Source organism: Paenibacillus sp. OAE614, assembly GCF_040546645.1.
GTDB lineage: Bacteria > Bacillota > Bacilli > Paenibacillales > Paenibacillaceae > Paenibacillus_AQ > Paenibacillus_AQ favisporus.
Genome location: NZ_JBEPOD010000001.1, coordinates 7,291,201 through 7,348,871, shown reverse-complemented (window position 1 = coordinate 7,348,871; position 57,671 = coordinate 7,291,201). Strand labels below are relative to the sequence as shown.

The window sequence follows — 57,671 nt, the reverse complement described above, 5'->3', positions numbered from 1 at the left end:
TCCTGGTAGACCCACACTAAGGTTAGTATAATTGCTGCTGCGGCCACGTAAGCTGCCGGGTATACCCACCGTTTAGACAACAGCTTTTTCCACGAAGAAGGCTGATTTACAGGCTCTCCTTGCACTTTTTTAGGAGCTTCGCCGTGGTTTTGACTACTTTTGTTTTGTTCATTCATATGTTTATCACCTCAGTAACATTGTTACCGGGGCGGAATCTTTTATACGTATCTCTTTATATTATTTTTTCAAGGTTTTGAGAGCAGTTTTGAAGCTTGCATAAAGTCGATGCCCGTATAGTAGTGTTTGAGAATTTGCGTGGCGGTCGACCCTTCCTTGGCCATTCCGTCCGCGCCCCACTGGCTCATCCCGACGCCATGCCCGTATCCGTACGTGGTGATCTGGATGTCGGCCCCCGAGGTCTTCCAAGTAAACTCGCTGGACCGCAGGTTCAGCTTCTCTCTCACTTCCCGGCCGCTGAACACATGACCGCCGATGGAAATCTCTTTAATCCGGTGGCCCTCCGTCGTAGACAAGACCTGAATGAAAGGCTGACCCGTCGATACCGTGATAGCCTGTCCGGCCAAACCGAGCTTGGTGATAAAATCTTTCCGGCTGATCGTGACCATTTCCTTGTACCCCGGTGCCAGCTCTTTGTCCCATGGACTCGCTACGCTGCGGAGATACGGGATGTCTTCCTTCCAATAATCTTCCGAATTTTCGGTATACCCGTTGCTGGTAGAGAAAAAGGATGCCGTAATCGGCTTGCCTTTATAGGTCATGATTGTATTGCGAGTTTCCTGCACCGCCCGCTGCAGCTTGGCCAGCTCCGCGGATTTCCCCTGCGCCTTCCATTCCTTCTCCAATACTTCCTTGGAGATATACGCCTGGTGGCTGACCGTATCGGTCACCATCGCCTTGCGGTCCGGCACGCCGCTCATGTCGCCGTCAACGAGTCGGCGGACGATAAAGGTGCGGGCCGCGATCGCCTGCGCTTTGAGCGCCTCAAGCTCAAAGTCCGCCGGCATCTCGGCCGCCAGCACGCCGGTGACGTAGTCTTCCATCGGCAGCACTTCCACTTGTCCCGTCTTCGTCAGATAGACGGACACGTTCGGCAGCTGCGCCTCCGCTTGCGGCGCGGCAGGCTTGGCCGGTGCCGGCGCCGGAATAGGCGCGGGCACTGGCGCAGGGTGGTGGTGCGTAGACACCACCACCAGCGTGGGCAGCAGCAGCGCCAGTGCGAGCACCCCGCCCGCCCCCCACAGGGCGGCTGGGGGCACCTTGCGGGCGCTGCCCGGGCGGCGCGGCCCTTTGGCCGGGCCGCGGCTTGGCGGCGGCGTCCATGGGCGCCGCCCGTTGGTGTGCCGGGCGCCGCCAGGCGCGCCCGGGGCTTCGGGCCGGAGCGTGCCTTGGCGCTCCGGCCTCGCCGGCGCTGCAGCCTCTGGCGGCTGCGCAGCATGGCCGGGCAGCAGCGTCAGCTGCGGCCTGCCCGGCTTGGGGGCCGTGCTTCTCGGATCATCCGGCGTGAGCGCTTCGCTTCTGGGAGCGACGGGAATTTTTAATTGTGTGCGTGGATCCTTCATATTCTCTCAAACCTCCGTCCATGCTTCGTCCTTCGTTACTAGACCTTCCGGATACCGGCTGCGCGGCGGGCAGATATCGATGGGACGCGGCGCTATCGTCCGCACCCGTCTTCACCGTTTACATCCGATATTCATACATATGAGAGGCTTGAGAGTGATAGAACCCTTTTTAAGAGAAACAGAGATTGTGCCTTCCAATCAGAAGGAACCTTCCATTCCTTAAGAGAACAAATAGGCTGGGTCAGAACCCGATGCCCTGCATCGTATATAAAGAAGTATGAACTGGCCCAGAGCCGAAACGGCCCAGTGACATCGGCAGGATCGTTCATTCACTCGGAAAGCTCTCTTTATAATAAGAAAGAATTTGATTGGGGAGACGAAAACGAAGGAGATGATGGATCGTAGACCAGTCGACGACAGATAAGACCAGGCCGCAACGGGCCTGGTCTTTTCTCAGCTGCTTATGGTGGATGGCCGCGTAGCTCCGGCCGTTTGTTTGTTTACAGTACAATGATTCGTTTCCAGTAAAATGTTCCGCCTATCACAAGATCAAATAAGGACTTACACCCAAGTCGGCTGCACATTCACCAGCTTGACTTCCTCTTCTTTGCTGTCCGCCTCTTTCTTGGCCGCTGCCGGCTGAGTCAAGGTCGGCTCATCGACGGAAATCCGCCAAATATCGGCTCCAAGGCCTTGCAGCTTCTCAGCCAGGTGAACATAGCCCCGGTCGATATGATGCGTACCACTGACCTCTGTCGTTCCTTCTGACACGAGGCCCGCCAGAATCAAGGCTGCTCCGGCCCGAAGGTCGGTAGCGCACACCTTGGCGCCGGTAAGCTTGGCACCGCCGGTTACGATGGCCGTGCGGCCCTCTACCTTGATCTCCGCATTCATCAGCTGGAACTGGTCCACATGCATAAAGCGGTTCTCAAACACCGTTTCGGTCACGACGCTCGTGCCCTCCGACTTGAGCAGCAGCGCCATCATTTGCGACTGCATGTCGGTCGGGAAGCCCGGATACGGCAGCGTCTTGATATCAACCGCTTTAAGCGGATGGTTCGCCTTTACGCGTACGCCGTTTTCGCCTGGTTCGATCTCAACGCCCATCTCCTCAAGCTTGGCAATCACAGGACCTAGATGATCCGGAATCGCGCCTTCAACGTACACGTCTCCGCCGGTAATCGCGGCCGCCACCATGTAGGTGCCTGCTTCGATTCGGTCCGGAATGACCGTATGCTCGGTACCGTGCAGCTTCTCCACGCCTTCGATCCGGATAATACCGGTACCGGCGCCGCGCACTTTCGCGCCCATGCCGTTCAGGTAGTTCGCCAAATCGACAATTTCCGGCTCTTTCGCCGCATTTTCGATCACCGTCACGCCTTCAGCCAGCGTGGCGGCCATCATAATATTTTCAGTAGCACCTACGCTGGCCACGTCCAGATAGATCTTGGCCCCGCGCAGTCTGCCATTACTTTTCGCTTCAATGTATCCTTGTCCCAGGCTGATTTCGGCACCCAGCGCTTCAAAGCCCTTCAGATGCTGATCGATAGGTCTTGTACCGATGGCGCACCCGCCCGGCAGTGAAATCCGCGTATGGCCCATTCTCGTAAGCAGAGGACCCATGACCAGAAAAGACGCCCGCATCTTCCGCACCCACTCATAAGGTGCCTCACATGAGGAAATCGTTTGGGCATTGACCCTCATTACATCCTTTTCATATGTAATGACTGCACCTATGGATTCCAATACTTTACTGATTGTAATTACATCGTCAAGAGGAGGCGCATCGATAATGATGCTTTCTCCTTCTTCCCCAAGAAGAGAGGCAGCGATGATCGGAAGAACAGAATTTTTTGCCCCGCTGACTTTCACGCTTCCGGTCAGTTTATTGCCACCGCGGACGATAAATTTGCTCATCATGATTCCCTCCGCGTCCAATTTTTCCTTTATTTCTGGATATTCAAGAAATTACATTGCTAATTCCCTAACTTCCATCATAACACTGACCTTTTGACGGATACAAGCGTTTTTTGGCGAATATGCTCCGGAGGAACTATCGCTTCAAGCCGGCCGGCATCAGGGCACGCTAAGCGGGATGAGTTACGAAATCAGACTTTTTCGGCTCCAGGTCCACATCTTTTTTAAACGTGTAAGGCTTTCCTGCCACCATCGGCAAGTGGAGCCGTCAGCCTCACCTAAACTGTTCTTTTTCATTGTTGACATAAAAAAATGTTATTATTCGACATCTTTCAACCATGTTCAGTTGCTGAAGTCCTACAAGCAGCCTATCAGTGATATAACCAAACGTTGACCGGTTAAAACATATACCGGATCATGTTGCTCCAGCCGATATAATCGAGCAGAAACTTAGCGACGAAATGCCCCAGTACCACCGCGAGCAGCAGCTGCAGCAGCTTCCCTTGAGCTCCCTTCGGATGCCTGATAAACAGGTCCAGCTTCAAGTTCTGGAGCGCCCACCACGACAAACCGATGCAGAACAAAGACACCACAATGGACATCAGACCGCTGACTCCGATGGTGCTTGATATGTTCTGTGATACGTCCGAATCCATGCCCTTACCTCCATCATCACTTGATTTAAAAAAAGAATAACGATGAACGCTGGGTGTCCCTTCCAGCAACCAAGCTCATCAAGGGACTATTATATAATACTTGCCTTGACCTCAAGAATCCAGTTCCAATTCCTTTATTTTTGAATAATTTATCGTAAAGCGCTTTCTGTCTAATTTCCTCGGAAATAAATAGGTCATTTGGACTAGTCAGCACCAATATTCTATATGGAATAGGGGGATTGTATGACAGAAGAATCCCCTGGTTTCATAGGAACTATACCTTCGGTTTTTCCCGTTTCAATAAAAAAGCCTGTCTCTTTAACGAGACAGGCTCTCTGTACTATTATTTACGACCGGCCACATTGATCCGGTTAATCGCTTTTTGCAGGGCCATTTCCGCACGGCGGAAATCGATCTCATCCTGCTTGCCCGCTGCCAAACGGCGCTCGGCTCGCTCTTTGGCGGCACGTGCGCGTTCAACATCGATCTCTTCAGGAAGCTCTGCGCTCTCAGCCAGAACGACAACCTTGTCTTTACGTACTTCAACAAAGCCGCCGTTAACCGCGATCTCGGTGGTTTTCTTGCCGCTCGTCACGGCAATCGGAGCAACCCGCAGCGGGGTGACCAACGGAATGTGGTTCGGCAAAATGCCGAGCTCACCCTCCACACCGCGTACAACCAGGCTGTCCACCTCTCCGGAATAAGCCACGTGGTCCGGTGTGACGATTTCCAATAAAAAGGTGCTCACTTACATCCCTCCCTGAATGCTCACTTCGGAAGCAGTTAGCTCCCGGCAGGACACTATTCCAACGTCTTCGCTTTTTCTACGGCTTGTTCAATCGTTCCAACGAAGAGGAAGGCTGCTTCAGGAAGGTCGTCGTGCTTGCCTTCGAGAATTTCCTTGAAACTGCGGATCGTTTCTTTAACCGGTACATAAATACCCGGCATGCCGTTAAACGCTTCTGCCACGTGGAATGGCTGGGACAAGAAACGCTGTACGCGGCGGGCACGGCCTACGATCAGCTTGTCGTCCTCGCTAAGCTCATCCATACCGAGGATGGCGATGATATCCTGAAGCTCGTTGTAACGGGCCAGGAGACGCTTAACGCCTTGAGCGACGTTGTAATGCTCTTCGCCTACGATTTCTGGCGTCAGGATCCGGGAACTCGATGCCAGCGGATCCACCGCCGGATAGATACCCATCTCGGAAATTTTACGCTCCAGGTTGGTCGTTGCGTCCAAGTGGGCAAACGTTGTAGCTGGAGCCGGGTCCGTATAGTCATCCGCAGGCACGTAGATCGCCTGGATCGACGTAACGGAACCTTTTTTCGTGGAAGTGATCCGCTCTTGAAGCTGACCCATCTCGGTTGCCAGCGTTGGCTGGTAACCTACCGCGGAAGGCATCCGTCCGAGAAGGGCGGATACTTCGGAACCGGCTTGGGTAAAGCGGAAAATGTTGTCGATAAACAGCAGCACGTCTTTGCCTTCTTGATCACGGAAGTATTCCGCCATCGTCAGACCTGTCAGTGCCACGCGAAGACGGGCGCCCGGCGGTTCGTTCATCTGTCCGAATACCATCGCCGTCTTGCTGATAACGCCGGAATCGCTCATCTCGTGGTACAGGTCGTTACCTTCACGGGTACGTTCACCTACACCCGCGAATACGGAAATACCACCGTGTTCCTGAGCGATGTTGTTGATCAATTCCTGGATCGCAACGGTTTTACCTACGCCGGCACCACCGAAGAGACCGATTTTACCGCCCTTTTGGTAAGGAGCGAGAAGGTCGATAACCTTGATCCCTGTCTCCAGCATTTCTGCTTGGGTCGACAGTTCGTCGTATTTTGGTGCTTCACGGTGAATCGGGCTGGAAACCTCGGAAGTCACTTCGCCCGCTTCGTCGATCGGCTTACCCAGTACGTTAAATACGCGTCCAAGGGTAGCGGATCCTACCGGAACTGTAATTGGGCCGCCCAAATCAACAGCCTCCATGCCACGAACAAGCCCATCAGTGGAGGACATGGCAATACAGCGCACCATGTTATCGCCCAGATGGTTTGAAGCTTCCAGAGTCAAGTCAATCTGGCGTCCGCCAGCGACTGTGCCCTCAACTTTAATTGCATTGTAGATTTCCGGTAGTTGACCTCTTTCGAATTCGATGTCGACAACCGCACCCATAATGCTGACAACGCGTCCTTTGTTCATCTTTTTTGTTCCCTCCTACAAGTCTGCTGTATTCGCAAACCTAAATCGTAAGCCATGCGGCTTAACGGTATGCTCCGTGCAAGGTTCTATTATGAAATATAGATCATGTCTATCGCAGGTAACCGAAGCCGACAGACCGATTAAGGATGAGTTTGCTGCTGAAAACCAGGCGGGGCTTCTCCATACGCGGACAAGCACCCCCGGGTTATGAAAACTGATATTCGAAAATAAGACACCGTCTAAAAATCTTATACCTGAGCGTTCGCACCAGATACGATTTCCGTAATTTCCTGCGTGATCGCCGCCTGACGCGCACGGTTGTAAGACAGCGTCAATTCGTTGATCAGCTTGGTCGCATTCTTCGTCGCCGCGCCCATCGCCGTCATCTTGGCACCCAGCTCACTCGCTTTGGCGTCCAGCAGTGCGCTGAAGATCAAGGTTTCGGCATATTTAGGAAGCAGCGCTTCCAGAACGGCTTCCGGAGACGGCTCGTATTCGTAGCTGGCCACCGGAGAAGCTGCGGATTCCATGCTGTCCATCGGCAGGAGCAGATTGGCTTCCGGAATTTGCGTCAACGCGTTCACAAAGCGGTTGTAGATGACGTACAGCTCATCGATTTTGCCTTCCTCAAACTCGCGGACCGCTGCGGAAGCGATCGACTTGATGTCGGCAAACGATGGCGTATCGGACAAGTCCGTAACCTCTTTCACAATCGGAAGCTCTCTGCGGCGCATGTAGTCGCGGCCTTTCCGTCCAATCACAAACAATTCGTACTCGTCGTTGGACTTATGGCGCTCCTTAATCATCGTCGAGACAAGCTTCAACACGTTGGCGTTCGAACCGCCCGCAAGACCGCGGTCGGAGGTGATGACCAGGTATCCGGTTTTCTTCACGGGACGTTTCTCAAACATCGGATGCTTGATGCCTTTGGTACCGGACGCGATGCTGGAGACCACTTCCTTCAGCTTCTCGGAGTAAGGACGGGAATGCTGCGCCATTTCCTGGGCTCTTCTCAGCTTGGAGGCAGCGACCATTTCCATCGCCTTCGTGATCTGCTTCGTGCCTTGAATACTTTTGATCTGACGTTTAATTTCGCGTAATCCTCTTGCCATGTTTTCACCACCTTCAAGCTTTGACGAAGTCAAAGCTAACTTCGTAAGCGAAACTGAACTTTAGCAATGCTAAAGTTACTTCGAAAGCATTTACTGAGCTTTGACATCGTCAAAGCAGACTTCGATGCACATATCTAAAAAGATGAACCCGAGCCTTTCGGCCCGGTTCACGTCCAGGCTTACGCCATCACAGCAAAGCCTCTTTTAAATTTATCAATAGCCGCTTTCAGAGCCGTTTCGTTGTCGGCAACCAGATCTTTGGTATCGCGGATGGATGCCATGATCTCAGGATGGTTGCTTTCAAGGAACGCCAGGAATTCGCTCTCGAAACGACGGATGTCGCCGACAGGAATGTCGTCCAGGTGTCCTCTGACTGCCGTGTACAAGCTGGCTACCTGCTGCTCAACGCTGAGCGGCTGGTTAACCCCCTGCTTGAGGATTTCCATCAGTCTCGCACCACGGTTCAAACGGGCCAGCGTGGATTTGTCAAGGTCGGAACCGAATTGGGAGAACGCTTGAAGCTCGCGGTACTGGGCCAGATCCAGCTTCAAACCGCCGGCGACTTTTTTCATCGCCTTGAGCTGCGCGGAGCTACCTACCCGGGATACGGAAATACCTACGTTGATCGCCGGACGCTGTCCAGCATAGAACAGTTCGGACTCAAGGAAGATCTGTCCGTCCGTGATCGAAATAACGTTGGTTGGGATATATGCGGATACGTCGGACGCCTGTGTTTCAATGAAAGGCAGAGCGGTTAATGAACCACCGCCGAGTTCATCGGACAGCTTCGCCGCGCGTTCCAGCAAACGGGAATGCAGATAGAATACGTCACCAGGATAAGCTTCGCGGCCTGGAGGACGTCTGAGGAGCAGGGACAATTCGCGGTATGCCGCTGCCTGCTTCGACAAGTCATCATAGATGATCAAGGCATGCTCGCCTTTGTACATGAAGTACTCACCCATTGCACAGCCCGCATAAGGAGCGATGTACAAGAGCGGAGAAGGCTCGGAAGCCGATGCGGTAACGACGATCGTGTAGTCCAGGGCGCCGTGACGGCGAAGGTTTTCCACGACGTGCGCAACCGTCGATTGCTTTTGGCCGATGGCGACATAGATACATTTCACGCCATTGCCTTTTTGGTTAATGATCGTATCGATCGCGATTTGGGTTTTACCCGTTTGACGGTCACCGATGATCAGCTCGCGCTGTCCGCGGCCGATTGGCACGAGAGCGTCAATCGCTTTGATACCGGTTTGCATTGGCTCATGAACCGATTTACGGTCGATAACGCCTGGCGCACTGCTCTCAACCGGACGATAAGCAGAAGCTTCGATCGGTCCTTTGCCGTCCACTGGCTGACCAAGCGGATTGACAACGCGTCCGAGCAGAGCTTCCCCAACAGGAACCTGCATGATGCGTCCGGTACGTTTCACTTGGTCGCCTTCTTTGATTTCTGTGTAAGGCCCGAGGATAACGACACCTACGTTGCTTTCCTCCAAGTTCAGCGCAAGGCCTACGACACCGTTGGCGAACTCGACGAGCTCACCGGCCATAACATTGTCGATCCCGTGAATACGGGCGATACCGTCACTTACTTGAATAACGGTGCCGACTTCGGCCACTTCGATGTCAGATTTATATTGTTCAATTTGACTTTTAATCAGCGTACTGATTTCTTCAGGTCTGATACTCAAGTGTCTTCACCCCTATCTACTGTGCTAGTCTGTTAAAAGACTTTTCAAGCCGTTCCAGCTTCCCTGCCAAACTGCCGTCGTACAGCATATCGCCGATGACGACTTTTACACCGCCGAGCAGATTTTTATCAATCACGTTGGTTACGCGAATTTTCTTCTTAGCCAATGCTCCAAACTCCGCGGCAACCGTTTCGATTTCCTGGTCGCTCAGCGGATAGGTGGAGTACACCGTGGCGTCGGCAAGTCCAAGGCTTTCGCCTTCGATCCGGACGTAGCTGTCCAGCAGGTCGGCGAACAGATCCGCTCTGCCCCGCTCGATCAGCATATCAACGGTGTTCATGACCGGCTGGGATACTTTGTCTTGAAGGGCCTTCTTCAGCACATCCAGTTTCACCGATACGGCAATGTTGGGCGTGGAGATAAAACGGCGGATCTCGTCATCCTGGGTAATGGCCCCAACAACGGCCTTGAGCTCCTGCTCCACTTCCAGCGTCTTCTGCTGCTGCGCAGCCACTTCAAACAGCGCCTTCGCATAACGCTTGGCTGCTATTGTCTCCCGGCTCATGGTCTGCCCCCTACCTCTTTAAGGTACTGGTCCACGAGCTCTTCCTGAGCTTTGTCGCTGCTGACTTCCTTCTCAAGCAGCTTGGATGCGATCTTCACGGATACGGCGCCCAGCTCGCTGCGCAGCTCCTGAACCGCCTTGTTCTTTTCGCTTGCGATATCGCGGACAGCGTCCTCTTTAATACGAGAAGCTTCTGCCTTGGCTTGTTCCATAATTTGGTCAGCCTGCTTGCTGCTCGTTTGTCTGGATTGTTCGATAATGTCGTAAGCCTCTTTACGAGCATTTTCCAGAGCTTTTTTCTGCTCTTCTACGTAAGCAATGGCTTGTTCGCGGGTTTGTGCCGCTTCGTTCATTTGACTCGTCACAAGCTCACGGCGCTTCTCCATAATGGAGAACAACGGACCGAAAGCGTATTTGCTCAGAAGCCAATACAGAATCACAAACGCAATCAATGCCACAATGAAAGACGAAGGGATAATAGTCAATCTAGTCACTCCTTTCCGGTGCACGTTCAGTCTTGTTCATCAGACAATCAGATAAGGAAGGATCCAAGAACCTTCCTTATCTGACGGCTAAAAAGAAGGCGCGGATGGCCGTGGCCTTCCCCGCCAAACCTTACTGCTTAAATTAAGCTCCTGCGTAGAACAAGAACGCGAGTACGACACCGATGATTGGAAGGGCTTCGACCAGACCTACACCGATAAACATTGTCGTTTGAAGCGTGGATTTCGCTTCTGGCTGACGAGCGATACCTTCAACCGTTTTACTTACGATCAGACCGTTACCAATACCTGCGCCAAGTGCGCCCAAACCTACTGCAATCGCAGCTGCAAGAAATGCCCAAACTCCCATTTGTAAAATCCTCCTTAGAGATGTGTATTTTATTATTATTTATGTTTAGTTAAGAGTGAAGAAAGAAAACTCCAAGCTTAACTTTGAAGCTAATGTTCGTGCTCGTCGTGGCTCTCGATCATCTGAGAGATATAAACCATCGTCAGGATCGTAAATACGAAGGCCTGAATGGCGCCGACGAAAATACTGAAGCCCTGCCAAACGACGAGACCGAGCACGGAAGCGATGTATCCGCCTACGCCGAGTGCGGTCAGTTTCAACAGAACCGAGATCAGCACTTCACCCGCGAAGATGTTACCGAATAGACGCATGCCCTGCGTCAGCAGCTTCGCAAACTGCTCGATAACGTTAATCGGGAAGAAGAACCAATAAGGTTGGAAATAGTGCTTGAAATAACTCTTTGTATTTCTGGTCATTCCAAGGAAGTGCGATAGGAAGAATACGATAAACGCGAGTCCCATGGTAACCGAAGCATCAGCCGTCGGAGATTTCCACCAGGCGATCTCGACTTCTTCTACATCCGGATGCTTTGCAAATTCTTGTGTAACAGAAACGAGTTCCTTACCAAAGATATGAGCATGTTCCGGATCATGAACGCCTGTGACGATACCAAATGGAAGACCCAAGAGGTTGCCGACGAAGATAAACATAATAAACGTCAATCCAAGGGACAGAAAGTGCTTCCCCTTCTTCCAATCCATCGTGCTGGAAATCAGGTTCTGGACGAATTCCACCGTCCATTCCATGAAATTCTGCAATTTCCCCGGGTTTTCGACTGACAAATTACGGGTTGCCAGCTTCGCGATCACAAACACGATTACGGAGGTTACGATGAGCATCAGGATTGTGGAAAGGTCGAATTTTATGCCGCCCAATTCAATAATCGGTGATGTATGCATGTTTTTCTCACCCCTTTCTCAGTTGAAGGTCTACTCCTGTTTACGAGACAATCGAATCCCTATGAATAAGAGAAGAAACTGTGCCAATACCAGTGTTGCCGCAACGGCATACAGGTTAAACGTCTCCGGCCTTTGATAGGCCACAACGACGGCCAGCACACTGAGGGCTGCACGGGTCAGAAAACCCATATTTACTCTCTTGCCGCCCCCGCCTTCGACTGAATCCAACACTTTTTGCACTTTATAGCCCAAATAAAAGCTATTGGCAAGGCTGACACTGGAGCCAAGCACCATACCCAGCGCTATACTCCGGTATTGCGGGAAGACAGCAGCACCCAAGAAGCAAAGAGCCAGGAAATAAAGTGTCGCTCTAGTCAATACCCTGCGGTATTTCCATAGTTCACTCATCACTTTCCCCCATGACTGCCTTGGTGATCATAAAAACGCTTACGCCGCCAATCGCCAGACCCAGCAAAACTCCGAATGCGATCCAGAGTCCGGGTCCTCCCCAAATCTTGTCCAGCCAAGAGCCGAGATAAAAGCCCCCTAAAGTACATGCAGCCAGATCGATTCCGATGGCGCTTACAAGGCCCGCATACTTCAGAGGGCTTGCAGCATTTTTATTGGATTTTTGCGGCTTATCAGGTTGATTCATCTCTGTCCACCCTCTAATCCCAGTTCATTTTACTGAATGACCCGAGAGTTTGTCAATTGAACAAATCCGTGTCGAAACTGGCTGGAAATGTGACTAAAATCACTGCAAAAAGTCCGCAAATCCGTGTCAACCGTACAGTTTAACTGTATGCTGTACTCTTTGCCCTCAGAATATGGCTTAACTTTCCTTTGTGAACATTCTGTGAAATTGTTCCGGACGTTCATTTTTGATGCCAAAATGATGCAAAATCGCGTCGACAATCCGCTGGGACGCCTTGCCATCTCCGTATGGATTTGCGGCGCCACTCATCGCGTTATAGGCTTCCTGATCGGTCAGCAAATGCTTCGTCCGTCCGTACACTTGTTCCTCATCCGTTCCGACCAGCTCGAGCGTTCCCGCCTCGATCCCTTCCGGACGCTCGGTCGTGTCACGGAGGACCAGCACCGGTACACCGAAGGATGGAGCTTCTTCCTGAAGACCGCCGGAGTCCGTCAAGATCAGATGCGTATGCGGATAAAAATTGTGCAAGTCTACAACATCCAGCGGTTCAATCAGCTTAATTCTTGGATGATTGCCCAAAATTTGATGCGCCGGTTCTTTGACCGCCGGGCTTGGATGGACCGGATACACGATGGCGATATCATCGAATTCGTCAGCGATCCGCTTCACGGCACGGAAGATGTTCAGATGAGGCTCGCCCTGCGATTCGCGCCGGTGCGCCGTCATCAGGATCAGCCGTTTGCCTTGCGCCCAGTCGAGCACCGGATGGTGATAATCCGACTTGACGGTGTACTGGAACACGTCGGTAACGGTATTGCCAGTCACGTAAATGTGGGACTCGTTCTTGTTCTCCTTCTTCAGGTTGCCTGCAGACCAGTCTGTCGGGGCAAAATGAAGATCGGCAAGCACGCCGGTCAGCTGCCGGTTCATCTCCTCCGGATAAGGGGAGAGCTTGTTCCACGTTCTCAGGCCCGCTTCGACATGTCCTACCTGGATCTTCTGCAGGAAGGCCGCATAGCTGGCCAGGAAGGTCGTCAGCGTGTCTCCGTGTACCAGAACGATATCAGGCTTGGCCTCTTTCAAAACCGGCTCCAGGCCCTGCAGAACGCGGATGGTCACCTCATTCAGCGTCTGGTTCTCTTTCATGACGTCCAGATCGAAATCCGGCGTAATCTTGAACACCTCGAGTACCTGATCCAGCATCTGACGGTGCTGGGCCGTTACGCAGACGACGGATTCGATATGTTCGGGATGCTTCTGCAGTTCTAAGATGAGCGGAGCCATCTTGATGGCTTCCGGGCGCACCCCGAAGATCGTCATCACTTTAATTTTTGACATATGGTTTCCCTCTCCTTACTTGGTTCCGTACAGCCGGTCTCCGGCGTCTCCCAGTCCCGGAATGATATAGCCGTGATCGTCCAGCTTCTCGTCCAGGGCCGCCACATAAATGTCCACGTCAGGATGGGCTTCCTGCACGGCTTTGACCCCTTCCGGCGCGGCGATCAGGTTCATCATCTTGATCTGGGTGCACCCCCGCTTCTTCAGGACGTCGATTGCGGCAATAGCCGATCCACCGGTCGCCAGCATCGGATCGATGACGATCAGCTCGCGCTCGGTCACGTCCGTCGGCAGCTTCGTGTAATACTCGACAGGCTGCAGCGTTTCCGGATCGCGGAACAAGCCGACATGTCCCACCTTGGCGGCGGGAATCAGCTTCAGCATGCCGTCGAGCATGCCGAGCCCGGCGCGCAGGATCGGAATCAGCCCGAGCATGCGGCCCGCCAGAACCTTGCCGTCCATCTCAGCGACGGGTGTCTGCACCTTGACCGACTCGAGCGGAACCTCGCGTGTAATTTCGTAAGCCATTAAGGAAGCAACCTCATCGACCAGTTCGCGAAAATCTTTCGTGTTCGTCCGCACATCGCGGATAAATGTCAGTTTGTGTTGAATCAAAGGGTGATCACAAATCACCAGTTTTCCCATGTTAGTCCCTCCGGTTAAATCGTAAGTCTAAGTGCTGTCATTGCCGGTTAGTTAAATGCCCATTCGCATACGATACATGCAAGTACACAAATCTTATTTATTATATCATTCCTGGAAATGAATTTGCACCCAAGAAAGATATGTTTATTCTGGCCCAAAGATCAGCCGGCTTAAACGTTAAACGAAAGACCGCGCAAGGGAACCTGCATGGTGTAAGCACCCCGTAAAGACCCGCCAATCTAACATCTGCCCTTCGCATCTACCAGTCTTAAATCTAGCAGCTCCCTCTGAACTACTATATAAAAGCCACTCTAAGAGTGTGAAGGCATACATCCGCTATGACGGCAGAAAGGTGTATTGACCTATACGGCTTCTGAGAGCGAAAAGAAAAACGTTTTATCGGCGTACATTCTCAGAAAACAGAAGGCGTTTAGCGGGAGTTTCTTTTGCGAGATCAGGATGGTTAGCCTCGAAACCTCGGAAAATCTCTATTTCTTATCTCTAAAAAAAGGGACCGGAGAACATTTCCCCAGTCCCTTATTTCCTCACAGACATTTACTTCTCAAGATCTGTGTCCTATTAGTAGTTAAGTTCAGGATACAGCGGATATTGATCCGTCAGTTCCTTCACCATCGCCGCTGCTTTGGACAGCACGGCTTCGTCCTTAGGCGACTTCAGCGTCATGGCGATGATTTTGCCGATCGCCACCATTGCCGCTTCATCCATGCCGCGGGAAGTCGCAGCCGGCGTACCGATCCGGATTCCGCTCGTCACGAACGGGCTGGTCGGATCGAACGGAATGGCGTTTTTGTTGACGGTGATGCCCACGGAGTCCAGCACCTTCTCGGCGTCTTTCCCTGTAATGTTTACGCTGCGGGTATCCACCAGCATCAGGTGGTTATCTGTGCCGCCGGATACGATGTTCAGGCCTTCGCTGATCAGCGTCTCAGCCAATACTTTGGCGTTCTTCACTACGTTTTCGGCATAGGTTTTGAACGATGGGTCCAGCGCTTCGCCCAAGGCTACGGCTTTGGACGCGATAACGTGCATCAGCGGACCGCCTTGCGTGCCCGGGAAGACGGCCTTGTCGATGGCCGCAGCCCAAGGCTGCTTGCACAGAATCATACCGCCGCGTGGTCCGCGGAGCGTTTTGTGCGTTGTCGTCGTGACAAAATGGGCGTGAGGCACCGGGTTCGGATGAAGCCCGGCTGCAACCAGGCCCGCGATATGAGCCATGTCGACCATGAACAGCGCGCCTACGTCATTGGCGATCGAAGCGAGAGCTTCGAAATCAATCGTACGCGGATAGGCGCTCGCACCGGCGACGATCAGGCGCGGACGATGCTTGAACGCAAGCTTACGGACTTCGTCATAATCAATGAGGAACGTATCTTCCTGGACCCCGTAAGCGACGAAGTTGTACAGCAGACCGGAAGCGTTCACCGGGCTTCCGTGCGTCAGGTGTCCGCCATGGGCAAGGTTCATCCCGAGTACGGTATCCCCTGGTTTCAGCGCTGCCAGGTATACGGCCATGTTGGCCTGAGCGCCGGAGTGCGGCTGCACGTTGGCATGCTCGGCTCCGAACAGCTCTTTCGCACGGTCACGGGCAATATCTTCAACGATATCGACGCGCTCGCAGCCGCCGTAGTACCGCTTTCCCGGATATCCTTCGGCGTATTTGTTCGTGAGGACGGAGCCCATGGCTTCCATAACCGCTTCACTGACAATATTCTCCGATGCGATCAGCTCGATGTTCGCACGCTGACGCTTCAGTTCCAAGTTCATGGCCTCGAGTACAGCCGGGTCCTTCTTACGCAATTGATCCATGTTAATAGTTCCTCCCTTATTGGAATTCAAAATAAAATGTTTGTTTCAATCATCCGCTCATGTTAATCGCAAAGATCTGAACTGCCGCCGTCACGGTCGGCTCTGCCGGCTTCTTCATCCAGACGGTACACCGCCCGTTCGCCGCCGATCAGCTTGGGCCGCGTGTAGGCCGCATTCACGCGCGCGTGCCCCACATAGCGCAGGGTCGGGCGGAAAGGCACCGCCACACGCCGCAGATGCATGCCGATCATCGTCTCGCCGATGTCGATGCCCGCGTGAGCTTCGATCGCTTCGGCCAGGCAAGGCTCCTTCATGGAACGGTAAGCAGCGGCAGCCATAGAGCCGCCCGCTTTCGGAACAGGAACGGCGGCGACCTCGGTTAAACGAAGGCGCTCCAGAACGGAACGCTCCATCACAAGCGCCCGGTTCAAATGCTCGCAGCACTGAAACACCGTGTCGAAGCCGAACTTGGCCCGGACCTCGCCGATCGCCTGCAGTAGCTCCTCAGCAACCCCGAGTGCCCCGGAAGTGCCGATGCGTTTCCCGGCCACCTCACTGGTGCTCGTTCCGACAACCAGTACCTTACCAGGGCCAAGCCCTGCGGCTTCCACCAGCTCATGAAGGATTTGGGATACCTGTTCTCCCAGCGAAACTTCCAATGGACTGCCACCTGACATGCTTTCCATGAGAAAACCTCCCTAATTGTGCAGATACCGCTCTTCAATCGCTTTAATCTTGTTCACGCGCCCGACATGACGCTCGCCGCCGCTGAACTCCGTGCCCAGCCAAGCCTTGACGATTTCCTGGGCCAGACCCGGACCGATGACGCGTTCACCCATCGCCAGCACGTTGGAGTCGTTATGCTCCCTGGTGGCGATCGCCGAGAACACATCGTGGACCAAGGCGCACCGGATGCCCGGAACCTTGTTCGCCGCGATGCTCATGCCGATGCCTGTTCCACAGATCAGGATTCCCCGGTCGGCCTCGCCTTTGGTAACCAGCTCGCACACAGGGAGAGCATAGTCGGGATAGTCCACGGAATCCGTGCATCCGCATCCCACATCCGCAACTTGATGCCCCATTCCTTCGATCACGGCAATGATGTCTTCTTTCAAACGTATACCCGCATGATCTGTTCCAACAGCAATTTTCATCTTTCGAAAAACCTCCTAAAATTTCGCGCAATACAGAGAAACGAATCTAGCGCTCCCCGGTATTCCCGTGACTTCTTGTACCATTATAACTCATTTGCAGCCACTAGACGAAAAAAAGAGCAGTCCGCGGATCATTCCGCAGAATTGCTCTTTTGCCCAGGCGACCGGCCGTATATTCCGGTGCTCCATCGTGGTTGGATCCACATTGTCGCCAGTTACACCGGAACCGATGTTTTTCACCTTCATCATAAAGCATGACGCGATGAAAATCAATCTGCAAATTTACTCCATTTTTTCAACTAGGCTTCCGCCCAAATGCCAAACTAAGCTTCTTCCTTAAAATGTACGGAACGCCTCCAGCTTATCCAGCAGCCGCTCGATGGCGGCGCGGATTTCTGCGGCGGTTACATCGTAATCGTCGCGGGATCCGCCGAACGGGTCCGAAATATCAAAACTCGGGATCCGCTGCTGGATCTCGATCAGCCGCTCCCGTTCCTCGTCCTCCAGCTGCTGCCCGAGCGCCCGCTTCATTTCCCAGGTGGCGTACAGGCTGTCGAGCTCCTGCAGGTCCTTGATCACGTTCTCGTCATCTTCGGTGTATTCCTTCAGGGTATAAATTTTGTCAGCCGCGAGCGGAAAGCTCCGGATCACATGCTGCTTATGCCCCTGGGTCAGTGTCAAAATCAAATCCGCCCAATCCACCGTGTCGGCCCTGAGCGGCTTGGCGGTCAAATCCTCATCGATCTCGTGGTCCCGCAGCACCGCTTCCGCATGGCGCGAGATGGGTGTCCCTTCAAGGGCGGCCACGCCGGCCGAACGGACTTCGAGCGGAACGCTGCGCTCCTTGGCCAGCTTGCGAAGCAGAGCTTCGGCCATCGGGCTGCGGCACGTGTTTCCCGTACAGACAAACAAAATATGCTTCACGTCTCTAGCACCTCCCGAAGTGTCTTTGCCGATATTGTATCAAAAGATAAAGGCGAGGCCAAATGCCAGCAAAATCGCGCCGCCAAGGGCCTCCCCGTATTCGCCGAGATTCCGGCTTACCCTCCTGCCGAGCAGAAGTCCAAGCACGGCCATCGCGCCTCCGCAGATCCCGAAAGCCAGTACGGTCAGAATCCGATTGCTCTCAAACATCCCCAGGGATACGCCTACCGAAAAGGAGTCAATGCTGACGCTGAGCGAAAACAGCAGCATCCCCAGCAAAGAGCGGTGATCCACCATTCGCGTTTCGCTTGTTTTGAAGGAATTCAGGACCATGTGTCCGCCCAGCAGCACAAGCAGCCCGCCGGCAACCAGGGCGGCAACTTGTCCGAGCAGCGAACTGACGTAATATCCCATAAACATTCCCAGCAGCGGCATCAACACATGGAAAAGGCCGATCAGCAGGCTGATCTTGAGAATATGCAGCAGCCGGATTCCTTTCATGCCGATTCCTACGCCCAGAGAGAATGCATCCAGTCCTAATGCGACGGCCATTATCATGATTGTCATTAGCTGCCCTAAACCGGCAGAAGTCTCTAACATCCCTATTCCCCCATGTCCGTTAGGTTCTTGTACAACCATATGCGGACAAGAGGTAAATGATGTCTCTTAATAGGTGCGGCGAGCGGTCACAAGCGGACAATCCGCTGTCCGGCGGCCTTGCGGAGCCGGTTCATGATGGCGGCGCCCAGACCTTCTTCCGGACAGGCTTCCGACAAAATAAACGTCACGCCTTCTTCATCCATGCGGCGAAGAGCGGCGTACAGCCGGTGGGCGGCTGCTTCCAGCCCGGCAAGACTGCCGAGGGACTGCACGCAATCCGCGGCGTAACGGCCGATGTGCTCCTCGAAAGCCATCACGCCGGTTCTCTCCCCGCGTGCCGCCGCGGCCTTCAGCTGCTCATCGATCCAGTCGGAGACCTGCTCCGGCGTGCCGCCCTGCACAATGGTGAGCGCCCCCTTGGGAGCGTAGTGCGTATATTTCATGCCGGGCGATTTCGGTGCGGCGATCTCCTCTTCATCCGGTGAGCGTTCGATCCCCGGATCGGTCGTCACCGCTACCCCGGAAGCGGCGGCCAGCTGCTCGCTCGTAATGCCGCCGGGCCGGAGAACGGTGACGCTGCCATCCTCCTGGACCTGTACGACGGTGGATTCAAGGCCGACCCCGGTCGGCCCTCCGTCCAGAATACCGTCGATCAGCCCGCTCAAATCTTCCTCGACATGGCTCGCGAGCGTCGGGCTCGGCCGTCCCGAGCGGTTGGCGCTCGGCGCCGCCACCGGACAGCCGGATTCACCGATCAGCTTCAGCGCGATCGGATGGTCCGGCATCCGGATGCCGACCGTCGTCAGCCCCGCTGTTACCCGCGGGGACAGCACGCCCGGACGGAGCGGCAGCACCAGCGTCAGCGGACCGGGCCAAAAGGCCGCCATCAGCCGACGCGCCGTATCGCTGACCTCCGTCACGAGCCCGCCCAATTGGCTTGCATCCGCAATGTGGACGATGAGCGGATTGTCGGACGGACGGCCCTTGGCCTTGAAAATCGCCTCGACAGCCTCCGTATTCCGGGCATCCGCCCCAAGGCCGTAGACGGTTTCGGTCGGAAAAGCAACGGTACCGCCATCCCGTAGAATGGCGGCTGCCCGGCCGATCGACTGCTCTGCACGGGACACCGCTTCCCTCTCTGCTTCTGCGGCAGCGGTGCTGCGTCCCATCAATACGGTCACATCCCATACCGGTGTGGCATGGCTCTTATTTGCATCATGGGTGGAAGGAGCGCCTCCTCCATCCTGCCCTTGGTTCAAACCTTTCATCGCTGTTCATTCCTGTCATCGAAATTGGTATGTTATATTATAGCACATCTGCAAAATCTCCATGACGCATGCCCTTGGACAGGATGGCCGCTAGTTCCTAAGCGAACAGCCCCGTCAGCCAGGACCACAGCCCGGAGAGCATGTCTACCAGGAAGAAGCGAACTTCCGGCTGGGAAGCATCGGCAGCTGCTTTCCCGGAAGCTTGAACGGCTGCAGTATCCGTCACCTTGGCCGACGCAGTGGTCACGGCACCCTTAGCGTCAACCTTGGCATCCGCAGACTGAGCCTTGGCATCGGCGGGCTGAGCCGCAGCATCTCCGCTGGCCGCATCGATGAAGCAGAGCGGAGGGAACAGCACGCACCACCAATTTTGACCGTTGCCTGCCCCTAATGTGATCCGCAGTGCTTCATAGTTCCCGGCTGGATACACTGTACCTCCGTACAGTTTGGTCGGAAACGGCACGATACCAAGTTCAACATTGTAATCGTAATGAATGCCTCTCTTCTCCAGCTCACGGCCCACCAGATCGTTCAGTTCCGGCAAATGCTCCCGGATCGTCGTTCTCGCCTGATCCAGGCTTTGCGGGTCCTCAAGCTCCTGTACCCAACCGTTCATCTCCGCTACCACGGCATCGCGAATCTCGCGTTTGACCAGCTGGTCATCCGGATTATCGGAATTGGCCAGGATGCGCAGGCGGATGGATTCCTGCGGAATCGGCCCGCCGGCCACGGCCGCGTCGGTCTTTTGGCTCTCCCACATCATGGCGATCATAAACAAAATACAAAAAATAATGGCGGTATCCTTCACCAAGTCGCGCAGCCAATCTTGCCCTCTATATTTCCCCTGCTTCATCGTCTTTTCCATTTTCCCCGGGCCCCTCTCTATCAGAACAAATCTATGATAGTTCTCAGTATGTCCGGGAATGGTAGAGTCTAAACCTAGCAATCTATATATAGATTGAATTAAAGAAATCCAACTTTGGCACGGGTATTCCCCTTGGAAACAAGGAATGAAAAGAAAAACTCGAATTCATCTTATCTAGTATTTCTACGAGCTTCTTACCCACAAAAAAAGACCGCCTTCCCAAGCCCGAGGACTTGTCGAAAACGGTCGTTTCTTGTAAATCATCAGCTTCACATGCCGGCTTTCGCCTGTCCGCCTTGAGCAGCAGTCCCCTTAGCCGGGGTCAGCATCTCGTCGTCCACTTCCTCCCCATGAACGCGCACGCTCATGACGATACCGATGCTCGCCATATTGATCAGCAGCGAGGTTCCGCCGTAACTGATAAACGGCAGCGTAATCCCGGTCAGCGGCATCAGGCCGATAAAGGCGCCGATATTTTCGAAGATCTGATAGAGCATCATTGCGATAATGCCCACGATCAGAATCGGCCCTGCCCGGTCCCGGCACTCGAGACAGATCAGAATCATCCGGTGGATCAGGATAAAATAGAGCAGCAGCACGACCGATGAACCGACGAAGCCGAATTCCTCGGCGATTTCCACGAAAATGGAGTCCGAATAAGTATACGGCACGCGCCCGGATTGAACCGAGGACCCTTTCATATACCCTTCACCCACCATGCCGCCGGATGCGATCGCCAGCTTGGCGTTTTTCGTATGATAGGACGCCTTGGCCGTCGCCTTATCCGGCACCAGCCACGGATCGAGCCGCTCGGTCCAGTGCTCCCGTTTGATGTCTTTCATAAACTTCTCAATATTGTCGTGAAAATGAATATACGAAAGAATACCCCCGACGGCGACGGCCGCCAAAATCACCAGCGCAATCAGCGCATGCCAAAACTTGATGTTGCCGATCCAGAGCAGTCCGAGCAAAATCAGAACGTAGCTGAGCGCGTTCCCGAGGTCATTCTGGATCATAACGAGCGCAAACGGCACGAACGTCAGCAGTCCGATCGGGACCACGTCATGCCAGAACGAGAGCCTCGATTTATTTTTGCGCATAATGATATATGTCAGAAAAATAATCAGGATGAGCTTGAACAGCTCCGCAGGCTGCAAGCTGAAGCTTCCCATCTTGATCCAGCCCTGGGCGCCGTTGACGTCGGTCCCGATGAAGTTAACCGCAACGAGCAGGGCCAACCCGAACAAATACAGATAAAGCGCATATTTGACAAGCAGCTTGTAATCGACGATAACCAGCCCGAAAAATGCGATGAAGGCAAGCACGTAAAACTCGATCATTTTAATATGGGAACCGGCAAACTTCGTCCCCTGTGTGACACTGTAAATGGACATGATGCTGATGCCCATGAAAATCAAAAGAATAAAAACGACGACATAATCCACTTTTTTCAGCTTTTGAAGCATGGCTATCCTCCTGTGCGGAGCCTTCCGCTCCTCGTTGCCCCTGATGCGTACCTGTCTATTGTAATAGAACAGCCATGCCATATTCAATTCCTGTTAAATCCATCCCGGATGAGGCGCAGAATTTTGCCCGTCCCTGTGGCCGGAGCCGGTTCGTTCTGCAGCGGGAGCAGCTCCTCTTCCTCCTGCCCGTGAATCCGGACACTCATCACCACCCCGATGCTGACCATGTTGATCACCAGTGAGGTGCCGCCATAACTGATAAAAGGCAGCGTAATGCCGGTCAGCGGCATCAGACCGATAAAGGCGCCGATGTTGACAAAAATCTGGTAAATGAACATCGTGATAATGCCTGTAATCAGGTATGGCCCCGCCCGGTCGCGGCAGTCCGCGGAAATCAGAATCATCCTGTGGATCAGAATAAAATACAGCAGCAGCAGCGCCGACGAGCCGATAAATCCGTACTCCTCGGCAATCTGGACGAAGATCGAGTCGGCAAAAGCCAGCGGAACCCGGCCGTCGGACTGGATCGTCGTCCCCTGCATGTACCCCTTGCCATCCAGACCGCCCGACCCGATCGCCAGCTTGGCGTTGTAGGTCTGCCAGCTGTCGTCACGGGAAGCTTTGTCCGGAACGAGCCAGGGGTCAAAACGAGCGATCCAATGCTCGCGGCCAATGGACTTGAACAACTTCGCCGCCTCGTCATGATAATGAATGTACGCCTGAATTCCGCCGAAGATGGCGGCAAAGGCCACGGCGAACCCGATCAGCGCATGGACATACCGGATACCGCCGATCCACAGGAGCCCTACCAGAATGAGGAGATAGCAGAGCGCGTTACCCAAGTCGTTTTGCGCCATCACCAGCATAAGCGGAACAAAGGTGAGGAGCCCCATCGGAACGACATCCCGCCAAAAGTACAGGCCGCGGGACCGGTCTCGATTTTTCCTCAGCAGTAGGCTGGACAGAAAAATGACCAGGAACAGCTTGAACAGCTCGGCCGGCTGCAGGCTGAGTCCCCCGGGAAGGGTGAGCCAGCCGCGGGCACCGTAGTATTCGTTACCGGCAAACAGGACGAATAAGAGCAGCATCAGGCCGAAGATATACACGTACAGTGCATATTTGATCATCAGCTTATAATTGACGAGCGAAGTCGCCAGAAACCCTGCAAAGCCGATGACGTAATAGACGGCCATCCGCACCGAATAATGATCGGTTTTGGGCCGGCCGGCGGTGACGCTGTATATGGAAGTCAGACTGAATGCCATCAGGCAGAGCAGCACCAGCATGACGGCGAAATCCAATTGTTTCAGTTTGCGCAGCATATCCTTTCCTCCAGGGAAAACATAGGTAGTTCCATTGTAGAGGAAATTGGGTCAAAAAGAAAATAATGGGATCACCGGCGGACGCCGATAACGTGGCGGTCAATGCCGGCGAGGTCCGGGATGATCATAATCTCATCCCAATGGCCCGCCTGGCGGAGCAGGTCTGCGACCTCGCCCGCCTGGCCGATGCCCAGCTCGAATCCGATGAGCCGGGGCGGCTCCTGCAGCAGCGGCAGCTGCTGCATCATGATGCGGTAAGGCGCGAGCCCGTCCGCTCCGCCGTCCAGCGCCGTGCGCGGCTCATGGTCGCGCACCTCGGGCTGCAGGCCGGGAATATCGGCCGCAGGAATGTACGGCGGGTTCGACACCAGGATGTCGACCCGCCGCCCCGCAAACGGCTCCAGCAGGTTGCCTTCTTCGAAGGCGACCTGGGCGCCGTTTGCTTCGGCGTTACGCGCGGCGACCCGCAGCGCGTCCGCCGAGATGTCGCTGGCGTAGACGCGCCAGCGCGGGGCGTGCAGCGCCAGCGTGACCGCGATGGCGCCGCTGCCGGTGCCGATGTCGGCCGCGACCAGCGGGCGCAGGCCGTCCGCGGTGCCGGTATCGCCGCCGGACGCAGCGGCTGCGCGGCCCTGTGCCGCCGGACGAGCCGCTTCGCGGTCCGGCAGCTCCGCGTCAGCCGGCCCCGGAACGCGGCCAGCACCCTGCCCTTGCGGCGGCTCCTGCTCCACCGCAGACGCCGCTCGCTCAGCCGGTGCCGCCCCCTGCGGCCACAGCCGCGCGGCCTGCTGCAGCACGGCCTCCACGAGCAGCTCCGTCTCGGGCCGCGGGATCAGCACGGCGGGCGTCACCTGAAAGGGGATGCCGTAGAACTCCTGCTCCCCGATAATGTATTGGGCCGGTTCGCCCGCCGCCTTGCGGGAAATCACTTCCTCCCAGGCCTTCTGCCGCTCAGCCGGGAACGGATCGGGCAGCGCCATGTAATAGGCCGCGCCGGACAGGCCCAGCACATGCTCCAGCAGCAGCTGGGCGTTCCGCTGCGGCTCCATCACTTCATGCGCCGCTAAAAAAGAGGAAGCCTCCGCAAAGGCTTCCCGTATACTCTGCTTTGTCGTCATCACAAACGTGCTTTCCTTCAAAGCCTTATTCCCCTTTATCCATCATTTCCGCCTGCTCCGCAATGTTCAGGGCCGAAATGATCTCTTCGATTTCGCCGTTCATCACCGAATCGAGCTTGTGCAGCGTCAATCCGATGCGGTGGTCGGTCACCCGGCTCTGCGGGAAGTTGTACGTGCGGATCCGCTCACTGCGGTCGCCAGTACCCACTTTGCTCTTCCGCTCACCGGCATACTTCGCTTCTTCTTCCTGCCGCATCATATCAAAGATCCGGGCACGAAGCACCTGAAGCGCCTTTTCCTTGTTCGAGTTCTGCGACTTGCCGTCCTGACAGGTGGCCACGATTCCGGTTGGAATATGGGTCACGCGAACGGCGGATTTCGTGGTGTTGACGGATTGTCCGCCCGCACCGCTGGAGCAGAACGTATCGACGCGGATATCCTTGTCATGGATTTCGATGTCGATCTCTTCAACTTCCGGCATGACCGCCACTGTGGAAGTGGAGGTATGGATCCGTCCGCCCGACTCCGTCGTCGGGATGCGCTGCACGCGGTGCGCACCGCTTTCGTATTTCATTTTGCTGTAGGCGCCGCGTCCGTTGATCATGAAGATGACTTCCTTGAAGCCGCCCAGATCGTTCGTATTGGCGTCCATCAGCTCTACGCGCCAGCCTTGGGTATCCGCATAACGCGTGTACATCCGGTACAGGTCGGAAGCGAACAAAGCCGCTTCGTCGCCGCCCGCCGCGCCGCGGATCTCCACGATGACGTTCTTGTCGTCGTTCGGGTCCTTCGGCAGGAGCAGAATGCGGATGCGCTCCTCCAGCTCGGTACGGCGCTGGGTCAGTTCCTCGATTTCCATCTTGACCATTTCACGCATTTCGTCGTCCAGCTTCTCAGCCTGAAGCGCTTTGGCGGATTCGAGTTCTTCCATAACGGATTTATATTCGGTATAAGCCTCATATGCAGGCTGCAAATCGGATTGTTCTTTGGAATATTCCCGCAGTCGCTTACTGTCGTTCGCAACGTCAGGATCGCAAAGCAGTTCACTAAGCTTCTCATAACGGTCCGCCAAGGATTGCAATCGGTCCAACACTGGGATTCACCTCTCCTATTTAAAAAATACACTAGGTATATATATGCTCTGATCGTTATCGCTGCTCTCTATCAAAATAGAGGGTAGACGACTTTTTATTATACCACGGTGCGCGCATATTTACCATAGCCGACATGGGTGAACAGGATAGCCGAAAGCCTGTTTATGTTAAGCTTGCGCTTTGTTTTTCCGCCCTATACTTACCAAAAAATAAACGCCGCAAATGACCAGCGGATACAAGATCGCCCACCCGACGAACGGAAACACCGCCGCCGTGAGGATAAAGGACAGCCAGCTGACCGTCCGTCCCCACCGCTGCCCTTTCAGCAGCCGGATCCCGGCTGCGCAGCCGCCCAGATACGTCAAAATAAACGTAGCATTGGGGAGCGTAATCAGCGTGGTCAGTGACACCGCGCCGGTTCCGTACAGAACGAGCACGAGCACGAAACAGCCCGCCAGAAAGCCCAGTCCCCCGACAGGCGTCTGGAATCGGGACGACATCTTCCCCATCCAGGCCGGCGCCTTTCCTTCCCGGGCTAGCGCATAAGCCAGCCTCGACGAGGCGCCGGTATACGAAATGACCGTGGCCGTGCAAATAAACATCCCCGTCAAGCCCGCGATAACGGCCCCGGCCGGACCGAGCAGTTTTTCAATAACCAGCAGCAGCGATACGTCCGACCCGCTTCCCCCATAGCTGTGCGTTCCCACTGTTGCCAAAGCTGTCAGAAAATACAGCACGCCGACGATGATGGCCGCAACCGTCACGCCCTGCACCGCCGCCCGTTTCGGGTCCACGAACTCCTCGGACAAATGCGATACCGCCTCCCAGCCGATAAAGCACCAGAACAGAATGGCCGCACTTTGGCCGACGCTGATCCACCCTTCCGGCATAAAGGGCGTGAAATGCCTTGCTTCCATATGGGGAAAAGAACCGGATATCGCCAGGATGAGCACCAGCACGATCGCCGATACGACGACGATTTGCACGCTGCCGGCCAGCTTCATCCCAAAGACGTTGATGAACAGGGACACGGCCAGCATCAGCGCGGCGATGGCGATTCTGGCGCCGTCCCCCAGACCAAAGGCAGCCGTCATATACCCTGCTCCCGTCAACGCTGCTACCGGTGCGCCTATCGGCACCGACATGAGGAAAAACCAGCCGACCAGCGTCCCGGCTTTGGTTCCATATGCTCTGGAGACAAACGAGGACACGCCCCCGGCATCGGGGTAACGCGCCGACAGCAGCCCCATGACAAGGGCCATCGGCAGGACGAGCAGCGTCATGAGCCCCCAGGACAGGAGCGAGGCCGGACCCGCGATATGCGCGGCGAGCCCCGGCACGATCAGGATACCGGATCCGAGCACTGAACCGATATATAAAGCGATGGCTTGAGGCAGCCGAATGGAAGAGGTTAAGTGTGATGCTGTAGAAGTCTTTTCGAATGAGGTCTTTTCTAATGAAGCCATATATTTGATCATCCTATCTGCTGTTAATGGTGTAACCGGCAGGGATTACCGGTCATTCTAGGGTTGTGCAGTGCTCACAGCTTAACAGATAATAGATGAATAGGTAAAACAGATTATTTTGATCGTTTCCATCGGGAGAACCGATAGATGATGATTGCCACGAATTCATATTTCGCATCATGGAGGATTATTGATGGACTTAAAACACTTGCACACCTTCCGAACCGTTGCGGATACGCATGGCTTTACCAAAGCCGCCGAAATCCTGTCCTACGCCCAATCGAGCGTCACGGCGCAAATCCAGGCGCTGGAGGAGGAAGTCGGCTCGAAGCTGTTTGACCGTCTTGGGAAAAAGGTACAGCTTACATCCGCAGGCGAGCGCCTGCTGCCCTATGCCATCCAGCTGCTGGAGCTGCACGACCGGGCGCTGGCCGAAATGTCCGCTGGCGCAACCCTGCCATCCGGGACGCTGAACATCGGCGCACCCGAGTCCCTTGCGGCCTTCCGCCTCCCGGACATTATTAAGGAATACACGGAGCTGTACCCGGACGTGAAGATCATTCTCCGGCCCGCCGGCTGCAAGGAGCTCAAGAAACTGGCCCTGTCCGGCGATATGGACCTGGTGTTCGTGCTGGAGCCGGAAGCGGATGACCCGCACTTGCAGTCGGAGACACTCATCCATGAGCCGATGGCGCTCATCGCGCCGCCGGCGCATCCCCTGACCCTGCTGCCGCAGGTTGATACTCTGGACTTGAAAGACGTTTCTTTTATCCATACCGAATCGGACTGCAGCTACCGCCTGCTGCTCGAACAGCATTTAAACAGCCACGCGATCTACAGCAGCAGCGACCTGGAGTTCTGGAGCATCGAGACGATCAAGCACTGCGTCATGTCCGGTCTCGGCATCTCCCTGCTGCCCGCCATTGCGGTCAAGGACGAGCTGTCCTCCGGCCGGCTCATCCGGCTCCCTTGGGACGACAGCCCCTGCCAAGTGGCCACGCAAATGCTGTACCATCCCGGAAAGTGGCTGTCTCCGGCCCTTGGGGAGTTCATCCGCCTGTCCCGGGAACATGCCGCCAGATGGCGCCAAAACGGCTGAATAAATTTTTTAAAAAACTTTGCAGGGATGCCTCGACATGCGGCGTCTAACTTAACGTATCGGGAGGAGGGGAGAAGACTGGAAGAAGAGTTGCAGTGGATCCGGGCGGTCAAAGCCGGCCATCCGGAAGCCTATAAATTTCTGGTGCAGCGGTACCAGAGCATGGTATACCACGTATGCCTGAAAATGACCGCCGACAGCGTCTCGGCGAAAGATTTGTCGCAGGACATTTTCCTTAAGGCATATTCGGCCCTGCCTGCTTTTCGGGAAGAATCCTCCTTCTCCACCTGGCTGTATCAAATCGCCGTCCGGAAGTGCCTGGACTGGAAAAGGGCCCACCAAAGGGAACAGGCGCGAAGGACGATGGGAGAGGTTAGCGAAAACGATTGGGTAACCGCCGAGACACCCGAGAAGATCGTCCTCTCCGAAGAGACGAACAGCCGGATCCGTCAAATCGTCGATGAGCTGCAGGAGCCGTATAAGTCGGCCGTGCAGATGTATTATTTTGAACAATGCTCCTATCAGGAGATTGCCAAGAGGCGGGGCATTACCGCCAAAACCGTTGAGTCCCAATTATACCGTGCCAGACAAATGATGCGTCAGAAAGGAGAGGAGCTCAGGTGAAATGCGAACTCATTCAATACCAGATGGCCGCTTACGCCGCCCATGAACTGCCGCCCGAAACCTCCCTCTTGATCGAAAAGCATTTGAACCAGTGTCCGGAATGCCAGGCTTGGTACCAGGAAATTACGGAGATATCCCAAATTTGGGAGAATCCCGGTCCGGTCATGGATATGCCGGATATCGTTGCCGGCGTGATGGAGGAAGTCCGTCAAATGCCGCCGCTGGCGGTAAGATCGCTGCCAAGAAGCCGGCCCCGCGAGTCGCAGAAATCCAAGCTGGCCCATTTCGGCCTTGCGGCCTGCCTGACCTTTTGCCTATTCCAATTCGGGATTTTCGAGCATCTGGGGAACGGGCTGACGGAGGCCACGCAGCATTTATCCACACGAATGGAGCACATATTTAAGGAGGGTAACCCATGATTAGAAAAAGTAGATGGCTCACGTTTATGTTGTCCATGATTCCCGGCCTCGGCCATTTATATTTAGGATTCGCCAAACAGGGACTGCAGTACATGATCGGCGCCTGCGTCTGCATCATCCTCATCCCGTCGATTCCGATGCTGTTTCCGTTCGCTCTGGCGATTTTGTGGTTCTACCAGCTGTTTGACGCCCTGCAAAAGGCGAGCTGGATGAAAGCCGCGGCCATGGAGCATGAGCGTATGATGATGGGCCAGGATACCTTCGGCTATCCTTGGACCGAGCGTGACTGGATTCAAATGAACGGATATCAGAAGGAATCGGCGGTCCATCCGTTTTGGATCGGGGCGACCTGCATCGGCATGGGCATTCTCGTCCTCCTCGTCGGCGTCTTCCCCGGCCTGTGGGAATGGCTGCTGAACCGCAATATTACCAGCGTGCTGCTGGCTGTCGGCCTGATCGTTTACGGCATGTGGCTGCTTGGCAAAAGACCAAACCATAAGGGAAGTGAGCATCTGTGACCGCACCGCTTGAGACGCGCCCGCCGGTCCGAAAGATCGGCAAATGGACCACCGCCATCGGATTGATCGGCCTTGGGGTCATCGTCATTCTTCAAATGAATCAGTTCATCAGCTTTGAAGTTCTGAAATACGTATGGCCCACCCTGCTCATCCTGCTCGGCATTGAAGTTGTCATTTCCAATGTCGTGCACGCCAACCAGCGGGTTCGTCTGGGCGGCGGAAGCGTCACGATCCTGATTCTGCTTCTGATTGTCAGTGGAGCCCAGGCGATTTACCCCGACTGGACGTTCCTCTTTAACAAGGGTTACCTCAGCGCCGTGCAGGGATCGGTTCCGGCGCAGGGAGAGATCAAGCGGGTGGAAGTTTTCCTCGACAGCGGCAAGGTCAACGTAACGGAAGCTCAAGGCTCGAATATTGCCTATGAGGGAAAAGTCCGCGTTCGCACCGAATCCTCCCAGGCCAATGCCGACAAATGGACGAAGCAGCACTGGAAGTCGGAAACGTCGGGGGACACGCTGACCCTGACACTGGATAAACACCAGCCGGATATCGTCCTGATCGGCGGCTGGGCGATGCCTGAAGATTACTTTAACCTCCAGGTTCCGGAGTCAGTCGAAGTGGAAGTGCATACGAAAAATTCCACCATCGACGCTTCCGGGCTTCATGCCGGACTGACGGCCGTGACGTCGAACGGCACTCTGAACGTAAAGGATATTCAGGGCAAGGTGTCGGCCAAGACCAGCAACGGCCGGATCGTAGCTGCGAACATCAGCGGCCCTTCCGAGCTGGTGACCAACAACGGTACGGTGACGGCAAACCAGCTTGGCGGCCCGGTCTACATCCGGACCAGCAATGGTGCCGTTCGGGGCGATAGCGGCATCGCCGGCAATTGGGACGTGAAAACCTCAAACGGCAGCATTAACCTGACCGTTTCCGAGGACGCCAGCGCCAAGCTGACCGCCAAGACGTCCAACTCCTCCATCAAGGGCAACATCGGCTGGGTGGATGAGAGCGACTCCCGCGCCACGGCCACATTGGGAGACGGGCAGTATACTGTGGGGCTGGCCACGTCCAACGGCAGCATTACCGTGAATCATTAAGGGACTGTGATCGTCGCAGGCTCAAGCGATAATCGGCCTTTCGCGCTGGGTAGGACGGGGATAACCGACCACTCAGCCCTACCAAAAAACCGCCATTCCAAGGGTTACCCGGGGAATGGCGGTTTTACGTTGACTATCTGCTTACTCGAAATCCAAATGTTCGCATCCGTTACACGTTTACACGTTGAAACGGAAATGCATTACGTCGCCGTCCGCAACGACATAATCTTTGCCCTCCAGGCGAAGCTGGCCGCGTTCCTTCGCGGCGTTCATGGTACCGGCGGCGACCAGGTCGTCGTAGGAGACCACTTCGGCACGAATAAAGCCGCGCTCAAAATCGGTGTGGATAACGCCGGCTGCCTGCGGCGCCTTCGTTCCTTTGCGGATCGTCCACGCGCGCACTTCCTGCACGCCTGCCGTAAAGTACGTGTACAGGCCGAGCAGGCGGTAAGCCGCCTTGATCAGACGGTTCAGGCCGGACTCTTCGAGACCGAGCTCCTCCAGGAACATTTCCTTGTCTTCCCCTTCCAGCTCGGCGATTTCCGCCTCGACCTTGGCACTGATCGGAACGACTTCGGCGTTCTCGCCTGCCGCAAAGTCCTTGACCTGCTGCACGTACGGATTGCTGTCCGCGTCAGCCACGCCGTCCTCGCTGACATTGGCCGCGTACAGAACCGGCTTCAGGGTCAGCAGGTGCAGATCGCGCACGATCACTTTCTCTTCGTCCGACAGCTCCACGCTGCGGGCCGGCTGATCATTGTACAGCGCTTCTTTCAGGCGCTCCAGCACTTCAACTTCCTGGGCGTACTGCTTGTTGCCGCCCTTCATGTTTTTGCGCGAACGGTCGATGCGCTTCTCCACGCTCTCCAGGTCGGCCAGGATCAGCTCCAGGTTGATGGTTTGAATGTCGCTGACCGGGTTGACCTTGCCGTCCACGTGCGTGATGTTCTCGTCCTCGAAGCAGCGCACCACGTGCACGATCGCATCCACCTCGCGGATATGGGCGAGGAACTTGTTGCCCAGACCTTCCCCTTTGCTCGCGCCGCGGACCAGGCCGGCGATATCGACGAACTCAAAAGCGGTCGGTACGGTTTTGTTCGGCTGCACCAGCTCGGTCAGCTTATCCAGACGCTCGTCCGGAACTTCGACAACCCCGACGTTTGGATCAATCGTACAGAACGGATAGTTGGCGGACTCGGCGCCCGCCTGGGTAATTGCGTTAAACAACGTGGATTTGCCGACGTTCGGCAGTCCAACGATCCCTGCTTTCAAAGCCATTTATATGACAACTCCTATTTAGGTAATAGTTAAACAGACGTCTCTCAATCCTACCCATTATATATTAGAACCCCCGGAGCGGCAAGGATTGGACTTTACTATCGGATGCCCGGCTTAAGCCTTCTTTTCGCCCTGCTGCTGGGATGAACCGAACCGGTGAGCGTAAAGTGCGTAAGGATAAAGATGCAGCGATCGTGTGAAAAACGAAAAGGCGGCAAAATGAATGAAAGCTGCGAAAACCAATGCCGCAGACGCAGGCAATCAAGCTTTCGACGAAAAAGACCCGGATTCTCCGGGCCCCTTACCAGAACATTTGCCAGACGATCCCTAAAAAGGATACCAAAATCCTTTCAGCACCCGCACCTTCAGCCAAATGCCCACAGCCAGCAGCAGCACGCCAAGCACGGCCAACGTCCAGTCCAGCCCTTCCATCTCCTTGCCGCTGTACCAGGTGCGCTTCTTCTGCGTGCCAAAGCCCCGCAGCTCCATGGCGTTCGTCACCGAATCGATCCGGTGCAGCGCGGACTGCAGCACAGGAACGACGACCGCCGCCAGGTTGCGCAGGCGCTGCGCGATGCTGCCGTCCTCTTTCGTAATCCCCATGCCGCGCGCCTGCATCGAGTTCAGCGTGCTCCGGAATTCTTCCGTCAGATCAGGAATATAGCGGAGGGCAATACTGACGGCGTAGGCGATTTTATAAGGGACGCCGATCCGGTTCAAACTGCCGGCAAATGCGCTTGGCTGCGTAGTAAAAATGCACAGAATCGTAATCGGCAGCAGCGTCAAATATTTAGCCGACAGCGTCAGCACATAAAAAAGCGTCTCCGCATTGACCGTGTTATAGCCGAGCGGAATCAGCGGCGTATCCGTCCCCGTCAGCCGTGTGCCGAAGGTCGGCGTGATGAGCAGAATAAAGATGCCGTTCAGTACCGTGAAAATAATCATCAGCCAAAACAAAAACGCCATCTTTTTAAAAGGAATCCCTGCCGTCACCAGCAGCGCGATCCCGACAACCAGCATCAGCACAAACACCCGCAGGTCCAAAAACATGTACGTCATGACCGTCCAGGCCATAAACAGCACCAGCTTGACCGCTCCGTCCAGCCGATGAAACAGCGAGTTCCCCGTGACATAGAGGCTGCCCGTTCTATTCATGGCCCTTCTTCCCCTTCTTCTCTGCGTTGATAAAAGCCTGCACAAACCTCTCCGGCGAAGCCAGGCCGTTGGCTTTGGCGAAAAGGGACAGCGACGTCTCCTTCAAATGGGCCGGCTCCGTCACCTCCGGACGGCTGAGCACCGAGGCGACCGTGTCGGCGGCGAGCACCTCGCCCCCGCTGAGCACCACGGCGCGCTGCGCGTACTCCAAAGCCAGATACATGTCGTGCGTAATGAGCAGAAATGCGATGCCTTGTCCGGCCAATTGCTCGATAAAATCCATAAACTCCTGGTAATGCCGATAATCCTGGCCGGCCGTGGGCTCATCCAATATCATCAGCTTCGGCGCCAGCACGAGAATCGCGGCGATGCTGAGCCGCTTCTTCTGGCCGTAGCTGAGCGCGGAAACGGGCCAGTTGCGGAAAGGATACAGACCGCAGGTCTGCAGGACGCCCGCGACCCGCTCCTTGATCTCAGCGGCGGGCACGCCGCGGACCTTCAGGCCGAGGCCAACCTCGTCCGCGATCATATGCTGCGTGATCATCCGGTTCGGGTTCTGCATCACATAGCCGATCGCTTCACCCCGGCGGCGGATCGACCACGCGGCCATATCCTGGCCGGCATACCGCATTGAGCCGGACTGCGGCTTCAGAATGCCCGTAATCAGCTGGGACAGCGTCGATTTGCCCGCCCCGTTGTTCCCCAGGAGCGCAATGATTTCTCCGGCGCCGACTTGCAGCGATACATCCTTGAGAACCGGCTGCCCGGACTCATACCCGAAGGTCAGCCCGCGTACGTCCAGCAGCGGTTCTGCTAGCTGTGACGGCGCCCCGGCAGCTGCTTGTTTGCTCCATCCATCCAGCCGCTCACCAAGGCCGGGAATGCCCAGCGGCTGTGGCCGGCTGAGGCCTTGAACACAGTCCAGGGATACGCCGGCATACCGTAGCGCATCGACATACAGCGGCGGCCGCAAGCCGCAGCCGCGCAGCAGGCCGGACGCCAGAATCTCGTCCGGCGTACCGACCGCCTCGATGCCTCCATCCTTCATCAGCACGATCCGGTCGATCGGCTGCTGCAGCACATCCTCCACCCGGTGCTCGATGATGATAACCGTTTTGCCGCCCTGCCGGTGGATATCGTCGATAAGCTGCATCGCTTTGCGCCCGCCTGCCGGATCGAGGTTGGCCAGCGGCTCGTCGAACAGCAGCACCTCCGCATCCGTCGACAACACACCGGCCAGGGACACGCTCTGCTTCTGTCCGCCCGACAGCTCGTAAGGACTGTGGTCGATATATTCCAGCATGCCGACCCGCTCCAGGGAAGCGGCGGTTTCCCGCTTCATTTGCTCGCGGGGCATCGCTTTATTTTCCATGACAAACGCCACGTCCTCGGCCACACTTAAGCCCACGAACTGGGAGTCCTGGTCCTGCAAAATCGTCCCCACCGTGCGGCTCAGTTCGAAAATGCTCAATTCGGCGGGATTCCGTCCGGCAATACTCAGACTACCGCGAATGTCTCCGCCGTAGGTAAAAGGAATAAGCCCATTGATACAATGGGCCAAGGTCGATTTGCCGGAGCCGCTGGGACCGGCGATCCAGATCTTTTCTCCGGGATAAATGTCCAGCGTAATGTCCTTCAGCGTGGGCTCCGACTGATTTTTATATTTAAAGCTGTACTGTTGAAACGAGATGATCGGCTGCATCATGACGTAAATCTCCTATCCTGTGGCGCTCTGCCAAGCACCTACTCGTTGACGCTTAAATTGCTGACTTTGGCGTTTCTGCGGGCAAATCCGATCACAGCCGGAACCCCGAGCACCAAAAAGACGACGATATTCGAAATCGAAGCGGCCGTAACCTGCACCAGCAGCTTATCCGACGGCTCGCCCATAAACGTGATGTCAAACCATCCCGAGAAAAGCAGCGACAGAATGATGCCGACGACGCCGTATACGATGAACAGGCCGATATGTTTTCCTTTGTATGTACCGTTCTGCGGGTCAAACCCTTTGGATAAGTAAATGAGTCCCATAAATGCGGCTGTAATGCCGGAACCGAGCGCCCAGCCCCACCATACCGTACCGCTGGTGAGCAGGTCGTTCAGCACGTGGCCGATCAGCCCTGCGATAAACCCGACTACCGGGCCGAACAGGGCGCCAAAAATCGCCAGCAGCGCAATCGCCGGACGCAGCGAGGTATCGGGTCCCACGGGAATTCCAATAAAGCTGGTGGCTCCATAGAGGGCCGCACCGATGCCTATCGTCACCACGGTTCTTGTGTTTAACTGAAAAATGGATTTCTTCAAAGCAGAGTCACCTTCCCCTTTACATCAATTCAACAACCTTCATGTCCTAAAGGCGAACATTTTACGTTATTTTTACTCTTAATATAAGGGCAGGCAGAAACGAAGGCAAAACTTTTTTTGGTAAATATTATATAAATTTTTTGGATCGATCGCCGCACGGAACGCGGGAACACCCATAAGGGCAGCAAAAAAGGCCTAATTTCCGATGAGAAAAATGGGCCTTTGGTTGATTGTTTGCTTTTTGCCATCATCCAGCTGCCTGCGGCCTGGGGGCTGCGGTCCGCCGCCCGGGTCAGGACCGGGTACGCACCAGCCGGCGCGTACCCTTCAGCGCGGCGACGTCCGCCGCGCCAATGCCGAACATCGCGGTGCGCAGCTCGAACTCGACCTGCGCCAGCGCCTCATCCAGCGCCTGCTCGGACGAGACGGCCGGGCCGAGCAGGCTGCGGCCAAAGCCCGCGAGATCGGCGCCGAGCGCCAGCGCCTTGGCGGCGTCCACGCCGCCCTGCAGCCCGCCGCTGCCGATCAGCCCTCCGTGCGGGGATACCGCCCGCACCTCGGCAATGCATTCCGCGGTCGGGATGCCCCAGCCCGCGAACGCCTCCGCTGCCCGGCGCCGCACCGCGTCCCGGCTGCGGAACTTCTCGACCTGGCTCCACGAAGTCCCGCCGGCGCCGGCCACATCGACGAAGGCCGCGCCGGCGTCGTACAGCCGCGCCGCCGTATCCCCGTCGATGCCCCAGCCGACCTCCTTGACGCCGACCGGCACGTCCAGCAGGCGGCACACCTCTCCGATCCGGGTCAGCAGCCCGCTGAAATTCGTGTTCCCCTCCGGCTGAAACACCTCCTGCAGGCTGTTCAGGTGCAGCACGAGCATGTCCGCTCCGGCGATATCGACGGCTCGTTCGCACTGTTCCACGCCGAAGCCGTAGTTCAGCTGGACCGCGCCCAGGTTCGCGATCACCGGGATCGTCGGCGCATGCGTGCGCACACGGAAGGTCGGTGCGAGCTCCTCCTTCTCCACCGCCGCGCGGACCGAGCCGACCCCAAGCGCCCAGCCGCGCCGCTCGGCGACGGCAGCCAGGCGGGCGTTGATCGCCCCGGTCGCTTCGCTTCCGCCTGTCATGGAGCTGATCAGGAGCGGCGTCCGGAGCGTCCGCCCGAGGAAGGAGGCTTCGAGGGAAATCTCCTCGAAGCCGATCTCCGGCAGCGCACAGTGGCGAAAGCGGTACTGCTCCAGGCCGGAGGTTACGCCACTGCCCACATCTTCGTTCAAGCACAGGCGCACGTGCTCGATTTTTCTTTCCCCTGTAGGTATTTCGGGCAGCAAAGACCCGCTTTCCGCTTCGTTTCCGTTCATCTGATGCTCCCCTTTCATGAAATGCTGCAAACCTTGATTCACTTCGTGACCCGCTCGTCACCGCACGATTCTCTAAAGAAAGTATTATACCACAGAACCTCTGGTAAATTCGCCAACTTGCCTCCTTTCGGGGCCAATCTCCCATTCTTTAAATCACGGTTGATGAACCCCATAGCTCCCCCTAAATGACCCGGTTCACTCATCGCGGAATAATGATGGCTGCCGCACACGGACATACGTCACAGCGCGCCATAAATGCTTTGCAGGTTGTTCAGCCGAAGCGTTGGCTTAGGAGCCCAGAAAGTTTCCTTGGGGAAAATTTTTAAAGTACATGCAACTGCCCAGATGCTTTCCAATAGGATGTGATATCCGTTTAGACTCGATATGGATCGAAAGATTGGTTGTGAAAGGAGTGCTGCCCATGAACGCAAGTGAGGAGAGCCAACTGGCGGCCGCCGGCAGCGGCTGGCGCAAAGGAGGCGGTCCGCCCAGCCTGCCTGAAGTTCATAAATCGATGAAGGTTCCCTTGAAGGGCAGCTTCTTCCGTAAAATGCTTGCCTTCGCAGGTCCCGGATACCTCGTCGCCGTCGGATACATGGATCCCGGCAACTGGGCCTCCGATTTGGCCGGCGGGGCCATGTTCAACTACTCCCTGCTGTCGGTCATCATGATTTCGAACCTCATGGCGATTCTGCTCCAGTCCCTATCCGCACGCCTCGGCATTGCTACGGGAAGGGACTTGGCCCAGGCCTGCCGCGATCATTACAGCAAGCCCGTCAGCGTCGGGCTCTGGATATTATGCGAGCTGGCGATTGCGGCCTGCGATCTGGCCGAGATCATCGGCTCAGCCATCGCGCTGCAGCTGCTGTTCGGCCTGCCGCTGCTGGCCGGCGTCCTCATCACGTCCGTGGACGTCCTTCTGGTGCTGCTGCTGCAAAATAAAGGATTCCGGCATATCGAAATTTTGGTTATTTCGTTTATCGCTGTTATCATCATGTGCTTCGGGGTCGAATTGTTCCTGTCCAAACCGGAGATGGGCGCGGTCATGGCCGGCTTCGTTCCGACGGCAGACATCGTGCAGAACCCGGAAATGCTGTACATCGCCCTGGCTATGCTCGGCGCGACCGTCATGCCCCACAACCTGTACCTGCACTCCTCGATCGTGCAGACCCGGCGGTACGATGAGTCCATTGCTGGCAAGAAATCGGCCATCCGTTTCGCTACTGCGGATTCCACCGTAGCGCTCACCATCGCCCTGTTCGTCAATGCGGCCATTCTGATCCTTGCGGCGTCTGCCTTTTATTCAACGGGGCATACTGAAGTAGCAGAGATTCAAGACGCCTACCAGCTGCTCACTCCGCTGCTCGGCACCGGTGCGGCCAGCGTCCTGTTCGCCGTCGCGCTGCTCGCTTCCGGCCAAAACTCGACGCTGACGGGAACCCTCGCGGGCCAGATCGTTATGGAAGGCTTTATGAACATCCGCCTGAAGCCATGGATCCGCCGTCTGATTACGCGCCTGATCGCTATCGTTCCCGCCGTGATCGTGATCGGAATTTACGGGGAAGGCTCCACCGGCCAGCTGCTGATTTTCAGCCAGGTCATCCTTTCGCTGCAGCTGTCCTTTGCCGTGTTCCCGCTCGTCAAATTCACATCCGATCCCGTTAAGATGGGACCTTTTATCGCCCCGCGCTGGGTGCGGATACTAGCCTGGATCGTAGCAGCCGTCATCGCAGCGCTGAACATCTATTTGCTGTATGGCACGTTTTTCTAGGCTACCGAGGGTCACTACGCCCTTTTCCCATATGATGACAACGTTCCTCTGCTTCAAACAGGCCCTTTCGACGTTAATAGTTGGTTAGACCGCTGTGCCAAGCAAGGCAGGGTTCCAAACCGTGGGGCACTCCCTCAGAGAACCCTGCCGTTTAACCCGGCTGCAGTGGACAAGCAAAGGAGGGCGATGACTCGATGACCCACCATATCCCATCCCAGCACGCACCTGAACCGTACCATTCGCGTACGGCCAGCTGGCAGCCGCAGGGGAAAAGCCGTAAACGCCGGGTTCGGCGCTGGATTCTGGCTGCGGCCTGCTTGCTCATCCTTTGGCTCGCCGGGGTCATCGTTTATCAGACACACAAGCCGCTTCCTCCCGGCATTTCCTACGAGAGCCCGCTCTACCATGTCGATCAAGTCCGCTTCTACCGCGACTTGACTTACCCTGATAACCAAGGGCAGGTCATCCATGAGCCCCAGATTACGAATCGGATCATGCAGATTGTCGATGAATCCAGGGAGTTTCTTGTCATTGATCTGTTCCTGTTTAACGATTACAAGCATAAAGGGCAGAAGTTTCCGACTGTCAGCAAGGACTTGGCGGACAAGCTCATCGCGCATAAAAAGCAGTATCCCCAGATGCAGATCGTCTTTATTACGGACCAGATCAATACGAATTACGGCTCCGCCCCCAACCCCCTGCTCGAAGCGATGAAGGCGGCGGGCATCCAGGTCGTCGTGACCGATGTGGATCCGCTGCGGGATTCGAACCCGATCTACTCCGCCGTGTGGCGGACGTTTATCCAGTGGTTCGGCCAGTCGGGCAAAGGATGGATACCGAACCTGATGGCTAATGAGGGGCCCAAGGTCACCGCAAGGTCGTATTTAAAAATGCTGAACGTCAAGGCCAACCACCGCAAGGTTGTGGTCAGCGAGAAGACCGCTCTGGTCTCTTCTGGTAACGTGCATGATGCCAGCGCTTACCACTCCAATATTGCCTTTGAGGTGCAAGGCCCGATTATCGGCGATATCCTGAAAGGCGAGCAGGCAGCGGCCCGGCTGTCCGGAGACTACCGGCTCCCGGTTTATACCCCAGCCTCCGAGGACGTTAAGAAATCATCCGAAGGGAAAATAGCCGTCCGCTATCTGACCGAAGGCAAAATCGACAAATATACGCTGCTGGAGATCAACCGGGCGCCGCAAGGGTCCACCCTGTGGATGGGCATGTTCTATCTGGCCGATGAAAAGGTGATGAGCGCCCTGCTGGATGCCGCCAACCGCGGCGTCAACATCCGGCTGCTGCTTGACCCCAATCAGAACGCCTTCGGCCAGGACAAGATCGGTATCCCGAACCGTCCGGTAGCGAAGGAGCTCACCAAGCGTTCCGATGGCCGTATCGCTATCCGCTGGTACAACACGACCGAGGAGCAGTATCATACGAAGCTGATGTACATCTCCAATCCTTCAGGCAGCTCCGTGATCATGGGCGGCTCGACCAATCTCACGCCGCGAAACCTGGACAACTACAATCTGGAGAACGACCTGTGGATTTCCGTTCCACGCGGCGATGCGCTGGACCGGCAGATGGCCGGCTATTTTAACCGGCTCTGGAACAACAGGGATGGGCACTACAGTCTGGACCTGAGCGCGTATCAGGAAAAGTCCACCTGGTTCAAGGACTTCCTATTCCGCGTACAGAAGCTGCTTGGATTCACGACCTTCTGATCTGTCACCAAGTGCCGATGCTTTCACAGGCGTCCTCCCATTCTACCTGTTTTGACTTGGGCCTTATCAGCACAGTCATTTCATCCGGATAGGCCCACCGATAATCTTGCCATTATGATCATATAACGCAAAAAAGGCGCCTTCTGTTATGCAGAAGCGCCTTCTGTTATATATTCATTTCGTTGTAATAATTCAAGTGAATTCCTGCTCAAAGAACGGATTCCCTAAGCTTCGCAGACCGCCGACAGCTTGCACCGGTCTCCGCACAAACGGCCTTTGCCGTGCGGCACGCACATCGGCGTTCCGAAGATCGGATCCTCCGCAATCATGCAGTCCATGCAGAACACTTCCTTGACCATCTGCGGCGTCAGCACGTCTTCCGGTGCACCGGCACAATAGACGCCCTGGTTCTTCACGGCGATCATATGATCGGCGTAACGGCAGGCCAGGTTCAGGTCATGAAGCACCATTACGATCGTTCGTCCCTGCTCGCGGTTCAGCTCATACAGCAGATCCAGTACCTCGATTTGATGGCTCAAATCCAGGTATGTCGTCGGCTCATCGAGCAGAATCAGGTCGGTGTTTTGCGCCAGCGTCATGGCGATCCAGGCCCGCTGCCGCTGTCCGCCGGACAGGGAATCAACCGCGCGGTCGGCCAAATCGGTGAGGCGCGTCATTTCCAGCGCTTCGTTCACCAGACGCTCATCCTCCGCACTCCACTGCTTCAGCCACGATTGATGCGGATAACGCCCCTGCTTCACCAGCTGAAGCACGGTCAGCCCCTCCGGAGCCGTCGGTCCCTGCGGCAGAATTGCCATATTCCGGGCAACTTCCTTGGTCGACGTCCGATGGATTTCCTTGCCGTCGAGCAGAACCGATCCGCTCTTCGGACGCAAAAGACGCGCCATGGAACGAAGCAGCGTGGATTTGCCGCAGCCGTTGCTGCCGATCAGAACCGTAACTTTGCCTTCGGGAATGTCCAAATGCAGGTCTTTAATAATATCGGTATCGCCGTACCCCAGCGTCAGTGCTTCCGTTTGCAAAAGCGTCATCTTTCCCGTAACCCCCAATTCTGCCTATCATATGATTTAAAACTGTCTAATAATGTCCGTCCACAATAATGAGAATCATTATCACAAATATAATCGGCGGCCGCGTGAATGTCAACCACCCACGGGCCGCCCAAAGAAGCTTTTTCGCCTATCTCGTACCACCGCAAAACCGCTACAGCAAAGGGGATAGCAGCCTTGCGAGCGATTCCATAAAGCGTTCCGGTATTTTTTTCTTATTAAATTTATCGGGAATGATTTGCTTCGTATACACCAAATCCCGTTCAAAGTCCGACACGATCCGCTGCACGCTCTCGGTCTGCACCAGCAGCGCGTTCACTTCAAAATTCAAATGGAAGCTGCGCATGTCCATATTGGCGGTTCCGATCGTCGCGACTTCGCCGTCAATGATCAGCAGCTTGGAATGCAGGAACCCTTTTTCGTATTCGTAAATTTTGACGCCCACGTCGAGTAGCGACGGAAAATACGAATGGGAAGCCAGGAACGGCAGCCACTTGTCCGGCTTGGACGGAAAAAGGATGCGTACGTCGAGCCCCGACATTGCAGCCACGCGCAGGGACGTCAGGATATCGTCGTCCGGGATAAAATAAGGCGTCGCCAGCCAGACCGATTTCTGCGCCGAGGTGATCATCGAGAAAAAAATATTTTTGAGCGTACGCCGGTCGTTGTCCGGTCCGCTCGGGATAATCTGCACGGCGCCGCCGCTGCTTTCCGCCAGCTCGGGAGACAGATATTCGGCGTCCAGCACCTTTTCCCCGGTCATATAGAGCCAGTCCTGCAGGAAAATAATTTGCAGCGTCCGCACCGCCTCGCCCCTGACGCGCATATGGGTGTCTCTCCAGAAGCCGTATGCCGCATTGCGGCTCAGGTATTCGTCCCCGACGTTCAGCCCGCCGATAAAGCCAACCTTGCCGTCGATCACGACGATTTTGCGGTGGTTGCGGAAGTTGACCCGGGAGAGAAAAAACGCCTTGGAGCTTCCGTACGCGACGACCTGAACCCCGGCTTCCTGCATGGCCCGCAGGAACGATTTGGGCAGCTGCATGCTACCCCAGGCATCGTACATAAAACGGACCTGCACGCCGGCTTTGGCCTTTTCAATTAAAATCTGCTGAATCCTTGTTCCGATATGATCTGCGCGGTAAATGTAGTATTCCATATGAATATGATGCCTGGCCTTCTCGAGCTCCTTCAGCAGGGTGGAGAACGTTTCCTGCCCGTTGGTCAGCACTTTGGTATCGCTGGAGAAGGAAATCGGAGTCCGCGCCAGCCGCTGCGAGAGATGCAGCAGCTGCTGCTGCATGGGATTAAAGGAAGAGAGATCCGGATGGAACCGCGCACCATTCTCTTCCAGCCGGTCATATGTTCTGAGATCCTGCTCGGCTTTTTTATCGAACTTGCGCCGTTTGAAGTAGTTTTGCCCGAAGAGCAGATAAAAGAACAGACCCACCACCGGCATCAGGGCGAGCAGCAGAATCCAGGCCATCGTCGAGGACGGGTTGCGGTTCTCCATAAAAATCATGAACCCGAGCGACACGACGGTAAGCGTGGAAAATATACTGACAATGGTTCCCGCGGTTTTGCCGAACACGCCGAAACCAAAATAGTAAAACGCAAATAATATCGCGGCAATGATAACAATTTGTATTCCCCGTCTCATATGTTACCTCTCTTAAGTATCATTAAAAAACATGCATATCCATGGTCATCGTCTAAACCCATAAGGTATATTTTACATGAACAAGTTCAAAGTTCCTACGAATTTTTATCGAATGGACAAGCCCGCCTGAAATTTCCGTGCATGCCTAATGTTAGAATGCCCATCTTCTTGACATTGGCTGCATTGTGTGAAAAAATATCACCTAACGACCGTTAGGTAGTCAACAGGAGTCGATGATATGAACGCCAAAAACACCCTGCTCGAAGCTGCATTATCGCATTTTGCCAAGGATGGATATGAAGGAGCGTCCCTGCAAAAAATAGCCGAGGAAGTCGGCATTAAAAAGCCGTCCATCTACGCGCATTTCAAAGGGAAGGATGCGCTGTTCCTGCAGACGCTGAAGGGCGCCCTCGATGAGGAAGGGACCCGGATTATCCGCCGCTATATCAGCCTGAAAGACCAGCCGCTTGAGCAGCGGCTTAAAGGACTGCTGGAGTATCTCCAGGAGGAGTACACCCGGAGCAGTAAAACCAAGTTTGTGCTGCGCATGGCCTACTTTCCGCCCTCCTCGCTGCATGATCAGGTCATGGAACTGGTCTTTCCGTTTCTGGATTCGATGGAAAAGCGGATGATTCGCGTCATGCGCCACCACGCCTCCGCCGGCCACCTCCCGGTTAAAGATCCGGACGGTGCCGCCGTCGCCTACATGACGCTGATCGACGGGGTCCTTATCGAAATGGTGTGCGGCGGGCTGGAGGGATCGCAGCGCAGGCTGGCGGCATCATGGCCCGTATACTGGGCGGGCATTCATCATATCTGACGCAAGTGGCATCCTAACGGACATTAAAGGAGGATCATCATGAACCGCCACTGGCTTTCTGTTATTATCGGGGGCGTTGTAGAAGTGCTGTGGGTGTCCGGCCTGAAGCACTCGGACAATGTGCTCGAATGGATTCTTACTGTCATCGCTATCATCGCGAGCTTTATTCTCATTATTGACGCTTCGAACCATCTGCCAGTCGGGACGGTGTACGCGGTGTTTACCGGTCTGGGAACAGCCGGCACCGTCGTTGCCGAGATGTTGTTCTTCGGCGAACCGTTCCGCTGGCCCAAGATCCTGCTCATTCTCGTTCTTCTCGCCGGAGTGATCGGCCTTAAGCTGGTCACCGACAAAGACGGCAAGGAACAAAAGGGGGCGAATCACTGATGGCTTGGATTGCAATCGTCATCGCCGGCCTATGCGAAATGTTCGGCGTCATCGGGATCAAGGGCGTCACGCAAAAGAAAGGGCTGCCGGCATATGTCATGCTGATCCTGTCCTTTGCGCTTAGCTTTTCCCTGCTGTCCTACGCCATGAACTCGATTCCGATGGGAACGGCGTACGCGGTCTGGACCGGCATCGGCACGGTCGGCAGCACGCTGGCCGGCATGTTTCTGTTCGGCGAGCCCAAGGAATGGCGGCGAATTCTGTTTATTGCCATGATTTTGGCCTCAGCGGTAGGATTGAAGCTGATCTCATAATTTTTTTTGCTTTTTTTATGGAACGATGTCACAAATTCCGTCCCTGATTAGTCTTCTTAGTGAATGAACCTAAAGGAGGCTGTTATCGATGAAAATCAGATTCAATTACAGGGACGCCAATATGCCAGCTTTTAAAGCGATGCTTGCTTTTGAGCAGTTTGCCCACGGCAGCTCGGTCGACAAAGTGCTCTACGAGCTGATCAAAATCCGGGTGTCGCAAATCAATGGATGCGCGTTTTGTCTTGATATGCACAGCAAGGATTTGCTCAAGCTGGGAGATTACCTGGAGCAGCTGACCTTGGTCTGCGTATGGCGGGAAGCTCCCGTATTCACTGAGCAGCAGCGCGCTGCGCTGGAGCTTGCGGAATACGTGACGAAAATTTCCGAGGCAGGCGTCCCGGATGAGGTGTTCGGCAGGGTCAAAGAACATTTTAACGAGAAGGAAATCGTCGACCTGCTGATGGCGATCAACGCCATTAACTGCTGGAACCGTTTAGCCATTTCGACCGGCATGTTCCCGGGCTGTATGGGTTAAGAAAACCGCCTGTCAAAACCGTCACAATTTCGCCATATTCATTCCCTATAAATATGGAGCCCAACCGGCACCTTCCTGCGTATTACAACCAGGAAGGTGCCTTTTTTTGTAAATGGCGCCGGGTTGTTTGAAAACGACCTTCGCTTTGTAATATAATCGTTCTGACTAGTCGGTCAATTTGAGAACCAAAGTGTCAGAAAGGAGTGAAGGTGCATTTGTCTGAGAAATTGGCGGACAAGAAAAAACAGATTCTGAAAACCGCCCTGCAGCTGTTTTCCACAAAGGGAATTTCGGCCACCTCCATGCAGGAAATCGCGGAATACTGCGGCATGTCCAAAGGCAGCTTGTATCTGCACTTCAAATCCAAGGAGGATCTGGAGAGCAGCATCTACCTGTACTGTGAGGGCCTGATCCGGGACAGCGTTATGCAGGTGGAACAGGAACACCTTCTGACTCCCAAAGAACAGCTGCGGAAACAGCTGGAAGTCGTGCTGAATCTGCTCGTGGAGCTCCGGGAGTTTCTGGTGGTACAGATTCAGGATCACCATGCTTCGGGAAAAAAGCCACCGTCCCAGAAACATTTGCGTGAAAAGCAAATCATCGGCATCCAATGGTTCAAAAACAAGCTCGAGCAAATTTACGGGGATGACGTCTATCCCTACACGCTGGACCTTACCATGTTTGTGGTGGGCCTTCTCGACGGATATATCCGGACGCTGTTTATTCCGGGTTTGCCGCTGAACATCCGGCGGGTTGCCGATCATATCGTGTTTTTGCTGGACGAAGTCGTCGGCGGCATGGTCCGGTCGCAGCGGGATCCGCTTATTTCCCCTGGGATATGGACCGAGTGGACGGAGAAGCTGAAGGACCGGTCCGGGGGGAGCCTGCGGCATCCGCTTATTATTACCAAGCAGATGCGGGATCTCTTAAAGGACAAGCTGCCGGAAGGACCAGAGCGTGACCTGGCTCAGGAGTCGATCGACATCATCGATAAGGAGTTTCGGGACATCGAACCGCGCAAGGCGATCCTGGCCGGCATGATCGCCAACCTGGAGAGCGTGCCCGAGCTTGTTTCCTTAAGCCGCGAATTGAAGGAAATCTGCAGGCTGTACGTGTTTTCAAGAACCGATCGTACCTGAAGCGTGAGCAAGAGATACAAAGGAGAGGAGCAGAAACCTGCGAAATGAAGAGCATTATTAATTTTTCATTGAACAATAAATTCGCCATCTGGATCCTGACGGTCATCGTCGCCGCCGCCGGCTTGTACAGCGGGCTGGTGATGAAGCAGGAGACGATTCCGAACATCAACATCCCGTTTCTTAGCGTGACCGCCGTTTACCCGGGCGCAGCGCCGGAAGGCGTCGTGCAGGATATTACGATCCCGCTGGAGCAGCGGCTGCAGAACGTGGACGGAGTCAAGAACGTCTCCTCTACGTCTATGGAGAACGCAGCCAACATCGCCATGGAATTCGATTACGGCACGGATCTCGATCAGGCCACCGCTGCCGTCCGGGAAGCGCTCAACGAAGTGACGCTGCCTGACGGCGCCCAGAAGCCGACGATCTCCAAGTTCAGCCTGAGCTCGTTTCCGGTCATATCCCTCAGCGCGTCCGACAGCTCAAGTGATCTTGAGGGTCTGACCAAAAACATTGAGAACGAAGTCGTGCCTGAACTGGAGAAAATTCCAGGCGTCGCTTCCGTCTCCGTCTCCGGACAATACGTAAAGGAAGTCCAGCTGACATTTAATAAGGAGAAAATGGCTCAGCTCGGCCTGACTGAAGATACCGTCAAGGGTATCGTTCAAGGCTCTTCCGTACGGGTTCCGCTCGGTCTGTTCAATCTGGAGCAGTCCTCCAAAGCGGTTGTCGTGGACGGCAACATCACGACGCTCGATGATTTGAAGAAACTGACGATTCCGGTTACGCCGGGAGCGGGCAGCGCACAAGGACAAAGCGGTACTGCCGGGGCAGCCGGTCAAGGTGCCGGTGGCGCAGGCGCTGCTGCCGGTGCAGGCGCAGGCAGCGCAGCCGGTGCAGGCGCAGGCAGCGCAGCCGGTGCAGGCGGCAATGCTGCAGCTGGCAATGCTGCAGCTTCCGTTCAAGGCAGCCAGGCCGGCGTTCCGACCGGCGTTCCGACCGGCATTCCGACGGTGAAGCTCAGCGATATCGCCGACATCAAGGTGGTCGGCAGCGCGGAGTCGGTGTCCCGCACGAACGGCAAGGCCTCGATCGGCCTGCAAATCGTCAAGGACAATGACGCCAACACGGTGGACGTAGTCAATGCCGTGAAGGACAAAGCCAAAGACCTTGAAGGCCAGTTCAAAGGCATGGAGCTTACGGTGCTGCTCGACCAGGGCAAACCGATCGAAGACTCCGTGTCGACGATGCTGGATAAAGCGGTCTTCGGTGCGCTCTTCGCCGTTATCATCATTCTGATCTTCCTGCGGAACATTCGCTCCACGATCATCTCGATCCTGTCGATTCCGCTGTCGCTGCTGATCGCCCTGCTGATTCTGTGGCGGCTCGATATTACGCTCAACATGATGACGCTCGGCGCGATGACCGTCGCGATCGGCCGCGTCGTCGACGACTCCATCGTCGTCATCGAGAACATTTACCGCCGCTTGACCAGCAGCGGCGAGAAGCTTCGCGGACGCGAACTGATCCGCGAAGCGACGCGTGAAATGTTCGTTCCGATCATGTCCTCGACGATCGTAACGATCGCGGTCTTCCTGCCGCTGGCGTTCGTCACCGGCATGGTCGGCGAGCTGTTCATGCCGTTTGCGCTTACGATGGTCTTCGCCCTGCTGGCTTCCCTGCTCGTGGCGATCACGCTCGTGCCGATGCTGGCCCACAGCCTGTTCAAGAAGGGCATCAAGTCCTCCAAGCAGCATGATCACGACAAGCCGGGCCGGATGGCCCGCGGCTACCAGCGGATTCTGAACTGGGCCTTGTCCCACAAGCTGATCACATTCGGGTCGGCGGTTATTCTGCTCGTGGCAAGCTTCTTCCTGACCCCGCTGATCGGCACCAGCTTCCTGCCGGACCAGGAGGACAAATACATCATGGTGACCTACTCGCCTGAACCTGGCGCTCAGCTGGAAACCGTAGAGAAGCGGGCCCTTGAAGCCGAGAAATACATTTTGAGCCAGCCGAACATCGACAAGATGCAGTACTCCGTCGGCGGCAGCGGCAATCCGCTGGCTGGAGGATCTTCGTCCAATTCGGGTCTGTTCTATGTAGAGTACAACAAAGATACGAAAGACTTTGAGAACGTGAAGAAAAACCTCGTGGAAGGTCTGAAGAAACAAGTATCCACCGGAGAATGGAGCTTGATGGACATGTCCGGCGGCATGGGCGGAAGTTCGCTCAGCGTCAGCGTCTACGGCAACAGCCTGGATGATATCAAACCGGTCTCCGAACAAATCCTGAAGCTGGTGCAGGCGGACACGGATAATTTTGAAAAAGCGAAAACAAGCCTGACCAAAGCGTATGACCAATACACGATAGTGGCGGATCAGCAAAAACTCAGCTCGATGGGCTTGACGGCCGGTCAAATCGCCATGAAGCTGAGCCCGGTCCGCGAACGTCCGGTGCTGACCGAAGTGACGGTCGACAACAAAGACTACAAGGTTTATATCGAAACCGACAACAAGGAATACAAGAGCATCAACGACATTGAGAACGAAACGGTTCAGTCGCCGCTGGGCATGAACGTTCCGATCAAAGACGTCGCCAAAGTGGAAAAAGGCACGTCGCCGGATACGATCACCCGCAACGACGGTAAAATGGTCGTGGACGTGACGGCCAACATTGTCACCTCCAACGTCGGCAAAGCTTCTTCGGACCTGCAAAAGGAAATCGACAAGATCGACTTGCCGGACGGCGTCGAAGTTAAATTCGGCGGCACCACCGAGCAGATCAACGATACGTTCACCCAGCTCGGCCTGGCCATGGCTGCGGCGATCGCCATCGTCTACTTCGTGCTCGTCGTGACCTTCGGCGGCGGCCTGGCGCCGTTTGCGATCCTGTTCTCCCTGCCGTTCACGATCATTGGCGGACTTGTCGGCCTCTGGATCGGCGGAGAGACGCTGAACGTATCGGCCCTGATGGGCGCCCTGATGCTGATCGGTATCGTCGTGACCAACGCGATCGTGCTGATCGACCGGGTGATTCACAAAGAACGCGAAGGCTTGTCGACGCGTGAAGCGCTGCTGGAAGCCGGAGCCACCCGTCTCCGTCCGATTCTGATGACGGCGCTCGCCACCATCGGTGCCCTGCTGCCGCTCGTATCGGGACTGGAGAACAGTGCCGGTATCATCTCCAGAGGTCTCGGCATCACGGTTATCGGCGGTTTGGTCAGCTCCACGCTGCTGACGCTGGTCATCGTGCCGGTTGTGTATGAGTTCCTGATGAAATTCCGGAAACCGAAAGTAGAAGATTAATATCTTCAAATAAAAAGGACGTGCTTCTCTCCCTAGACGGGAAAGGGCACGTCTTTTTTTTATATTGTTTAGGCTTGCCGAAACCAGACCTGTACATAAAATGGGAATATAAAGACAACTTAACAAAAATCCTCTCTCAAGAAAGACCCGTCATGGCACGCCTATAGTCTGAAGGTTCATTCATGTTATAGAAGGCTTTGTCCGCACCGGGCCCAAGCTCCTGGATGAGCTCTTCCTCGGAGACATAGCACACCTTCAGCTGCTCCAGCCACCCGGTCAGGCGCAGACGGCCGGAAGACAAGCACGTCTCCAAGGACGGCAGGACGCTGCGATGGTAGGCAGCCAGCAGCGGCTGAATGCGCCCCCCCGATACCGGGACGATGGCCTGGAGGCCGCCTTTATCATCATCCTTAACCGCCGCCGCTTCTTCTGCCTTCCGTGCCAGAAAACGAAAAACCTCTTCCGTCACAAACGGCATATCACAAGCCGTGATGATGCTCCAAGGCGTGGCGGCAGCATGCAGTCCGGCATGCAATCCCGACAGCGGTCCCTGTCCCGGATAACGGTCATGCACCACTTCTTTGCCCAGGAACGCATATTTTTCGTCGTCATTAGCCGAAATGATGATATTTGAAGCAGACGGCGACATCAAGCGGACGATCCGCTCAATTACCGTTTCGCCGTTCACGCTCAGCAGTGCCTTATCGGTCCCCATCCGGCTGGATTGACCCCCGGCAAGTAAAATTCCTGTGACCTTGAACATCGTTCGTATCATCCCTCTCGTTACAAGCATTAACAGGCAATCCAGGTCCTATTTTTCATACATTTAAAGTAGCTCCAAATAAATTATGGGATAATTCTCAAAAGTTGGTTTGTATCCCTTTTCAACTAATGATAAAGTGGGATTGGCAGTCTTTAAAACGCCGCTTTCGATATGGAATGAACGGAAGAATTTCTAACTTTGCGCACAGAAGCGGGTCATCAGAAGATTACAATGCGGAACTTCAGTTCAACCTATATATTAGCAAACGGCCGGAAAGGAATGTGCTAGCGTGCAGGAAAACGGAAGCAAGCCGTCTTCGTTAACGTCGCTCAAGGCGTTCAACTTTTTAATTTACGGCACCATGGTGATTTTCACCAGCTATTTTCAATTATACCTGCAGGATGCGGGAATGAACAAACTGGAAATCGGCAGCCTGATGGCACTGGGGCCGCTGATCTCCCTGCTGGCCAATCCGGTCTGGACGTTTGCCGGCGAACGCCTGCGGGACACCAAGCGCAGCCTGCTTCTCATGATGGCGGGTACCCTGCTGCTGACTCAATTTGTATTTCATGCCGATACGTTTACGATGATTTATGTGGCCATGATGCTCTTTTTCTTCTTTCAAAGCCCGATGTTTGCGCAAAGCAACACGCTGATTCTCGGCTATATTCCGGATCAGCCGCACCGGTTCGGCGCGTTCCGGATGTGGGGCTCTATAGGCTGGGCGGTGACGGCTGTGGCCGCCGGCCTTTTCCTCGACCGGATCGGAATCTCCCGCCTTTCCTTCGTGTTTACGGGAATCCTTGTCCTGGCGATCGTGTCCGTCCTGCTCCTGCCACCGCTTAAGCGGACCTCCGAAACGCCGCCGATGCGTCTCCGGGGCTTTGGCAGATTTGCGGTGAACCGTTATTTTATCGCTTTTATCGTTCTGGGGGTGGCTGTCTCCATCCCCACCTTTATGAATAATACGTTCATGTCGCTCTACATCACGGAACTGGGAGGATCAAAAACGGTAGTGGGACTGGCCGTCTTCCTGTCGTCCATTCTGGAGATCGGTGTGCTGATTCTGTTCAATCGTTATCTTAGGCGTAAATTATCCACGCTCGTAGGCTGCCTTTCCCTCGTAAGCCTTCTGTTTGTCCTTCGCTGGCAGTTGATGGCGAACGCCACGAGCCCGGTCGAAATCGCCGTCATCCAGATCCTTCACAGCATCACCTTCGGCGGCTTCTTCTTTGTCGGAACCCAGGTGGTGCGCCTGCTGACGCCGGCCCCATTCCGCGGACCCGCTCAGGCGCTCTACACGCTCACTTGGAGCGGCATCTCCGGCATGCTCGGAAGCCTGGCCGGCGGCTGGCTGTTCCAGAACTTCGGCGGGGCTGCCATGTACAAAATTTGCGTGATGCTGGCGCTGATCGGCGCGGCCGGCTTCGGCATTATGTGGTATTGGATTCGCGTTCAGCATCATACCCAGGCGGGGGCTGCTGGAACAGTGACCGGGCCTCCCGATGATGACGATTCACCGCTCTAAAGAAGCTGGACTCGATTGGCCGGGCCAAAGCTTGACATAAGCGAGACAGAGCAAGCTAAACATAAACAAAAAGCCAGCCGCTGGATGATTGCATCTGCGGCTGGCTTTTCTATATGTCATTCGAACGTTGCAGGTCTTCTCATAGGTTCTTGTGCCGAGACGATTCCGCCTTATTTCGGCAGTTGAAACGAGCTCTTCAGGGAGACGACCAGGTTAAATACCGGTTGTCCGGGCGCAGAATACTTCGAATCCACGTTAAAATATCCGTGCCGGAAAAACTGGAACTTGTCCTGCGGCTTGGCATTCTTCATGTCCGCTTCCACAAAGCCGTGCAGCACTTCGAGGGAGTTCGGATTGATTTCGTCCAGGAAGCTTTTCTCTGCCGTTTCGGCTTCGTTCTCCTCGGCTGGGGCATCCGTCTCTTCCGCTTTGATCAGCGGCTCATACAGACGGAACTCGGCTGGTACGGCATGGGAAGCTTCGACCCAGTGGATGGTTCCCTTGACCTTGCGGCCGGTGAAGCCGGTGCCGCTCTTCGTCTCCGGATCATAGGTGCAATGAATTTCCGTCACCTGGCCGTTCTCGTCCTTCACGAAGTCATGGCATTTAATGAAGTAGGCATTCTTCAGCCGGACCTCGTTGCCCGGGAACAAACGGAAATATTTGTTCGGCGGGTTCTCCATGAAGTCGTCCTGCTCGATGTAAATTTCGCGCGAGAACGGGATTTGCCGCGTGCCCATGTCCGGGTTCTCGGTATTGTTCTCCGCTTCGAGCCATTCCACCTGGCCTTCCGGATAGTTGGTGATGACCACTTTCAACGGCCGCAGCACCGCCATCGTCCGCGGAGCCTTCAGCTTGAGGTCCTCGCGGATAAAATGCTCCAGCATTTGCAGATCCACCAGGCCCTGGCTCTTCGAGATGCCGGTCTCGTACACGAAATTCCGGATCGCTTCCGGCGTGTAACCGCGGCGGCGGAGTCCGGAAATCGTCGGCATGCGGGGATCGTCCCAGCCGTCGACGATCTTCTCGTCCACGAGCAGCTTCAGCTTCCGCTTGCTGGTCAGCGTCTGCGCCAGATTCAGGCGGCCGAATTCGTATTGATGCGGCGTGCTCTCCATCTCGCATTCCTGGATGACCCAATCATAGAACGGGCGCTGATCCTCAAACTCCAACGAGCAGAGGGAGTGCGTTACGCCTTCGATGGCGTCCTCCAGCGGATGGGCGAACGCATACATCGGGTAAATGCACCACTTGTCCCCCGTGTTGTGGTGCGTGGCATGGGCGATCCGGTAAATGACCGGATCCCGCAGGTTGATGTTCGGCGAGGCCATGTCGATCTTGGCCCGAAGCACCTTCTCCCCATCCTTGAACTCACCGCTGCGCATTTTCTCAAACAGCTCGAGGTTCTCCTCGGCGCTGCGGTCACGGTAAGGGCTGTTCTGGCCCGGTTCGGTCAGCGTGCCGCGCGTCTCACGGATTTGATCGGCTGTCTGATCGTCGACATACGCTTTGCCTTTTTTGATCAAGAGCACCGCACGGTTGTACATCTCATCGAAATAGTCCGAGGCATAACGCTTCTCTGCCCATTCGTATCCAAGCCATTTCACGTCTTCCTCAATGGATCTGACGAACTCCACGTCTTCCTTCAGCGGGTTCGTATCGTCAAAGCGCAGGTTCGTTGCGCCTTCGAATTCGCCGGCCAGCGCGAAATTGATCCAGATCGCCTTGGCATGCCCAATATGCAAATAGCCGTTCGGTTCCGGAGGAAAGCGGGTGACCACTTTCTGAACCTTGCCCGACTTCAGGTCTTCCGTTATGACATTTTTAATAAAATTGGAGGGAGTGCTTGGTTTCTCCACAGTTATCAACCTTTCATCCATAAAGTCTTCTTTATAGATAGACCTCGTCCATCTTATTCTCTGTATAAAGCTTGTTTCATATAAATATACCTGTAATGCCGGGAGAGTTCAATCATTCGCGCTCCTCTCCCCTTTTACGTGAACGCGAAGCCTTATACATCCTTCCCCAATCCAGGGGCAAACATGAAAATTGGGGCTAATACCATTTTGACGCCATTTGAGGAATAAGGTAGCATGGAAATAAAAGCCGAAGGGGGCCTAAAGGCATATGCAATCGATGAAGCTTGCGAAGGAACAGCGGGAACAGGCAATTCAGCAGATCCAGCAGTTTTTTGAGGATGAACGCGGCGAAGCCATCGGTGAGCTGGCAGCGGACGGCGTGCTGGACTTCTTTATGACGCGCATCGCTCCGCATGTGTACAACCAGGCGCTGAGCGACTGCCGCCATGTGGTCAGCCAGAGAATGATATCCCTGGAAGACGATATATACGCATTGGAACAAAAGGTTAAAGCGTCCCGTTAAGTACGAGGGGAGAAGTGAAAACGCATGGTTGGTTACATTTATAAGCTGGCCGCCAATTTCGCCGATCTTGGGAAAAGAAAGAGGGATTCATTCATGTTTACATACGCACTTGACGACCAAATTGAGCTCCGGCCCCTGGCGCTGCAGCATGCACGCCCGCTGTTTCACTTGACCGACCGGTCACGTGACCGGCTGCGGGAATGGCTCCCCTGGGTGGATGCGATCCGGGAAGTGGAGCATACGGCCAATTTTGTGAAAAATGCCATTAAGCAGGGCGCCGAGAACGGCGGCATTTCCGCCGGCATTTGGGTGGACGATGAAATTGCCGGCTTGATCAGCTACCATCAGATCGACTGGAACAACCGCTCCGTCAGCATCGGCTACTGGCTGGGGAAGGAATTTGAAGGCAAAGGCATCATGACCAGCGCCTGCCGGACCTTTGTCGATTATGCCCTGATGGACATGGATCTCAACCGGGTCGAAATCCGCTGCGCAACGGGCAACCACCGCAGCCGTGCGATCCCCGAACGGCTGGGATTCGTTCTCGAGGGAATCGTCCGTGAAGCGGAGAAGCTGCCCCAAGGATACGTGAATCACGCGGTCTATGGGATGATACAAAGCGAATGGAAGCTGCTTCGGTAGCCCGTTTTGAAAACCCTTCCTCCAAGGCAGACAAAATGCCGCCGCTCCTGTCCAACGGACAGGGGACGGCGGCATTTTTGCGATACGATGAAGCGATCATTCAGCGATGCACCACAGACGTTCGGCAGTCCTGGATAACTGGACGGCCGGTAGCCTGGCCGCAGCATGTCCGGTTTAGGCCAGCCAGTTGCTGAACTGCTCTTTCACGTTCGAAGCAAGGGCCTCCACTTCGAGCATCCGGGCAATCTCTTCCCGGTCCGCCCGCTTGCGTCCCAGCGCCAGCTGACGCAGAACCGCAGCCACCGTCACGCCGCCCGGGCTGGATTCACGATTGACGATGGACGATTGGCGGTCCAGCACCCCTTCCTGGAGTACGCGGAGATAAAATCCGCTGTACCCGGTATTCAGCACCCGCGCCGGGAAGTCGGTCACCCCGTGCTTGCTGGCGATTTTGAAGCAGGGAAATCTCGGCTGGGCGACCTGCATGACCGTCCCGCCGATTTCAAACGTATCGCCGATGCACACCTCTTCTTCCAGCAGCCCGGATACGGTCAAATTCTCGCCAAAGGCTGGGCACTCCATCGGAATGCCCAGCTCCCGCTCCCAATAGGCGTAATGCTCTACAGGATAGACGCAGACCGCCTTGTCCGGTCCGCCATGATTTATCATGTCGCCCTGGCCGTCCCCGTCCATCTGCGTGCGTCCGACGAACACTTCTCCTTCAATCGGGCGCTTATGTATGCCGGTCGTCAGCGGTTTGCCCATATACTCTACCGTCATCGGCTTGCCGACATTCACCGATACGATCCGGTAAGCGGTATCCATCTGATTCATTGCGGCTTCCCTCCAAATTGATCATTTTGCTTCCATCATAGCATTTGGGGGTGTGCCGGTACAAAAGAATTACACGAGCTGGGATGGCCCTTAGAGAGCCTGTACCAGCCCGCCGTCAATGACAAGGGTTGTGCCGGTAATATAGGTATTGGCACCCGATAACAGGAATACGACGCCTTTGGCGAATTCCTCCGGCGTTCCGTACCGTCCGAGCGGAATTTCGCTCTGGGACTGCTCTGCGACCTCTTCCGCGCTGACACCCTTCGCTTTCGCATTCGATTCGTTCAGCTGGATGATCCGGTCGGTCTCGATCCGCCCCGGTGCCACCGTGTTCACCAGGATTCCGTACTGAGCCAGCTCCTGAGACAAAGACTTGCTCATGCCGGCTACGCCGTTGCGGAACGTATTCGACAGAATGAGCCCGGGAATCGGCTGCTTGATCGACGTCGACGTCAAATTGACGATATGCCCGCCCAGTCCCTTCATATGCGGGAGCACCTCACGGATCATTCGGACATAGCTGAGCAGGTTCAGCTGAAAAGCTTTATCCCAGTCTTCATCCGTCAGCGTTTCAAACGTTCCCGGAGACGGACCGCCTCCGTTATTGACCAATATATCGATGCGGCCGAACTTTTCGGCCGTATAACGCACCATCGCTTCCACTTCATGCGGAATCGTAATGTCCGCCGCGTAATATTCCACCACGCCGCTGCCGAGCTTCTGCAGCTCCTGCTGTACCGCCTCCAGCTTGCCGTCGCTGCGGCTGACCAGCATTACATCGGCTCCTTCTCGCACCAGTTCAGCGGCGATCGCTTTGCCCAGTCCCTGACTGGATGCAATGACAAGCGCCTTTTTACCCTCAAGATGAAGATCCATTCTCTTATGACCCCTCTTCTATAAAATCTGCTATACCCTTATAAACTGATCATTCGGGGATGAAACCATTCGGATTCTTGAATGCTGCTGATGACAAAGCGTTAATCATAGTATAAAAAGGAACCTCCACCTTGTGAAAGTCCCTTTTGTACCGTTTTATATCGGGCAGACTGACTAATTATGCACAAAAAATGTAATATCATGGTATTTTACAGGACGGATAGCCCCATAGCCCCATTAAGGACGAGCCAGAAAGCAACTCATCAATATATCATCGACATCGCGGCCGCCGATACAAAATTCCCGTTCCAGGCAGCCCTCCTGTACAAAACCACATTTGCGGTAAAATGCGATGGCTCCGGGGTTGGAAGACAGGACCCGCAGTCTCAGCTTTCTTTTTCCTTGCTCCTGCGCCCATTTCTTTCCCGCCTCGATCAGCCTCGACCCGATCCCCTCCTGCTGATAATCGGGATGAACCGCAATGTTGATTTCACAAACATGGCTGTTGCTGGAGAGGCCCGTAGCCGGACGAAATCCGATGTACCCGCACAATACGTTGTCCACCACGGCCACCAGCTGGGAACCCGGCGGGCAGTGACGCAGATAGTCCTCCCGGGAAGACCAGCGGACCGGTTCCGGAGCGGTCCATTCGTTCCACACGAGGGCGTCGATATCCATCAGCGCCTGGGCGTCCCTCATTTCCGAGAGGCGGATGGTCAAAACACGATGTTCGGATGGCATAACAGCTTCACCTCAATTGATAGTAAACTAGGACCAGGTTCAGGGGTATTCAAGTCATCGTCAGCTTCCGAAGGATTCGGCCAGATCGATCTCCGCCTGCC

General features: G+C 55.3%; 57 protein-coding genes and 1 riboswitch (2 of these 58 only partly in view). Of the genes, 16 read left to right on the top strand and 41 right to left on the bottom strand.

Annotated elements, in window-relative coordinates; translation table 11 throughout:
* The 28 genes from ABIE48_RS33595 to ABIE48_RS33460 all read right to left on the bottom strand — a co-directional run.
* A protein-coding gene (locus ABIE48_RS33595) for a peptidoglycan DD-metalloendopeptidase family protein (RefSeq protein WP_192716699.1) crosses the window boundary here: on the bottom strand, positions 1-176 show its 5' portion. The gene continues 580 nt to the left of window position 1, outside the view; only the first 176 of its 756 coding nucleotides appear in the window; its start codon is at positions 174-176; the stop codon falls past the left edge of the window.
* Between the two features lie 69 nt (positions 177-245).
* Positions 246-1,580 (bottom strand): stage II sporulation protein D, encoded by a 1,335-nt coding sequence (gene spoIID / locus ABIE48_RS33590; protein ID WP_192716700.1) that lies wholly within the window; start codon positions 1,578-1,580, stop codon positions 246-248.
* 561 nt (positions 1,581-2,141) lie between these two features.
* Positions 2,142-3,497 (bottom strand): UDP-N-acetylglucosamine 1-carboxyvinyltransferase, encoded by a 1,356-nt coding sequence (gene murA, locus ABIE48_RS33585; protein WP_089549719.1) that lies wholly within the window; start codon positions 3,495-3,497, stop codon positions 2,142-2,144.
* Between the two features lie 398 nt (positions 3,498-3,895).
* Entirely contained in the window at positions 3,896-4,153 is a 258-nt protein-coding gene (locus tag ABIE48_RS33580; protein WP_076174666.1) for a DUF1146 family protein, read from the bottom strand.
* Positions 4,154-4,496: 343 nt separating this feature from the next.
* The gene (locus tag ABIE48_RS33575) at positions 4,497-4,901 is read right to left on the bottom strand and encodes a F0F1 ATP synthase subunit epsilon (protein WP_076174668.1); all 405 of its coding nucleotides are present in this window, start codon (positions 4,899-4,901) and stop codon (positions 4,497-4,499) included.
* Between the two features lie 53 nt (positions 4,902-4,954).
* Entirely contained in the window at positions 4,955-6,358 is a 1,404-nt protein-coding gene (gene atpD, locus ABIE48_RS33570) for a F0F1 ATP synthase subunit beta (RefSeq protein WP_145028066.1), read from the bottom strand.
* Positions 6,359-6,606: 248 nt separating this feature from the next.
* Positions 6,607-7,470 (bottom strand): ATP synthase F1 subunit gamma, encoded by an 864-nt coding sequence (gene atpG, locus ABIE48_RS33565; RefSeq protein WP_076174672.1) that lies wholly within the window; start codon positions 7,468-7,470, stop codon positions 6,607-6,609.
* Between the two features lie 179 nt (positions 7,471-7,649).
* The gene (atpA, locus tag ABIE48_RS33560; protein WP_076174674.1) at positions 7,650-9,164 is read right to left on the bottom strand and encodes a F0F1 ATP synthase subunit alpha; all 1,515 of its coding nucleotides are present in this window, start codon (positions 9,162-9,164) and stop codon (positions 7,650-7,652) included.
* Positions 9,165-9,180: 16 nt separating this feature from the next.
* Positions 9,181-9,729: a F0F1 ATP synthase subunit delta gene (locus ABIE48_RS33555; RefSeq protein ID WP_089549717.1), complete on the bottom strand. Its 549-nt coding sequence runs from the start codon at positions 9,727-9,729 to the stop codon at positions 9,181-9,183.
* Positions 9,726-10,214 carry a F0F1 ATP synthase subunit B gene (gene atpF / locus ABIE48_RS33550; RefSeq protein WP_145028062.1) on the bottom strand — a complete coding sequence of 163 codons (489 nt, stop codon included), beginning with the start codon at positions 10,212-10,214 and terminating at the stop codon, positions 9,726-9,728. The genes ABIE48_RS33555 and atpF overlap by 4 nt, the downstream gene beginning before the upstream one ends.
* A 142-nt stretch (positions 10,215-10,356) precedes the next feature.
* Positions 10,357-10,581: a F0F1 ATP synthase subunit C gene (gene atpE / locus ABIE48_RS33545; RefSeq protein WP_036706394.1), complete on the bottom strand. Its 225-nt coding sequence runs from the start codon at positions 10,579-10,581 to the stop codon at positions 10,357-10,359.
* Between the two features lie 89 nt (positions 10,582-10,670).
* Positions 10,671-11,480 (bottom strand): F0F1 ATP synthase subunit A, encoded by an 810-nt coding sequence (gene atpB, locus ABIE48_RS33540; RefSeq protein WP_192716701.1) that lies wholly within the window; start codon positions 11,478-11,480, stop codon positions 10,671-10,673.
* Positions 11,481-11,510: 30 nt separating this feature from the next.
* Positions 11,511-11,888: an ATP synthase subunit I gene (locus tag ABIE48_RS33535; protein ID WP_076174683.1), complete on the bottom strand. Its 378-nt coding sequence runs from the start codon at positions 11,886-11,888 to the stop codon at positions 11,511-11,513.
* On the bottom strand, positions 11,881-12,135 hold the full coding sequence (locus ABIE48_RS33530) for an AtpZ/AtpI family protein (RefSeq protein ID WP_076174685.1): 255 nt from the start codon (positions 12,133-12,135) through the stop codon (positions 11,881-11,883). Before ABIE48_RS33530 ends, ABIE48_RS33535 begins: the two co-directional genes overlap by 8 nt.
* 177 nt (positions 12,136-12,312) lie before the next feature.
* Positions 12,313-13,473 (bottom strand): non-hydrolyzing UDP-N-acetylglucosamine 2-epimerase, encoded by a 1,161-nt coding sequence (gene wecB / locus ABIE48_RS33525; RefSeq protein ID WP_089549714.1) that lies wholly within the window; start codon positions 13,471-13,473, stop codon positions 12,313-12,315.
* 15 nt (positions 13,474-13,488) lie between these two features.
* Positions 13,489-14,118, bottom strand: coding sequence for a uracil phosphoribosyltransferase (gene upp, locus ABIE48_RS33520; RefSeq protein WP_076174689.1), 630 nt, complete (start codon positions 14,116-14,118; stop codon positions 13,489-13,491).
* Between the two features lie 579 nt (positions 14,119-14,697).
* Positions 14,698-15,945 carry a serine hydroxymethyltransferase gene (gene glyA / locus ABIE48_RS33515; RefSeq protein WP_192716702.1) on the bottom strand — a complete coding sequence of 416 codons (1,248 nt, stop codon included), beginning with the start codon at positions 15,943-15,945 and terminating at the stop codon, positions 14,698-14,700.
* 62 nt (positions 15,946-16,007) lie between these two features.
* Complete coding sequence (locus ABIE48_RS33510) at positions 16,008-16,622, bottom strand: TIGR01440 family protein (protein WP_116233566.1); 615 nt, start codon at positions 16,620-16,622, stop codon at positions 16,008-16,010.
* Between the two features lie 21 nt (positions 16,623-16,643).
* Positions 16,644-17,099, bottom strand: coding sequence for a ribose 5-phosphate isomerase B (gene rpiB / locus ABIE48_RS33505; protein WP_076174695.1), 456 nt, complete (start codon positions 17,097-17,099; stop codon positions 16,644-16,646).
* 147 nt (positions 17,100-17,246) lie between these two features.
* Positions 17,247-17,328: riboswitch (ZMP/ZTP riboswitch) on the bottom strand.
* Between the two features lie 107 nt (positions 17,329-17,435).
* On the bottom strand, positions 17,436-18,023 hold the full coding sequence (locus tag ABIE48_RS33500; protein ID WP_192716703.1) for a low molecular weight protein arginine phosphatase: 588 nt from the start codon (positions 18,021-18,023) through the stop codon (positions 17,436-17,438).
* 39 nt (positions 18,024-18,062) lie between these two features.
* Positions 18,063-18,623: a manganese efflux pump MntP gene (locus ABIE48_RS33495; RefSeq protein ID WP_076174701.1), complete on the bottom strand. Its 561-nt coding sequence runs from the start codon at positions 18,621-18,623 to the stop codon at positions 18,063-18,065.
* 86 nt (positions 18,624-18,709) lie between these two features.
* A complete protein-coding gene (locus ABIE48_RS33490) occupies positions 18,710-19,792 on the bottom strand; it encodes an L-threonylcarbamoyladenylate synthase (RefSeq protein WP_354520775.1) in 1,083 nt (360 codons plus the stop codon).
* Between the two features lie 196 nt (positions 19,793-19,988).
* Positions 19,989-20,711 carry a stage II sporulation protein R gene (gene spoIIR, locus ABIE48_RS33485; RefSeq protein ID WP_145028265.1) on the bottom strand — a complete coding sequence of 241 codons (723 nt, stop codon included), beginning with the start codon at positions 20,709-20,711 and terminating at the stop codon, positions 19,989-19,991.
* A gap of 314 nt (positions 20,712-21,025) precedes the next feature.
* Positions 21,026-22,222 (bottom strand): FtsW/RodA/SpoVE family cell cycle protein, encoded by a 1,197-nt coding sequence (locus ABIE48_RS33480; RefSeq protein ID WP_192716705.1) that lies wholly within the window; start codon positions 22,220-22,222, stop codon positions 21,026-21,028.
* 83 nt (positions 22,223-22,305) lie between these two features.
* On the bottom strand, positions 22,306-23,544 hold the full coding sequence (locus tag ABIE48_RS33475) for an FtsW/RodA/SpoVE family cell cycle protein (protein WP_192716706.1): 1,239 nt from the start codon (positions 23,542-23,544) through the stop codon (positions 22,306-22,308).
* A gap of 71 nt (positions 23,545-23,615) precedes the next feature.
* The gene (locus ABIE48_RS33470; RefSeq protein WP_192716924.1) at positions 23,616-24,662 is read right to left on the bottom strand and encodes a HemK/PrmC family methyltransferase; all 1,047 of its coding nucleotides are present in this window, start codon (positions 24,660-24,662) and stop codon (positions 23,616-23,618) included.
* A 25-nt stretch (positions 24,663-24,687) separates the two neighbouring features.
* A complete protein-coding gene (gene prfA, locus ABIE48_RS33465; protein WP_076174707.1) occupies positions 24,688-25,755 on the bottom strand; it encodes a peptide chain release factor 1 in 1,068 nt (355 codons plus the stop codon).
* Between the two features lie 168 nt (positions 25,756-25,923).
* Positions 25,924-27,222, bottom strand: a complete 1,299-nt coding sequence (locus ABIE48_RS33460; protein WP_152399956.1) for an amino acid permease — start codon at positions 27,220-27,222, stop codon at positions 25,924-25,926.
* Between the two features lie 193 nt (positions 27,223-27,415).
* Between ABIE48_RS33460 and ABIE48_RS33455 the strand changes: the two genes are divergently transcribed.
* From ABIE48_RS33455 to ABIE48_RS33435, 5 genes are all read left to right on the top strand, one after another.
* Positions 27,416-28,321 (top strand): LysR family transcriptional regulator, encoded by a 906-nt coding sequence (locus ABIE48_RS33455; RefSeq protein WP_192716707.1) that lies wholly within the window; start codon positions 27,416-27,418, stop codon positions 28,319-28,321.
* 90 nt (positions 28,322-28,411) lie between these two features.
* Positions 28,412-28,945, top strand: a complete 534-nt coding sequence (locus tag ABIE48_RS33450; RefSeq protein WP_163882721.1) for an RNA polymerase sigma factor — start codon at positions 28,412-28,414, stop codon at positions 28,943-28,945.
* Positions 28,942-29,364 carry a zf-HC2 domain-containing protein gene (locus ABIE48_RS33445; protein ID WP_192716708.1) on the top strand — a complete coding sequence of 141 codons (423 nt, stop codon included), beginning with the start codon at positions 28,942-28,944 and terminating at the stop codon, positions 29,362-29,364. The genes ABIE48_RS33450 and ABIE48_RS33445 overlap by 4 nt, the downstream gene beginning before the upstream one ends.
* Positions 29,361-29,882: a hypothetical protein gene (locus ABIE48_RS33440; RefSeq protein WP_076174717.1), complete on the top strand. Its 522-nt coding sequence runs from the start codon at positions 29,361-29,363 to the stop codon at positions 29,880-29,882. The genes ABIE48_RS33445 and ABIE48_RS33440 overlap by 4 nt, the downstream gene beginning before the upstream one ends.
* A complete protein-coding gene (locus tag ABIE48_RS33435) occupies positions 29,879-30,982 on the top strand; it encodes a DUF4097 family beta strand repeat-containing protein (protein WP_192716709.1) in 1,104 nt (367 codons plus the stop codon). The genes ABIE48_RS33440 and ABIE48_RS33435 overlap by 4 nt, the downstream gene beginning before the upstream one ends.
* Before the next feature lie 177 nt (positions 30,983-31,159).
* Here ABIE48_RS33435 and ychF read toward each other — a convergent pair whose 3' ends face one another.
* From ychF to fni, 5 genes are all read right to left on the bottom strand, one after another.
* A complete protein-coding gene (gene ychF / locus ABIE48_RS33430; protein ID WP_076174721.1) occupies positions 31,160-32,260 on the bottom strand; it encodes a redox-regulated ATPase YchF in 1,101 nt (366 codons plus the stop codon).
* Positions 32,261-32,587: 327 nt separating this feature from the next.
* On the bottom strand, positions 32,588-33,415 hold the full coding sequence (locus ABIE48_RS33425; RefSeq protein WP_192716710.1) for an energy-coupling factor transporter transmembrane component T family protein: 828 nt from the start codon (positions 33,413-33,415) through the stop codon (positions 32,588-32,590).
* A complete protein-coding gene (locus tag ABIE48_RS33420; RefSeq protein WP_354520773.1) occupies positions 33,408-35,117 on the bottom strand; it encodes an ABC transporter ATP-binding protein in 1,710 nt (569 codons plus the stop codon). The genes ABIE48_RS33425 and ABIE48_RS33420 overlap by 8 nt, the downstream gene beginning before the upstream one ends.
* Positions 35,118-35,158: 41 nt before the next feature.
* Positions 35,159-35,719 carry an ECF-type riboflavin transporter substrate-binding protein gene (locus ABIE48_RS33415; RefSeq protein ID WP_084204127.1) on the bottom strand — a complete coding sequence of 187 codons (561 nt, stop codon included), beginning with the start codon at positions 35,717-35,719 and terminating at the stop codon, positions 35,159-35,161.
* A gap of 292 nt (positions 35,720-36,011) precedes the next feature.
* A complete protein-coding gene (gene fni, locus ABIE48_RS33410; protein ID WP_354520771.1) occupies positions 36,012-37,079 on the bottom strand; it encodes a type 2 isopentenyl-diphosphate Delta-isomerase in 1,068 nt (355 codons plus the stop codon).
* A gap of 421 nt (positions 37,080-37,500) precedes the next feature.
* Between fni and ABIE48_RS33405 the strand changes: the two genes are divergently transcribed.
* Both ABIE48_RS33405 and ABIE48_RS33400 read left to right on the top strand, forming a co-directional pair.
* The gene (locus ABIE48_RS33405) at positions 37,501-38,850 is read left to right on the top strand and encodes an Nramp family divalent metal transporter (protein WP_145028035.1); all 1,350 of its coding nucleotides are present in this window, start codon (positions 37,501-37,503) and stop codon (positions 38,848-38,850) included.
* A gap of 194 nt (positions 38,851-39,044) precedes the next feature.
* Positions 39,045-40,574, top strand: a complete 1,530-nt coding sequence (locus ABIE48_RS33400) for a phospholipase D family protein (RefSeq protein ID WP_192716712.1) — start codon at positions 39,045-39,047, stop codon at positions 40,572-40,574.
* A gap of 224 nt (positions 40,575-40,798) precedes the next feature.
* Here the strand turns inward: ABIE48_RS33400 and ABIE48_RS33395 are convergent, their stop codons facing one another.
* Both ABIE48_RS33395 and cls read right to left on the bottom strand, forming a co-directional pair.
* The gene (locus ABIE48_RS33395) at positions 40,799-41,626 is read right to left on the bottom strand and encodes an ABC transporter ATP-binding protein (RefSeq protein WP_076174732.1); all 828 of its coding nucleotides are present in this window, start codon (positions 41,624-41,626) and stop codon (positions 40,799-40,801) included.
* A 172-nt stretch (positions 41,627-41,798) separates the two neighbouring features.
* Positions 41,799-43,304 (bottom strand): cardiolipin synthase, encoded by a 1,506-nt coding sequence (gene cls, locus ABIE48_RS33390; RefSeq protein WP_145028031.1) that lies wholly within the window; start codon positions 43,302-43,304, stop codon positions 41,799-41,801.
* 238 nt (positions 43,305-43,542) lie between these two features.
* On the opposite strand from cls, the gene ABIE48_RS33385 reads away from it, so the two are divergent.
* The 6 genes from ABIE48_RS33385 (at position 43,543) to ABIE48_RS33360 (ending at position 49,804) form a co-directional block, all read left to right on the top strand.
* Positions 43,543-44,124, top strand: coding sequence for a TetR/AcrR family transcriptional regulator (locus ABIE48_RS33385; protein WP_192716713.1), 582 nt, complete (start codon positions 43,543-43,545; stop codon positions 44,122-44,124).
* A gap of 39 nt (positions 44,125-44,163) precedes the next feature.
* On the top strand, positions 44,164-44,511 hold the full coding sequence (locus tag ABIE48_RS33380) for a DMT family transporter (protein WP_145028028.1): 348 nt from the start codon (positions 44,164-44,166) through the stop codon (positions 44,509-44,511).
* Positions 44,511-44,825: a DMT family transporter gene (locus ABIE48_RS33375; protein WP_145028026.1), complete on the top strand. Its 315-nt coding sequence runs from the start codon at positions 44,511-44,513 to the stop codon at positions 44,823-44,825. The genes ABIE48_RS33380 and ABIE48_RS33375 overlap by 1 nt, the downstream gene beginning before the upstream one ends.
* A gap of 88 nt (positions 44,826-44,913) precedes the next feature.
* A complete protein-coding gene (locus ABIE48_RS33370) occupies positions 44,914-45,360 on the top strand; it encodes a carboxymuconolactone decarboxylase family protein (RefSeq protein ID WP_192716714.1) in 447 nt (148 codons plus the stop codon).
* Positions 45,361-45,575: 215 nt separating this feature from the next.
* A complete protein-coding gene (locus ABIE48_RS33365) occupies positions 45,576-46,499 on the top strand; it encodes a TetR/AcrR family transcriptional regulator (RefSeq protein ID WP_192716715.1) in 924 nt (307 codons plus the stop codon).
* A gap of 44 nt (positions 46,500-46,543) precedes the next feature.
* Positions 46,544-49,804: an efflux RND transporter permease subunit gene (locus ABIE48_RS33360; protein ID WP_192716716.1), complete on the top strand. Its 3,261-nt coding sequence runs from the start codon at positions 46,544-46,546 to the stop codon at positions 49,802-49,804.
* A 136-nt stretch (positions 49,805-49,940) separates the two neighbouring features.
* On the opposite strand, the gene mobA is transcribed toward ABIE48_RS33360, so the two are convergent.
* Positions 49,941-50,567, bottom strand: coding sequence for a molybdenum cofactor guanylyltransferase (gene mobA, locus ABIE48_RS33355; RefSeq protein WP_354520490.1), 627 nt, complete (start codon positions 50,565-50,567; stop codon positions 49,941-49,943).
* Between the two features lie 289 nt (positions 50,568-50,856).
* On the opposite strand from mobA, the gene ABIE48_RS33350 reads away from it, so the two are divergent.
* Positions 50,857-52,095, top strand: a complete 1,239-nt coding sequence (locus ABIE48_RS33350; protein WP_192716718.1) for an MFS transporter — start codon at positions 50,857-50,859, stop codon at positions 52,093-52,095.
* 170 nt (positions 52,096-52,265) lie between these two features.
* On the opposite strand, the gene ABIE48_RS33345 is transcribed toward ABIE48_RS33350, so the two are convergent.
* Complete coding sequence (locus tag ABIE48_RS33345) at positions 52,266-53,954, bottom strand: glutamine--tRNA ligase/YqeY domain fusion protein (RefSeq protein ID WP_192716926.1); 1,689 nt, start codon at positions 53,952-53,954, stop codon at positions 52,266-52,268.
* A 268-nt stretch (positions 53,955-54,222) separates the two neighbouring features.
* On the opposite strand from ABIE48_RS33345, the gene ABIE48_RS33340 reads away from it, so the two are divergent.
* Positions 54,223-54,477, top strand: coding sequence for a DUF2164 domain-containing protein (locus ABIE48_RS33340; protein WP_192716719.1), 255 nt, complete (start codon positions 54,223-54,225; stop codon positions 54,475-54,477).
* A 93-nt stretch (positions 54,478-54,570) separates the two neighbouring features.
* A complete protein-coding gene (locus ABIE48_RS33335) occupies positions 54,571-55,119 on the top strand; it encodes a GNAT family N-acetyltransferase (protein WP_089550478.1) in 549 nt (182 codons plus the stop codon).
* A gap of 174 nt (positions 55,120-55,293) precedes the next feature.
* Here ABIE48_RS33335 and ABIE48_RS33330 read toward each other — a convergent pair whose 3' ends face one another.
* The 4 genes from ABIE48_RS33330 to ABIE48_RS33315 all read right to left on the bottom strand — a co-directional run.
* Positions 55,294-55,953, bottom strand: a complete 660-nt coding sequence (locus tag ABIE48_RS33330) for an MOSC domain-containing protein (RefSeq protein ID WP_354520487.1) — start codon at positions 55,951-55,953, stop codon at positions 55,294-55,296.
* A 90-nt stretch (positions 55,954-56,043) separates the two neighbouring features.
* On the bottom strand, positions 56,044-56,829 hold the full coding sequence (locus ABIE48_RS33325; protein ID WP_076174766.1) for an SDR family oxidoreductase: 786 nt from the start codon (positions 56,827-56,829) through the stop codon (positions 56,044-56,046).
* 237 nt (positions 56,830-57,066) lie between these two features.
* On the bottom strand, positions 57,067-57,570 hold the full coding sequence (locus tag ABIE48_RS33320; RefSeq protein WP_076174768.1) for a GNAT family N-acetyltransferase: 504 nt from the start codon (positions 57,568-57,570) through the stop codon (positions 57,067-57,069).
* Positions 57,571-57,630: 60 nt separating this feature from the next.
* A protein-coding gene (locus tag ABIE48_RS33315; RefSeq protein ID WP_192716720.1) for an MFS transporter crosses the window boundary here: on the bottom strand, positions 57,631-57,671 show its final stretch. It continues 1,186 nt past the right edge of the window; 41 of the gene's 1,227 nt are visible here — the last part of the coding sequence; its start codon lies off the right edge, out of view — the gene reads right to left on this strand; it ends in the stop codon at positions 57,631-57,633.

Bases quoted from the DNA above. Each gene is read 5' to 3' on its own strand.
- spoIID (WP_192716700.1), bottom strand. From the start codon at position 1,580: ATGAAGGATCCACGCACACAATTAAAAATTCCCGTCGCTCCCAGAAGC.
- mobA (WP_354520490.1), bottom strand. From the start codon at position 50,567: ATGTTCAAGGTCACAGGAATTTTACTTGCCGGGGGTCAATCCAGCCGG.
- ABIE48_RS33555 (WP_089549717.1), bottom strand. From the start codon at position 9,729: ATGAGCCGGGAGACAATAGCAGCCAAGCGTTATGCGAAGGCGCTGTTT.
- ABIE48_RS33535 (WP_076174683.1), bottom strand. From the start codon at position 11,888: ATGAGTGAACTATGGAAATACCGCAGGGTATTGACTAGAGCGACACTT.
- ABIE48_RS33475 (WP_192716706.1), bottom strand. From the start codon at position 23,544: ATGCTGCGCAAACTGAAACAATTGGATTTCGCCGTCATGCTGGTGCTG.
- glyA (WP_192716702.1), bottom strand. From the start codon at position 15,945: ATGGATCAATTGCGTAAGAAGGACCCGGCTGTACTCGAGGCCATGAAC.
- ABIE48_RS33330 (WP_354520487.1), bottom strand. From the start codon at position 55,953: ATGAATCAGATGGATACCGCTTACCGGATCGTATCGGTGAATGTCGGC.
- ABIE48_RS33405 (WP_145028035.1), top strand. From the start codon at position 37,501: ATGAACGCAAGTGAGGAGAGCCAACTGGCGGCCGCCGGCAGCGGCTGG.
- atpE (WP_036706394.1), bottom strand. From the start codon at position 10,581: ATGGGAGTTTGGGCATTTCTTGCAGCTGCGATTGCAGTAGGTTTGGGC.
- atpD (WP_145028066.1), bottom strand. From the start codon at position 6,358: ATGAACAAAGGACGCGTTGTCAGCATTATGGGTGCGGTTGTCGACATC.
- ABIE48_RS33490 (WP_354520775.1), bottom strand. From the start codon at position 19,792: ATGGGACGCAGCACCGCTGCCGCAGAAGCAGAGAGGGAAGCGGTGTCC.
- ABIE48_RS33320 (WP_076174768.1), bottom strand. From the start codon at position 57,570: ATGCCATCCGAACATCGTGTTTTGACCATCCGCCTCTCGGAAATGAGG.
- ABIE48_RS33580 (WP_076174666.1), bottom strand. From the start codon at position 4,153: ATGGATTCGGACGTATCACAGAACATATCAAGCACCATCGGAGTCAGC.
- ABIE48_RS33395 (WP_076174732.1), bottom strand. From the start codon at position 41,626: ATGACGCTTTTGCAAACGGAAGCACTGACGCTGGGGTACGGCGATACC.
- ABIE48_RS33470 (WP_192716924.1), bottom strand. From the start codon at position 24,662: ATGACGACAAAGCAGAGTATACGGGAAGCCTTTGCGGAGGCTTCCTCT.
- ABIE48_RS33370 (WP_192716714.1), top strand. From the start codon at position 44,914: ATGAAAATCAGATTCAATTACAGGGACGCCAATATGCCAGCTTTTAAA.
- rpiB (WP_076174695.1), bottom strand. From the start codon at position 17,099: ATGAAAATTGCTGTTGGAACAGATCATGCGGGTATACGTTTGAAAGAA.
- murA (WP_089549719.1), bottom strand. From the start codon at position 3,497: ATGAGCAAATTTATCGTCCGCGGTGGCAATAAACTGACCGGAAGCGTG.
- ABIE48_RS33335 (WP_089550478.1), top strand. From the start codon at position 54,571: ATGTTTACATACGCACTTGACGACCAAATTGAGCTCCGGCCCCTGGCG.
- ABIE48_RS33360 (WP_192716716.1), top strand. From the start codon at position 46,544: ATGAAGAGCATTATTAATTTTTCATTGAACAATAAATTCGCCATCTGG.
- ABIE48_RS33495 (WP_076174701.1), bottom strand. From the start codon at position 18,623: ATGTTAGAGACTTCTGCCGGTTTAGGGCAGCTAATGACAATCATGATA.
- ABIE48_RS33530 (WP_076174685.1), bottom strand. From the start codon at position 12,135: ATGAATCAACCTGATAAGCCGCAAAAATCCAATAAAAATGCTGCAAGC.
- ABIE48_RS33400 (WP_192716712.1), top strand. From the start codon at position 39,045: ATGACCCACCATATCCCATCCCAGCACGCACCTGAACCGTACCATTCG.
- ABIE48_RS33460 (WP_152399956.1), bottom strand. From the start codon at position 27,222: ATGGCTTCATTAGAAAAGACCTCATTCGAAAAGACTTCTACAGCATCA.
- atpG (WP_076174672.1), bottom strand. From the start codon at position 7,470: ATGGCAAGAGGATTACGCGAAATTAAACGTCAGATCAAAAGTATTCAA.
- ABIE48_RS33510 (WP_116233566.1), bottom strand. From the start codon at position 16,622: ATGTCAGGTGGCAGTCCATTGGAAGTTTCGCTGGGAGAACAGGTATCC.
- ABIE48_RS33375 (WP_145028026.1), top strand. From the start codon at position 44,511: ATGGCTTGGATTGCAATCGTCATCGCCGGCCTATGCGAAATGTTCGGC.
- ABIE48_RS33340 (WP_192716719.1), top strand. From the start codon at position 54,223: ATGCAATCGATGAAGCTTGCGAAGGAACAGCGGGAACAGGCAATTCAG.
- ABIE48_RS33480 (WP_192716705.1), bottom strand. From the start codon at position 22,222: ATGCTTCAAAAGCTGAAAAAAGTGGATTATGTCGTCGTTTTTATTCTT.
- wecB (WP_089549714.1), bottom strand. From the start codon at position 13,473: ATGTCAAAAATTAAAGTGATGACGATCTTCGGGGTGCGCCCGGAAGCC.
- ABIE48_RS33455 (WP_192716707.1), top strand. From the start codon at position 27,416: ATGGACTTAAAACACTTGCACACCTTCCGAACCGTTGCGGATACGCAT.
- atpB (WP_192716701.1), bottom strand. From the start codon at position 11,480: ATGCATACATCACCGATTATTGAATTGGGCGGCATAAAATTCGACCTT.
- ABIE48_RS33425 (WP_192716710.1), bottom strand. From the start codon at position 33,415: ATGAATAGAACGGGCAGCCTCTATGTCACGGGGAACTCGCTGTTTCAT.
- ABIE48_RS33380 (WP_145028028.1), top strand. From the start codon at position 44,164: ATGAACCGCCACTGGCTTTCTGTTATTATCGGGGGCGTTGTAGAAGTG.
- ABIE48_RS33385 (WP_192716713.1), top strand. From the start codon at position 43,543: ATGAACGCCAAAAACACCCTGCTCGAAGCTGCATTATCGCATTTTGCC.
- fni (WP_354520771.1), bottom strand. From the start codon at position 37,079: ATGAACGGAAACGAAGCGGAAAGCGGGTCTTTGCTGCCCGAAATACCT.
- cls (WP_145028031.1), bottom strand. From the start codon at position 43,304: ATGAGACGGGGAATACAAATTGTTATCATTGCCGCGATATTATTTGCG.
- ABIE48_RS33440 (WP_076174717.1), top strand. From the start codon at position 29,361: ATGATTAGAAAAAGTAGATGGCTCACGTTTATGTTGTCCATGATTCCC.
- ABIE48_RS33420 (WP_354520773.1), bottom strand. From the start codon at position 35,117: ATGCAGCCGATCATCTCGTTTCAACAGTACAGCTTTAAATATAAAAAT.
- ychF (WP_076174721.1), bottom strand. From the start codon at position 32,260: ATGGCTTTGAAAGCAGGGATCGTTGGACTGCCGAACGTCGGCAAATCC.
- ABIE48_RS33325 (WP_076174766.1), bottom strand. From the start codon at position 56,829: ATGGATCTTCATCTTGAGGGTAAAAAGGCGCTTGTCATTGCATCCAGT.
- upp (WP_076174689.1), bottom strand. From the start codon at position 14,118: ATGGGAAAACTGGTGATTTGTGATCACCCTTTGATTCAACACAAACTG.